52 protein-coding genes (2 of these 52 cut by a window edge) are annotated in these 57,671 nt (G+C 36.5%); 39 read left to right on the top strand and 13 right to left on the bottom strand.

Going from position 1 to position 57,671, the window contains the following annotated elements:
- The 21 genes from P3R27_RS08490 to holA form a co-directional block, all read left to right on the top strand.
- Window positions 1-1,108 carry the 3' portion of a dihydrolipoyllysine-residue acetyltransferase gene (locus P3R27_RS08490; protein WP_034689334.1) on the top strand. 545 nt of this gene lie to the left of the window's left edge, so only the last 1,108 of its 1,653 coding nucleotides appear in the window; the start codon falls outside the window, past its left edge; it ends in the stop codon at window positions 1,106-1,108.
- 7 nt (window positions 1,109-1,115) lie between these two features.
- Complete coding sequence (gene lpdA, locus P3R27_RS08485) at window positions 1,116-2,522, top strand: dihydrolipoyl dehydrogenase (protein ID WP_034689332.1); 1,407 nt, start codon at window positions 1,116-1,118, stop codon at window positions 2,520-2,522.
- A gap of 168 nt (window positions 2,523-2,690) precedes the next feature.
- Window positions 2,691-2,966, top strand: a complete 276-nt coding sequence (locus tag P3R27_RS08480) for a UPF0223 family protein (RefSeq protein WP_034689331.1) — start codon at window positions 2,691-2,693, stop codon at window positions 2,964-2,966.
- A gap of 4 nt (window positions 2,967-2,970) precedes the next feature.
- Window positions 2,971-3,738 (top strand): inositol monophosphatase family protein, encoded by a 768-nt coding sequence (locus P3R27_RS08475; protein WP_034689346.1) that lies wholly within the window; start codon window positions 2,971-2,973, stop codon window positions 3,736-3,738.
- A gap of 348 nt (window positions 3,739-4,086) precedes the next feature.
- Window positions 4,087-5,916, top strand: coding sequence for a translational GTPase TypA (gene typA, locus P3R27_RS08470; RefSeq protein ID WP_010735665.1), 1,830 nt, complete (start codon window positions 4,087-4,089; stop codon window positions 5,914-5,916).
- Between the two features lie 504 nt (window positions 5,917-6,420).
- Window positions 6,421-11,547, top strand: coding sequence for an LPXTG cell wall anchor domain-containing protein (locus P3R27_RS08465; RefSeq protein WP_301356921.1), 5,127 nt, complete (start codon window positions 6,421-6,423; stop codon window positions 11,545-11,547).
- A gap of 434 nt (window positions 11,548-11,981) precedes the next feature.
- Window positions 11,982-13,760, top strand: coding sequence for a DNA helicase RecQ (recQ, locus tag P3R27_RS08460; protein WP_034689328.1), 1,779 nt, complete (start codon window positions 11,982-11,984; stop codon window positions 13,758-13,760).
- Window positions 13,761-13,856: 96 nt separating this feature from the next.
- Window positions 13,857-14,159 carry an Fpa/YlaN family protein gene (locus P3R27_RS08455; RefSeq protein ID WP_010735661.1) on the top strand — a complete coding sequence of 101 codons (303 nt, stop codon included), beginning with the start codon at window positions 13,857-13,859 and terminating at the stop codon, window positions 14,157-14,159.
- A gap of 2 nt (window positions 14,160-14,161) precedes the next feature.
- Complete coding sequence (locus P3R27_RS08450; protein WP_034689327.1) at window positions 14,162-15,328, top strand: FtsW/RodA/SpoVE family cell cycle protein; 1,167 nt, start codon at window positions 14,162-14,164, stop codon at window positions 15,326-15,328.
- Between the two features lie 21 nt (window positions 15,329-15,349).
- A complete protein-coding gene (locus P3R27_RS08445) occupies window positions 15,350-18,778 on the top strand; it encodes a pyruvate carboxylase (RefSeq protein WP_034689326.1) in 3,429 nt (1,142 codons plus the stop codon).
- 17 nt (window positions 18,779-18,795) lie between these two features.
- Window positions 18,796-19,926 carry a CAP-associated domain-containing protein gene (locus P3R27_RS08440; RefSeq protein ID WP_034689325.1) on the top strand — a complete coding sequence of 377 codons (1,131 nt, stop codon included), beginning with the start codon at window positions 18,796-18,798 and terminating at the stop codon, window positions 19,924-19,926.
- Window positions 19,913-20,344, top strand: a complete 432-nt coding sequence (locus P3R27_RS08435; protein ID WP_126134426.1) for a YlbF/YmcA family competence regulator — start codon at window positions 19,913-19,915, stop codon at window positions 20,342-20,344. Before P3R27_RS08440 ends, P3R27_RS08435 begins: the two co-directional genes overlap by 14 nt.
- A complete protein-coding gene (locus tag P3R27_RS08430) occupies window positions 20,328-20,669 on the top strand; it encodes a YlbG family protein (protein WP_301356922.1) in 342 nt (113 codons plus the stop codon). The genes P3R27_RS08435 and P3R27_RS08430 overlap by 17 nt, the downstream gene beginning before the upstream one ends.
- Before the next feature lie 183 nt (window positions 20,670-20,852).
- Window positions 20,853-21,410 carry a 16S rRNA (guanine(966)-N(2))-methyltransferase RsmD gene (gene rsmD, locus P3R27_RS08425; RefSeq protein WP_034689323.1) on the top strand — a complete coding sequence of 186 codons (558 nt, stop codon included), beginning with the start codon at window positions 20,853-20,855 and terminating at the stop codon, window positions 21,408-21,410.
- Window positions 21,411-21,902 carry a pantetheine-phosphate adenylyltransferase gene (gene coaD / locus P3R27_RS08420; RefSeq protein WP_034689322.1) on the top strand — a complete coding sequence of 164 codons (492 nt, stop codon included), beginning with the start codon at window positions 21,411-21,413 and terminating at the stop codon, window positions 21,900-21,902. It begins immediately after the preceding gene.
- Entirely contained in the window at window positions 21,892-22,935 is a 1,044-nt protein-coding gene (locus P3R27_RS08415) for a SepM family pheromone-processing serine protease (RefSeq protein ID WP_034689321.1), read from the top strand. Before coaD ends, P3R27_RS08415 begins: the two co-directional genes overlap by 11 nt.
- A 304-nt stretch (window positions 22,936-23,239) precedes the next feature.
- Window positions 23,240-24,382, top strand: a complete 1,143-nt coding sequence (locus P3R27_RS08410) for a hypothetical protein (protein ID WP_284592359.1) — start codon at window positions 23,240-23,242, stop codon at window positions 24,380-24,382.
- 213 nt (window positions 24,383-24,595) lie between these two features.
- Window positions 24,596-25,159, top strand: a complete 564-nt coding sequence (locus P3R27_RS08405; RefSeq protein ID WP_404830986.1) for a helix-hairpin-helix domain-containing protein — start codon at window positions 24,596-24,598, stop codon at window positions 25,157-25,159.
- A 19-nt stretch (window positions 25,160-25,178) separates the two neighbouring features.
- Window positions 25,179-25,661: a ComE operon protein 2 gene (locus P3R27_RS08400; protein WP_034689319.1), complete on the top strand. Its 483-nt coding sequence runs from the start codon at window positions 25,179-25,181 to the stop codon at window positions 25,659-25,661.
- Entirely contained in the window at window positions 25,654-27,930 is a 2,277-nt protein-coding gene (locus P3R27_RS08395; RefSeq protein ID WP_301356924.1) for a DNA internalization-related competence protein ComEC/Rec2, read from the top strand. The genes P3R27_RS08400 and P3R27_RS08395 overlap by 8 nt, the downstream gene beginning before the upstream one ends.
- A 36-nt stretch (window positions 27,931-27,966) precedes the next feature.
- Window positions 27,967-29,013 (top strand): DNA polymerase III subunit delta, encoded by a 1,047-nt coding sequence (gene holA, locus P3R27_RS08390; protein WP_034689317.1) that lies wholly within the window; start codon window positions 27,967-27,969, stop codon window positions 29,011-29,013.
- 113 nt (window positions 29,014-29,126) lie between these two features.
- Here holA and rpsT read toward each other — a convergent pair whose 3' ends face one another.
- The 4 genes from rpsT to P3R27_RS08370 all read right to left on the bottom strand — a co-directional run bounded on the left by rpsT (window position 29,127) and on the right by P3R27_RS08370 (window position 30,898).
- On the bottom strand, window positions 29,127-29,381 hold the full coding sequence (gene rpsT, locus P3R27_RS08385; RefSeq protein ID WP_010735647.1) for a 30S ribosomal protein S20: 255 nt from the start codon (window positions 29,379-29,381) through the stop codon (window positions 29,127-29,129).
- Window positions 29,382-29,782: 401 nt separating this feature from the next.
- Window positions 29,783-30,052 (bottom strand): hypothetical protein, encoded by a 270-nt coding sequence (locus tag P3R27_RS08380; protein WP_010735646.1) that lies wholly within the window; start codon window positions 30,050-30,052, stop codon window positions 29,783-29,785.
- A 194-nt stretch (window positions 30,053-30,246) separates the two neighbouring features.
- On the bottom strand, window positions 30,247-30,372 hold the full coding sequence (locus P3R27_RS08375) for a hypothetical protein (RefSeq protein WP_010735645.1): 126 nt from the start codon (window positions 30,370-30,372) through the stop codon (window positions 30,247-30,249).
- A 70-nt stretch (window positions 30,373-30,442) separates the two neighbouring features.
- Entirely contained in the window at window positions 30,443-30,898 is a 456-nt protein-coding gene (locus P3R27_RS08370) for a DUF441 domain-containing protein (protein ID WP_010735644.1), read from the bottom strand.
- Window positions 30,899-31,332: 434 nt separating this feature from the next.
- On the opposite strand from P3R27_RS08370, the gene P3R27_RS08365 reads away from it, so the two are divergent.
- From P3R27_RS08365 to P3R27_RS08350, 4 genes are read left to right on the top strand one after another with little or no spacing between them, the layout of a single operon-like run.
- Window positions 31,333-31,761 carry a DUF1310 family protein gene (locus P3R27_RS08365; protein ID WP_200868969.1) on the top strand — a complete coding sequence of 143 codons (429 nt, stop codon included), beginning with the start codon at window positions 31,333-31,335 and terminating at the stop codon, window positions 31,759-31,761.
- Window positions 31,742-32,986, top strand: a complete 1,245-nt coding sequence (locus P3R27_RS08360) for a hypothetical protein (protein WP_301356926.1) — start codon at window positions 31,742-31,744, stop codon at window positions 32,984-32,986. Before P3R27_RS08365 ends, P3R27_RS08360 begins: the two co-directional genes overlap by 20 nt.
- A 2-nt stretch (window positions 32,987-32,988) precedes the next feature.
- The gene (locus tag P3R27_RS08355; RefSeq protein WP_034689315.1) at window positions 32,989-33,318 is read left to right on the top strand and encodes a hypothetical protein; all 330 of its coding nucleotides are present in this window, start codon (window positions 32,989-32,991) and stop codon (window positions 33,316-33,318) included.
- 19 nt (window positions 33,319-33,337) lie between these two features.
- On the top strand, window positions 33,338-33,577 hold the full coding sequence (locus tag P3R27_RS08350; protein ID WP_034689314.1) for a hypothetical protein: 240 nt from the start codon (window positions 33,338-33,340) through the stop codon (window positions 33,575-33,577).
- Between the two features lie 183 nt (window positions 33,578-33,760).
- Here P3R27_RS08350 and P3R27_RS08345 read toward each other — a convergent pair whose 3' ends face one another.
- Both P3R27_RS08345 and P3R27_RS08340 read right to left on the bottom strand, forming a co-directional pair.
- Window positions 33,761-34,717: a permease prefix domain 1-containing protein gene (locus P3R27_RS08345; protein WP_034689313.1), complete on the bottom strand. Its 957-nt coding sequence runs from the start codon at window positions 34,715-34,717 to the stop codon at window positions 33,761-33,763.
- Window positions 34,714-35,046 carry a PadR family transcriptional regulator gene (locus P3R27_RS08340; protein WP_019723123.1) on the bottom strand — a complete coding sequence of 111 codons (333 nt, stop codon included), beginning with the start codon at window positions 35,044-35,046 and terminating at the stop codon, window positions 34,714-34,716. The genes P3R27_RS08345 and P3R27_RS08340 overlap by 4 nt, the downstream gene beginning before the upstream one ends.
- Window positions 35,047-35,553: 507 nt before the next feature.
- Here P3R27_RS08340 and abc-f point away from each other — a divergent pair.
- Window positions 35,554-37,137, top strand: a complete 1,584-nt coding sequence (gene abc-f, locus P3R27_RS08335) for a ribosomal protection-like ABC-F family protein (protein WP_034689312.1) — start codon at window positions 35,554-35,556, stop codon at window positions 37,135-37,137.
- Window positions 37,138-37,252: 115 nt separating this feature from the next.
- Here abc-f and P3R27_RS08330 read toward each other — a convergent pair whose 3' ends face one another.
- From P3R27_RS08330 to P3R27_RS08320, 3 genes are all read right to left on the bottom strand, one after another.
- Window positions 37,253-38,086: an undecaprenyl-diphosphate phosphatase gene (locus P3R27_RS08330; RefSeq protein WP_034689311.1), complete on the bottom strand. Its 834-nt coding sequence runs from the start codon at window positions 38,084-38,086 to the stop codon at window positions 37,253-37,255.
- A gap of 153 nt (window positions 38,087-38,239) precedes the next feature.
- A complete protein-coding gene (locus P3R27_RS08325; protein ID WP_010735634.1) occupies window positions 38,240-38,944 on the bottom strand; it encodes a histidine phosphatase family protein in 705 nt (234 codons plus the stop codon).
- A 23-nt stretch (window positions 38,945-38,967) separates the two neighbouring features.
- A complete protein-coding gene (locus tag P3R27_RS08320) occupies window positions 38,968-39,594 on the bottom strand; it encodes an MBL fold metallo-hydrolase (RefSeq protein ID WP_034689310.1) in 627 nt (208 codons plus the stop codon).
- A 315-nt stretch (window positions 39,595-39,909) separates the two neighbouring features.
- On the opposite strand from P3R27_RS08320, the gene P3R27_RS08315 reads away from it, so the two are divergent.
- Window positions 39,910-42,258: an ATP-dependent DNA helicase gene (locus tag P3R27_RS08315; RefSeq protein ID WP_271525279.1), complete on the top strand. Its 2,349-nt coding sequence runs from the start codon at window positions 39,910-39,912 to the stop codon at window positions 42,256-42,258.
- Window positions 42,259-42,316: 58 nt separating this feature from the next.
- Here P3R27_RS08315 and P3R27_RS08310 read toward each other — a convergent pair whose 3' ends face one another.
- Window positions 42,317-42,811 carry a YajQ family cyclic di-GMP-binding protein gene (locus tag P3R27_RS08310; RefSeq protein WP_034689308.1) on the bottom strand — a complete coding sequence of 165 codons (495 nt, stop codon included), beginning with the start codon at window positions 42,809-42,811 and terminating at the stop codon, window positions 42,317-42,319.
- Window positions 42,812-42,984: 173 nt separating this feature from the next.
- Between P3R27_RS08310 and P3R27_RS08305 the strand changes: the two genes are divergently transcribed.
- From P3R27_RS08305 to P3R27_RS08280, 6 genes are all read left to right on the top strand, one after another.
- On the top strand, window positions 42,985-43,914 hold the full coding sequence (locus P3R27_RS08305; protein ID WP_080693166.1) for a YitT family protein: 930 nt from the start codon (window positions 42,985-42,987) through the stop codon (window positions 43,912-43,914).
- Window positions 43,915-44,162: 248 nt separating this feature from the next.
- A complete protein-coding gene (locus tag P3R27_RS08300; RefSeq protein WP_019723739.1) occupies window positions 44,163-44,501 on the top strand; it encodes a metal-sulfur cluster assembly factor in 339 nt (112 codons plus the stop codon).
- 181 nt (window positions 44,502-44,682) lie between these two features.
- The gene (locus P3R27_RS08295; protein ID WP_194179719.1) at window positions 44,683-45,660 is read left to right on the top strand and encodes a tyrosine-type recombinase/integrase; all 978 of its coding nucleotides are present in this window, start codon (window positions 44,683-44,685) and stop codon (window positions 45,658-45,660) included.
- Between the two features lie 79 nt (window positions 45,661-45,739).
- A complete protein-coding gene (locus tag P3R27_RS08290) occupies window positions 45,740-46,360 on the top strand; it encodes an AbiTii domain-containing protein (RefSeq protein WP_301399074.1) in 621 nt (206 codons plus the stop codon).
- On the top strand, window positions 46,353-46,913 hold the full coding sequence (locus P3R27_RS08285) for a hypothetical protein (protein WP_104764518.1): 561 nt from the start codon (window positions 46,353-46,355) through the stop codon (window positions 46,911-46,913). The genes P3R27_RS08290 and P3R27_RS08285 overlap by 8 nt, the downstream gene beginning before the upstream one ends.
- Window positions 46,914-47,140: 227 nt before the next feature.
- Window positions 47,141-47,713: a tyrosine-type recombinase/integrase gene (locus P3R27_RS08280; RefSeq protein WP_301357585.1), complete on the top strand. Its 573-nt coding sequence runs from the start codon at window positions 47,141-47,143 to the stop codon at window positions 47,711-47,713.
- Between the two features lie 21 nt (window positions 47,714-47,734).
- Here P3R27_RS08280 and P3R27_RS08275 read toward each other — a convergent pair whose 3' ends face one another.
- Together P3R27_RS08275 and P3R27_RS08270 are read right to left on the bottom strand one after the other, a co-directional pair.
- A complete protein-coding gene (locus P3R27_RS08275) occupies window positions 47,735-48,643 on the bottom strand; it encodes a hypothetical protein (RefSeq protein WP_136771031.1) in 909 nt (302 codons plus the stop codon).
- 536 nt (window positions 48,644-49,179) lie between these two features.
- On the bottom strand, window positions 49,180-49,899 hold the full coding sequence (locus tag P3R27_RS08270; protein ID WP_301390170.1) for a hypothetical protein: 720 nt from the start codon (window positions 49,897-49,899) through the stop codon (window positions 49,180-49,182).
- A gap of 346 nt (window positions 49,900-50,245) precedes the next feature.
- On the opposite strand from P3R27_RS08270, the gene P3R27_RS08265 reads away from it, so the two are divergent.
- The 5 genes from P3R27_RS08265 (at window position 50,246) to P3R27_RS08245 (ending at window position 55,108) form a co-directional block, all read left to right on the top strand.
- On the top strand, window positions 50,246-50,812 hold the full coding sequence (locus P3R27_RS08265; RefSeq protein WP_123834916.1) for a recombinase family protein: 567 nt from the start codon (window positions 50,246-50,248) through the stop codon (window positions 50,810-50,812).
- A 452-nt stretch (window positions 50,813-51,264) separates the two neighbouring features.
- Window positions 51,265-52,332, top strand: coding sequence for a hypothetical protein (locus P3R27_RS08260; RefSeq protein ID WP_136771029.1), 1,068 nt, complete (start codon window positions 51,265-51,267; stop codon window positions 52,330-52,332).
- The gene (locus P3R27_RS08255; protein WP_136771028.1) at window positions 52,325-52,561 is read left to right on the top strand and encodes a hypothetical protein; all 237 of its coding nucleotides are present in this window, start codon (window positions 52,325-52,327) and stop codon (window positions 52,559-52,561) included. The genes P3R27_RS08260 and P3R27_RS08255 overlap by 8 nt, the downstream gene beginning before the upstream one ends.
- 452 nt (window positions 52,562-53,013) lie before the next feature.
- Window positions 53,014-53,283 carry a hypothetical protein gene (locus P3R27_RS08250; RefSeq protein WP_136771026.1) on the top strand — a complete coding sequence of 90 codons (270 nt, stop codon included), beginning with the start codon at window positions 53,014-53,016 and terminating at the stop codon, window positions 53,281-53,283.
- Window positions 53,264-55,108 carry a hypothetical protein gene (locus tag P3R27_RS08245; RefSeq protein WP_136771025.1) on the top strand — a complete coding sequence of 615 codons (1,845 nt, stop codon included), beginning with the start codon at window positions 53,264-53,266 and terminating at the stop codon, window positions 55,106-55,108. The genes P3R27_RS08250 and P3R27_RS08245 overlap by 20 nt, the downstream gene beginning before the upstream one ends.
- A gap of 803 nt (window positions 55,109-55,911) precedes the next feature.
- Here the strand turns inward: P3R27_RS08245 and P3R27_RS08240 are convergent.
- Window positions 55,912-56,208 (bottom strand): hypothetical protein, encoded by a 297-nt coding sequence (locus P3R27_RS08240; protein ID WP_136771024.1) that lies wholly within the window; start codon window positions 56,206-56,208, stop codon window positions 55,912-55,914.
- A 1,149-nt stretch (window positions 56,209-57,357) separates the two neighbouring features.
- On the opposite strand from P3R27_RS08240, the gene P3R27_RS08235 reads away from it, so the two are divergent.
- A protein-coding gene (locus P3R27_RS08235) for a DUF2500 domain-containing protein (RefSeq protein ID WP_136771197.1) crosses the window boundary here: on the top strand, window positions 57,358-57,671 show its 5' portion. The gene runs 4 nt beyond the window's last position; 314 of the gene's 318 nt are visible here — the first part of the coding sequence; the start codon lies at window positions 57,358-57,360; the stop codon falls past the right edge of the window.

Here is a 57,671-nt window from a genome sequence, read left to right as displayed (position 1 = left end):
TGAAGGTACAGTCGCAAATGTTGGTGACGTATTGGTTGAGATCGACGCGCCAGGACACAATAGTGGACCTGCAAGTAAACCAGCGGCAGCAACTTCTGCTGCAAAAGTGGAAACTTCAGGTTCTTCAAGTATCCCTGAAGCTGCAAACCCAGATAAACGCGTATTAGCAATGCCATCTGTTCGTCAATTCGCTCGCGAAAAAGACGTGGATATCAGCCAAGTTTCTGCAACTGGAAAAGGCGGACGTGTGACAAAAGAAGATATCGAAAACTTCTTATCTGGTGGAGGTGCTCCGGCAGCTGCAAGCAAACCTGCTGAATCAGCTGCACCAACAGAAGCATCTTCTGAAAAACCTGCTGAAACAAAAGCTGCTCCAGCAAAAGCATTCAAATCAAACTTAGGCGATCTAGAAGAACGTGTGGCATTGACACCAACACGTAAAGCAATTGCCAAAGCAATGGTCAACAGCAAACAAACAGCACCTCATGTCACTTTACATGATGAAGTTGAAGTAACAAATCTTTGGGATAACCGTAAAAAATTCAAAGAAGTGGCAGCTGCTAACGGTACGAAATTAACGTTCTTGCCTTACGTTGTCAAAGCGTTGACTGCCACAGTGAAAAAATTCCCGATCTTGAATGCGTCAATCGATGATGCAAAACAAGAAATCGTTTATAAAAACTATTACAATATCGGTATCGCAACAGATACAGACCATGGTTTGTATGTGCCAAACGTGAAAGATGCTGACCGTAAAGGAATGTTTGCAATCGCAGACGAAATCAACGAGAAAGCAAAACTTGCACATGATGGCAAACTAGCGGCAGATGATATGCGTAATGGAACGATCACGATCAGTAACATTGGTTCAGTTGGTGGCGGCTGGTTCACACCAGTAATCAACTACCCTGAAGTAGCAATCCTGGGTGTAGGAACAATTGCACAACAACCAATCGTCAATGCTGAAGGTGAAATCGTTGTTGGCCGAGTGATGAAATTATCATTGAGTTTCGATCACCGAATCGTCGATGGTGCGACAGCACAACAAGCAATGAATAACATCAAACGTTTATTAGCTGATCCAGAGCTATTAATGATGGAAGGATGAGAAACAAATGGTAGTTGGAGATTTTGCTGTTGAATTAGATACAGTTGTAATCGGTGCGGGACCTGGCGGCTATGTCGCTGCCATCCGCGCTGCTGAAATGGGCCAAAAAGTAGCGATCATTGAAAGAGAATATATCGGCGGCGTTTGTTTGAACGTTGGTTGTATTCCTTCTAAAGCGTTGATCGCAGCAGGTCATCATTATCAAGAATCACTTGATTCATCGATGTTTGGTGTAACAAGTGAAAATGTCTCACTAGATTTTACAAAAACACAAGAGTGGAAAGACAACAAAGTAGTGAAAACATTGACTTCAGGAGTCGGCTACTTGTTAAAAAAACACAAAGTTGAAACGATCGAAGGCGAAGCATTCTTCGTAGATGATCATACATTACGTGTGATCCATCCGGATTCTGCTCAAACGTATTCATTCAACCATGCTATCGTTGCGACAGGTTCTCGTCCAATCGAAATCCCTGGATTCAAATTTGGTGGTCGTGTCTTAGATTCTACAGGTGGACTAAGCCTAACAGAAGTTCCTAAGAAATTCGTCATCATCGGCGGCGGAGTAATCGGTGCTGAACTTGGAGCAGCTTACGCAAACTTAGGTTCTGAAGTAACGATCCTTGAAGGTTCACCACAAATTTTACCTACGTATGAAAAAGACTTGGTGAAATTAGTGGAAGATGACTTCAAGAAAAAAGGCGTAACAGTTATTACAAATGCAATGGCTAAAGAATCAATCGACAATGGTGATAGCGTAACTGTAAAATATGCAGTAGACGGAAAAGAAGAATCAGTAACAGCTGACTACGTGATGGTCACTGTTGGACGTCGTCCGAATACTGAAGACATGGGCTTAGAACAAGCTGGTGTTGAAATCGGTGAACGTGGCTTGATCTCAGTTGATAATCAAGGGCGTACAAACGTACCTAACATCTTTGCAATCGGCGACATCGTTCCAGGCGCTGCTTTAGCACATAAAGCAAGTTATGAAGCAAAAATCGCCGCAGAAGCAATCTCTGGCAAAAAAGTAGCAGTTGACTACAAAGCAATGCCAGCTGTTGCCTTTACTGATCCTGAATTAGCATCAGTAGGGATGACGATCAAAGAAGCAAAAGAAGCTGGACTAGAAGCGACAGCTTATAAATTCCCATTCTCTGGGAACGGTCGTGCTTTATCATTAGGTAAAACAGAAGGTTTTATCCGCTTAGTGACAACGAATGAAGACAATGTCATCATCGGTGCGCAAATCGGTGGAGTTGGAGCAAGTGATATGGTTTCTGAACTTGCTTTGGCAATCGAATCAGGTATGAACGCTGAAGATATCGCGTTGACGATCCATCCACATCCATCTCTAGGTGAGATCACAATGGACGCAGCTGAATTAGCTTTAGGCTTACCGATCCATATTTAATCATTCAACTAAATGCAATTCTCTCTGAGAAGAGAGAGTTGTGTTTTTTTATACTCTAAATAGTGATTATAAAATTATTATGTAAACTAAAATAGAGCAAAACCACTTGGAAGAAGTCTTCTTTCTATGATAAACTGAAAGGGATGAATAGAATAGGAGATAATATCTATGAATGAGTATCAATACCCATTAGACTTGGACTGGACCACTGAAGAAATGGTCATCGTGATGAACATGTGGGAAGCCCTCGAAAAAGCGAATGAACAAGGAATCAATAACCAGGAATTTCTAACAACCTATCAACAATTCAAAACAGTGATTAAATCAATTGGAGAAGAAAAACGATTAGGACGAGAATTTGAAAAAGTTTCTGGCTATTCGCTATACCGTGCTGTTCAAGAGGCAAAGAAGAACACCAACAAAATGCTAAAAATGAATGGGTGAGACGATGGAGAAAATGATTGAGGAAATAATTGCCTGGTTGGTAGCAGCAAAAGAAAAGATTCTCCATGCACAAAATGAGCAACTAACAGTCGCAGAAAAAACGAATCGTAAAGATCTAGTGACAAACATGGATCGAGAAATTCAAGCATTTCTGATCAATAAAATCCATTCTGCCTATCCTCAAGCAAAAATTTTGGCAGAAGAAGAAGGATACAACAACTTATCGGATTTGAGTGGTCAAGTTTTTATCATTGACCCAATTGATGGTACGTTAAACTTCGTGGTACAAGGAGAAAATTTTTGTATCATGCTTGCTTATTACGAAGATGGAGTGGGACAGCTAGGGTTTATCTATGATGTCATGCGAGATGAATTATACTGGGGCGGTAAAACGATCGGTGTTTACAAAAATGATGTGAAATTACCCCAACCGCAAGACCTTCCATTAGATAAAGGATTAGTAGCAATCAATAGCTATCTCTTCGGTCATGATCGATTCAATATCCATGCGATTGGTGAACAAAGTATTGGCGTTCGAATGTGTGGCTGTGCTGGCTTAGAATTGATTGCGATGTTAAAAGGAAACCACATTGGCTATATATCTAATCTAAGTCCCTGGGATTACGCGGCTGGCAATGTCTTGTTGAAAGAGTTCGGTATGCGATATAGTGGGTTTTCCGGTGCACCATTGAGTTTCAGTGGCAGAGAATATTATTTAGCTGCAACTCCAACAGCCTATGCGACTATACTTGACATGCTTCAATTGGATTGATTATTTTTCTAGCTTTGAGATACATCCAACAAAAAGTTCATATAAAATAAGTGAGGGACGATAAAATTGCTTTTTTGAGCAATGTAGTCCTTCACTTATTTTTTTTGAATGATTATAGTATCGGAACAGTCATTTATAGAAGATGCTAATGAAAAAGTTTTTGTAATGACTGTTTTTTTACATAACTTCGGATTTTTTGTGCTATTTTGATTAGAAAAAGGGCGAATTATTAATTTTCTCGAAAAAATGAAAACATTTCACTATATTTCATGAAAAAAGTTTGGTATAATAAACAGTCGAGTAAAATTGCCCTGTGATAAAGAATCGATAAAAAAGGAGTTACTTAAATTGAATAAAAGAAATGACATCCGTAACGTAGCGATCATCGCCCACGTCGACCACGGAAAAACAACATTAGTTGATGAACTATTAAAACAATCTGACACATTAGACGCCCACACTCAATTACAAGAACGTGCGATGGACTCAAACGCACTTGAACAAGAACGTGGAATCACAATCTTAGCGAAAAATACAGCTGTTGATTATAAAGGGATTCGCGTCAATATCATGGATACACCTGGACACGCGGACTTCGGTGGTGAAGTAGAACGTATCATGAAAATGGTAGACGGCGTTGTCTTAGTTGTAGATGCTTATGAAGGCACCATGCCGCAAACACGTTTCGTATTGAAAAAGGCTTTAGAGCAACATATTACACCGATCGTAGTTGTAAACAAGATCGACAAACCATCCGCTCGTCCTGAGTATGTGGTAGATGAAGTCTTAGAATTATTTATCGAATTAGGCGCAGACGATGATCAACTGGATTTCCCAGTGATTTACGCCTCTGCTTTGAACGGAACATCAAGCTTATCCGATGATCCAGCGGACCAAGAACCAACAATGGCACCGATCTTTGATACAATTGTCGAAGCTATTCCTGCACCAGTTGACAACAGCGATGAACCTTTACAGTTCCAAGTATCATTACTTGATTACAATGATTATGTTGGACGTATCGGTATCGGCCGTGTCTTCAGAGGAAAAATCAAAGTTGGTGACCAAGTATCACTGATCAAACTTGATGGCACAGTGAAGAAATTCCGTGTGACAAAATTATTTGGTTTCTTTGGCTTACAACGTTTAGAGATCCAAGAAGCTAAAGCTGGTGACTTGATCGCTGTCTCAGGAATGGAAGATATCTTCGTTGGGGAAACAGTTACACCAGTCGATCATCAAGAAGCATTACCGATCTTGCATATCGATGAACCAACATTACAAATGACTTTCTTAGTCAACAACTCTCCATTTGCTGGACGCGAAGGAAAATACGTGACATCACGTAAAATCGAAGAACGTTTGATGGCAGAATTACAAACAGACGTTTCACTTCGTGTTGAACCAACAAATTCACCAGATGCTTGGACAGTTTCAGGTCGTGGTGAACTTCACTTATCGATCTTGATCGAGAACATGCGTCGTGAAGGTTATGAATTACAAGTATCACGTCCAGAAGTTATCGAAAGAGAGATCGATGGCGTAAAATGTGAACCATTTGAACGTGTTCAAATCGATACACCAGAAGAATACATGGGTAGTGTCATCGAATCATTGAGCCAACGTAAAGGTGAAATGCAAGATATGGTCCATACAGGAAATGGTCAAATTCGTTTGACATTCTTGACACCTGCTCGTGGATTGATCGGTTACTCAACAGAGTTCTTGTCAATGACTCGTGGTTACGGAATCATGAACCATACATTTGATCAATACTTGCCAATGCTTCCTGGCCAAATCGGCGGACGTCACCAAGGTGCGTTAGTATCCATCGATACAGGTAAAGCAACAACGTATTCAATCATGAGTATCGAAGAACGTGGTACTGTATTTGTTGAACCAGGGACAGAAGTCTACGAAGGTATGATCATCGGTGAAAACAGCCGTGAGAATGACTTGACAGTCAATATCACAAAAGCAAAACAAATGACCAACGTTCGTTCTGCGAACAAAGACCAAACATCAGTCATCAAAAAACCAAAACAATTAACACTTGAAGAATCACTAGAATTCTTGAATGACGATGAGTACTGTGAAGTAACACCAGAAAACATCCGTCTAAGAAAACAAATTTTAGAAAAAAATGCACGTGAAAAAGCATCTAAAAAGAAAAAATAATAATTTTGACCGAATCCTAGAGAAAGCTCTGGGATTCGGTTTTTTTGTTATATAGGATCGATCATTAAATCAAACATAGTTATTCAATTAAATACTAGTTAAAAGCTGTTGGTGAACCGCTTTTCTCTATCCGATGTTTTTTTAGTATAGTCAAAATAAATCATAAAATTATACGATTTCCTGATGGATAAGATTAAATAACACTATTCTTTCAATTTATACCAATTAACATGAAAAAAATGGCGTTATCAAAAAGTGTATTTAGGTTTAGAGTTAAAGTGGGAAAGTTCTAATAGAATAATACTAATGATGGAGGATGAATAAAATGTAAAAAAGAAAAAATAAATGACGTTATAATAAAATGAAGCTTTGCTTTTGAATGATCATTAGAAAAAAGGAGGAGTATAGAAGACTCAAGATGAGAATGATTGCTTACTCAATTGAATATTTTCTAAGACTTCTCCGAATATACTTGTAGAATAAATGGAGGTAAATCTTAGAAAAATGAAAAAGACAAAAATTCTGAATAGCCTGATGATTATCGGCTTGGTGTTAGGAAGTATGAATGATGCTGTTGTACAAGCAATTTCGAGCATAGAGTCAAAGACTGAGAAGACATCATTGGTTGAAAAAAAACAATTTTCAATAGAACCAAACAAAGAAGAAGACAAAATAAACAACAAAAAAATAGCTATCAAAGATGAAAGTAATGAACAACCAATTGAGAAAAATAAAAGGACTAGTGCCAGGAATAATAATCCAAGCGATAATTTTGATAGTGTTCAAGGAAACAACGGTAATTACTTTAAACCGACTACTGATGCAACTTTACTGAAAATTGGTGAAGAGCAGGCAGCTCGAGTGCAATCAGATTTGTCAAAAAAATCTATAAATATTTCTAACTTGCAACATGAGAAAGACGACAGCTTTGAAGTTTTAAACTTTTCTACGTGTATTTTTCCGAATGATAAAGGATTGGTTATGTGGCCAATAAATGGAGGGCGTAATAGTGTCTATTGGACGCAAGTTGATTCCAACAGTGGAATTTGGCGGATGCGCCTGTACGCTGCAATGGATTCAAAAAACGAACCCTATTTAAATGCGAAATTTACTCGGCTAAAATACGGTTCTGTCAGTGGGAATGAAGTATTCGCCTTTCCAAGAGTGGCTTATTTATCGAATCCTACAGGTCATATAAACGATATGAAACCATTTCTCACGAAAGCTACATTTGAAGTACGGTTACCGACTGCTGAAGAGGAAATCGGTAAAATTGTAGCAACTGCCAAAGAAGGTACACATAAACTCATGCAAAATGCTCAACCGATCCCTAATCCAGAAACTTATCTAGATGTGAAAAATACACGTGGAAAAGTTGAGTATAGTTGGAAAATAGCCCCTGATACAACGAAAGTAGGAAAGCAAGATACGAAGATTTTAGTAAAAGACGAGTCGGGTAGAGAAATAGAAGTAGTAGTTCCAATCACTGTAGAACCTCTAGCTGTAGAAATCAAGGGAAAACCAGGACCATTTGACATTTATCAATATGATAAATTGCCAGATGTGACTGAATACTTTGAAGTAACAAATCTGTATGGTACCTATACGCTAAAATGGTTCGATGATGTGAATACTGATTCACCAGGCGAACAAACATGGCGAGCAAAAGTAACAACTTCTGATGGACGTGAGGCAACTTCTTCGATTCAGATGGATGTGACGCCACATGAGGGCTTAAAGGTTAACCTCAAATCAATTGAAGATCGAAAACTCGGTTATAATTATCCAACATTTGCAACAAACTTTAGAGATTATATTGATTCGGTCACTATGCATGGTGAACCAGTCGAATTAAGAGATCTTGAATTTATTCCACAAGAAAGTGCGGAGGCAGATTATCGGATAGGGGGTCTTCAAACACTCAAATTGACAGTTCAAACCAAGCACCCAAATAGCGGTGTGATGATTAAGGGAACTGGTGAGGTAACACTCAATGTTCTTTGGGACCACTCGATTTTGATGAAATCAATCAATGGTGAATCAGCTGGATCATTTACTTTAAGAACAGATAATTCAGGAAATGAGACGGCAAAAGTTGTATTTGGGATGGGGATACCAACCTCAATAAATTCGGCAGTTGGTCCGCAGAGTACTCCATTTTCGCTATATTATTCGTTTGAAGTTTTACGAGGCGAAACAGTCATTTATAGCCAAGAAGTGACAAATCGCGCAACTTGGCAGCAAATCATGGATAAATTTGGAGATTCTACTGGAACGATCGATGTCCATTATGGTGATGTCATTAAGATATATCATCCAGAACGAACGCCGAATAGTTCAGTCTTGATGATCGACGAACAGGAACAGGATTATACATATGATACGACGTACGCCTACTACAAGATTACTCCTTATGGATTTGATCCATTCCCCTTGCTAGAAGCAGAAGCTTCACAAAAGAGTTTTGTTTTAGGCGAGAACACTAAAACGATTGATCCAGCTTCATTAATAAAGAATGTAACGATTAATGGTCGATTAGTTGATAGTAGTTCATACGAAGTGGAATCATTGATCGATTTTGATACAAGTAGTATTGGAACAAGAAAAATGAAATTGAAAGTCACGATGAATGATGGACTTTCAGCAGAGGAATTCGAAGTCGATTACCAAGTCAAATGGGGCAGCACATTTGTGCTAAAAGGCTTGAATGATGCGACGGTTGGCGCATTTAGTCTACTAAAAGAAAACGATCAATGGGCATTGCATGCTAGTCAAGGAGTAAATGGGACAGACTTGAGTCAACCGGTCAATAATCATTTTGGCCGAGACATCTACTATGGTATTGAAGTGATCGAAAATATTACTACCAAATACCAATATAACGTACTAGGCAATCAATCGATTAAAGAAGGAATCGAAGGGTTCAATCAAGGAAAACCATTAACCGTCAAACAAGGCGACGTCATCAAAGTGTATCATGCAGAACCAACAGGTAATAGTCTATTGATGCAAGATGAAATAGCCAAAGACTTTACAATGGGCTCAAATGATGCCTATTACGAAGTCACAGAGCATGGGCTAGAACCGATCCTGGCGATTTCTACGGATACTAAACCACAAGAATTTAGTTTAGGTGATGATGCCTCGGGGATTGATGGAACGCAACTGATCAATCAGGTAACGATCAATGGGACCGAGTTAACACCGGATCTATATACAGTCAAACAATTAGGAAACTTCGATACAACTACAGTCGGTCAAAAAGAACTTGCTATCCAATTTGACACAAAAGATGGGGTAGTATCAAAGGTTATCACAGTGCCTTATAAAGTGAAATGGGGTAGAACGATCGTGATGAAATCTAGCACTGGTGGTTCAGCAGGTGTTTTCTCACTGCAAACTACTAATACGACCAGACAGTTGAAAATCCATCAAGGGTTTGACTCGCCATTAGACGAGCGCTTAGGAAACGATCAAGACCTCTATTATTCAATTGAAGTCTTACGTGGTGAAAAAGTCCAATATAGTCAAGAAGTCCCAGGTCGTGTCACGCTACAAGAAGTCATCAATAGTTTTGGAACTAATGGCACTCCAGCTGTCACTGTCCAGTTAGATGATGTGATCAAAATTTATCACCCCCAAAAATCTCCTGGTAGCTCGGTACTGATGGTCGATGAACTAGAAGAGGACTTCACGTATGGTTCAGATTATGCGTATTACAAAGTAACGACATATGGTTTTGAAGCAATGCCAGTCATGGAAGTCCATACAGCTAATAAAGCCTTTTATCTCGCACAAGATGTAACTACTGTAGCTGATGCTGAATTAATTGATCGTGTGACGATCAACGGCAAAACAGTTGATCCAGAGGAATACACAATTGAGAGACGTTCAGAAATCGATACGAAAACGATTGGGAATAAAAACGTCGCTATGCGTGTGAAAATGAACGATGGTTTATCTAGTGTACAACTTGAACTGCCTTATCAAGTCAAATGGGGAAGTACATTTATTCTAAAAGGTGAAGAAAAAGAAGGGAAAAGAGGGATCGTCGGTTCTTTTAGTCTGCTTGATCAAAATGACCAGTTGGCTATCTATGCCACAAAAGGCGAAGATGAAACAGAACTTAATGCGCCAGTCAATCCTGCTTATGGTCGTAATGCCTATTATCGAATCGATATCCTAGCAGATCCTAAAAATAAAGCCAATAGTTTATTTCCCGATAACATCAAATATACTTATGAAGTGGCAGGTAATCAAACGGTTCGTCAAGCAATCGAAGGGTTCAATAATGGGCAATCATTACCTGTGGAAGAAGGAGACATTTTCCGTGTCTACCATGCAGAAACAGATAACCAGAACTTACTGATGTGGGATGACATCGTCAAAAACTATACAGCTGGGTTAAATTACGCTTATTATGAAGTCAATAATGGCGAGTTTGAGCCGATTACGTTGATTTACGCAGATGTTGCTAGTCAGGAACTCGTATTAGGTGAGGATACCAGTGAGGTAGACGTGACAACGTTGATTGACAATGTTGCATTCAACGGACAGAGTTTGAACTCAGAACTATATAAAGTAGAACAAACGGGAGCGTTTGATACCCATACGACAGGAGAAAAAACAGTAACGGTAAAAGTATCAACTGCAGATGGAGTTTCTTCGACTGACATTGAAGTGCCATATGAAGTGAAATGGGGCAGCACGATCCATTTAAAAAATCGTAAAGGTGAAACGGTTGGATCGTTTGGACTACTTAAAAACAGCAAACAAATCGAAATCCAATCTGTCCAAGGAACCGATCAAACAGTGTTGAAGAATAGAGTGAATGAATACGATGACACCGAAGTATATTATGGAATCGAAATTCTCAACGAACGTAAGCAAAGCAAATATCAATACGAGGTTCGTGGCACACAAACAATCGAGCAAGCCATTTCACGTTTTAATACTGGTAAATCACTAGCGGTGACCCCAGGTGATATCGTGAAGGTTTATCACGTAGATACTAGTAACAATTTATTGATGGCAGAAGAGAGCGAACGAAACTACACCTATGGCAGTAATTACGCGTATTATAAGGTAACAGATTATGGTTTTGAGCCTACAGGTGAGTTAACAGTTGAACCTGCTCAGCCTTCTTTTGCACAAGGCACTGAAAGAGTTGACCTGAAATCGTTAGTAAAAGAAGTGAAAGTCAATGGGCGTGTAATACCTAAAAACGTCTATACTGTTTCTTTAGATGGAACATCTGAAATCGATACAGAAACTATTGGCAGTCGTTTTGTTTCTCTCGATGTCAAAGTGGATCGGAGTTATGGGAGTTTATCTACTCGTACAGAATCTTCATATGAAATCGTTGAACCTGGACAAGAAACAGCGCCAGGAGAAGAGGACGCTAGTGCAGAAGATGGTACTGGTACATCCAACGATCCAGATGCAGATGGAATTTCAGCAGAGACTGGATTAGGTGAGGGTTCCGCAGCCGAAGGTGATGAGAGTAAATTGCCACAAACCAATCAAACCATCAATCGAGTACTGCCATATATTGGTGCATGTTTCTTACTAATAGTAGGATTTGTTTTTTGGAAACGAAAAATGTCTAAGAAATCGTTTGATAAACAGTAACGGATAGTTAAAATGACAACGAAGCAGTTGAAAGAGCGAAGTGATAATTACTTTGGCATTCTTTCAACTGTTTTTTTATGATCACTAAAGGAGTCACGGACAAGAAATATAAAAATAAATCCTATGAGCAAAAAACAAAATTCTCGTAATAGGAAGTCAATCATTAGCTGTGGAGAACTTAAAGAAACAAAAAATGAAAGCAAGAACGGCAAGATGAATTTTTTAAAGAACTTTTAAAAAACTCAAAGCACTCTGTTTTTGGTTTCACAAATGGTGTTTTGTTTCACAGAGTTAGGCTTGCTCTTATGAGCAGACAGAAGTAGAATAGATAGTACATGTCTGATGAATCATTTGAGAAAATGCGTAATTAATAGTTAGATGAAAGAAGTGAAACTTGAAATTGTAAAAACAAACAGAAATCGAGGAGGGCGCATGTGGAGCAGTTATTAAAAAAATATTTTGGATATGAGCTTTTCCGCCCAGGCCAAAAAGAAATCATTGAAAAAATCATGGCTCAAGAAGATGTCTTGGGTATCATGCCGACTGGAAGCGGAAAATCAATATGTTATCAGCTACCTGCGCTAGCATTGGAAGGGGTGACGATCGTCGTTTCTCCCTTGATCTCTTTGATGAAAGATCAAGTGGATGCTGCGAATCAACTGGGGATCGCTGCTACGTTTATTAATAGTTCATTAGAAGGATATGAAGTGGCACAACGTTTTCGTTCATTAGATGAAGAAAAGTATCAATTGTTATATGTTGCACCAGAACGTTTTATCATGCCTGATTTTATCCAAGCGATGAATCGTTGGTCCGTTCGCTTGATTGCCATTGATGAAGCCCACTGTATCTCGCAATGGGGGCATGATTTCAGACCCAGTTATTTGCAGATGGCGAAATGTTTAGAAGGTATTCCTCAGCGTCCGCCCATCGTAGCCTTGACAGCAACTGCTACTGTCCCTGTAGCAACAGATATCAAAAGACTTTTAAAAATCCCTGAAAAGAACCATATTCAAACTGGATTTGCACGAGAAAATCTGAGGTTGCAGGTTATCAAAGATCAAAAAAAAGAGCAATATTTGGTCGAGTATTTAAAAGTGAATCAAAATCAATCAGGCATCATTTATGCCGCGACTAGAAAAGAAGTAGATCGACTATATCAGTTGTTGGCAAAATTTGGTTTTTCCGTTGGCAGATATCATGGCGGTATTTCAGAAAGTGAAAGGACGGAAATGCAAGAAGCTTTCCTCTATGATCGTATCCAGCTATTAGTAGCAACAAACGCTTTTGGAATGGGGATCAATAAAAGTAATATTCGTTTTGTCATTCACTACCAAATACCAGGTTCATTAGAAGCATATTATCAGGAAGCTGGTCGTGCCGGAAGAGATGGCTTACCTAGTGAAGCCATTTTGCTATTTGCGCCACAAGATGTGCAAGTCCAAAAGTTTTTTGTTCAACAATCGCAACGTGAGGAGGCACAAAAACATAAGGAATACGACAAGATCCGAGCAATGACTGAATACGTCCATATCGAATCCTGTCTGCAACAATATATTCTTTCTTACTTTGGGGAAGCAAGTGAGCCTTGTCAGCGTTGTGGCAACTGTCTTGATGATCGTGAACTGATCGATGTGACCACAGAAACGCAAATGGTTTTGTCGTGTTTGAAACGAATGGGTGAGAACTACGGAAAACAATTACTGATGAAAGTCCTTGCCGGATCAAAAGATCAGAAAATCAAACAGTTACAGTTTGATCGATTGTCTACGTATGGTCTACTAAGGAATCTGTCACAAAAAAATATATTACAGTTGATCGACTATCTGATTTCAAGTGGCTACTTACTTGCGGCTAGTGGTGAATACCCAATTTTGAAAGTCAGCGATCTTGGGGTGCAAGTGCTTATGGGAAAAGTAACTGTCCACAAAAAGGAACCCCAAAAAGTGCAACAATTGTCGCATGACGAAACAGATGGCCTATTTGAAGTATTACGCCAGTTACGGACTGATTTAGCTGTTGATGCAGGTGTTCCGCCGTATGTTGTTTTTTCAGATGCGACACTCAAAGAAATGAGTCAGCATCGACCAAATGACCGATTGGCACTTCTCCAAATCAAAGGGGTAGGGCAAAGCAAGCTTGATAAGTACGGTGAAATGTTCTTGCTGGCAATCAAAAATTTCCAAGAAAGCGCTCCGCCAAGTGACAGTTAAAAAACCTAAAAAAAGCCTAGATAAATCTAGGTTCTTGCCCAGTTATCGCGTAAAATATGCTATAATGAATGAACTTAGAAATGGAGGGAAAGGCAAATGGATTCTCTTTCAAAAGAGACGGCACTCAATGTGTTGATTGATGAGGCAGATCGCATCAAGCGTTTGATCCAAAATCAAACAAACAGTCTTTGTATCTCGCAGTGTAAAGCCTTTGAAGAGGTAGTCGATACACAAATGTATGGATTTTCTCAACAAGTGAGTTTTGCGATACGTGTAGGGATCATTGAAAAAAAAGAAGGGCAACTGATGCTCAGTGAGTTAGAACGTCAATTGAATCACTTATACAATGAAGTTTACCGAGAAAATTATGATAAAAAAGAAAGTGGCAAGGGGGAATAAGCTTGCCGAATAAAGTGAAAAAAAGGCATCTGTTGGATTACAGTATTTTGATTCCATATTTGATTTTATGTATCATCGGGTTGATCATGGTTTATAGCTCCACCTCCTACTTGCTATTAGCAAATGGGAGCAATCCAGCGTCATCAGTCATCAATCAAAGTATTTTTTGGGTGCTTAGCTTGATCGTTATTGCACTCCTATACAAAATGAAAATCGGTGTATTGAAAAATCAGCGATTGATCATGGCGGCTATCGCAGTCTTGACGATTTTATTATTGATCGTCTTATTTTTTGGGGAAGAACGTAATGGTGCAAAAGGTTGGCTTGAAATTGCCGGATTTTCTATCCAGCCCGCCGAATACCTAAAGATCATTGCCATCTGGTATCTTTCCTTTACTTTGTCACAGAGACAAATGAGTGTGCAAAAAAACTTCATTGCAACGGTCAAACGACCTTTATTGTTAGTACTTGCCTTGACAGTGTTAGTGGCAAGTCTACCCGATTTTGGGAATGCAACGGTTATTTTTTTGATCATCATCGTGTTACTATTAGCTAGCGGCGTCAATTATTTTTACACCTTGATCGTCGGTGTCGGAGGAATCATTTTTAGTATAGTAACAATTTGGTTGATCAACGTGACCCAAGGGAAACTTTTCCCTGGTCGCCTACAATATATTTATCATCGTTTTGAGATTTTTCAAAACCCTTTTACTGATGAATTGAATAACGGACACCAAATGGTGAATGGTTATTATGCGATGTTCAACGGTGGTCTATTCGGTCGCGGATTAGGGAATAGTATCCAGAAAAAAGGATTTCTACAAGAAGCGCAAACCGACTTTATCTATGCCATCGTAGTAGAAGAATTAGGAGTGATCATGGGTATTTTGATCTTAGCTTTATTGATGTTCATGATTGCGCGTATCATCTTAGTGGGTATCCGCTCAAAAGATCCATTTAATTCTTTGCTATGTATCGGAATCGGTTCGATGTTTCTGATCCAAGTATTTGTCAACCTTGGCGGGATCACTGGGATCATCCCATTGACAGGGATCACATTCCCATTCTTGAGTCAAGGTGGTTCGAGTTTGCTGATGCTTTCGATCTGCGTAGGTTTCGTCCTGAATATCAGCGCAGATGAGAAACGTAAGAGTTTAGGTATTTACTAAAATTGACGTAGGAGTGATTCGATGAGAAAAGTTTTGGTAGCTAACAGAGGAGAAATTGCTGTACGGGTATTTCGTGCCTGTACAGAATTAGGGATCCAAACTGTAGGTGTCTATGCAGAAGAAGATGAATATTCCGTGCATCGCTTTAAAGCGGATGAGGCATATCTAGTTGGTAAAGGAAAAAGACCGATAGATGCGTATCTTGATATTGAAGGGATTCTTGAGATTGCTAAGGCTAGTGGAGCGGACGCGATCCATCCCGGTTACGGATTATTATCTGAAAACTTACACTTTGCCACACGGTGCAAAGAAGAAGGCATCACTTTTGTTGGGCCAGAACTTCATCATCTTGATATTTTTGGCGATAAGATCAAAGCAAAAACAGCAGCAATCGAAGCTGGTATCGCTTCGATCCCTGGGACAGATGGTCCAGTAGAGTCAATTGAAGAAGTTTTATCATTTGCTGAACGTCATGGCTATCCCGTGATGATCAAAGCAGCATTAGGCGGTGGCGGTCGTGGGATGCGTGTAGCATATGACGAAAAAGGCGCTCGTGAAGGATATGAACGTGCAAAAAGTGAAGCGAAAGCTGCTTTTGGTAGTGATGAAGTCTATGTTGAAAAGTATATCGCTGATCCGAAACACATCGAGGTCCAGATCTTAGGGGATACCCATGGAAACATCATCCATCTATTTGAACGGGATTGTTCAGTCCAGCGGCGTCATCAAAAAGTCGTAGAAGTCGCTCCTTGCGTTTCGATGAATGAGCAACAGCGTCAACGTATTTGTCAGGCTGCTGTCCAGTTGATGAAGCATGTGGGGTATGTCAATGCAGGGACAGTCGAATTTTTAGTGGAAAATGACGAATTTTATTTTATTGAAGTCAATCCACGTGTCCAAGTTGAACATACGATTACTGAGATGATTACGGATGTCGATATCGTGACGACGCAATTATTGATTGCACAAGGAAAAGATCTGCATAAAGAAATCGGATTGCCACAGCAAAGTGAAATAAAAATCAAAGGTTCAGCCATCCAATGTCGGATCACAACGGAAGACCCATTGAGTAACTTTCTACCAGATACTGGTAAGATCGATACGTATCGCTCACCAGGTGGGATGGGCGTCCGCTTAGATGTAGGGAATGCCTATGCAGGTTACATCGTTACCCCATATTTTGATTCGCTTTTAGTAAAAGTTTGTACACATGCGGCTGATTTTGCAACAGCGATCCAAAAAATGGAACGTTGCTTGAGAGAATTCCGTATCCGTGGAGTGAAAACAAATATTCCATTTATGTTGAATGTCATCTTGCACCCAGAATTTCAATCAGGACAAGCTAAAACGACGTTCATCGATAGTACCAATGAATTATTTGACTTCCCACGCTTACGTGACCGTGGAAATAAAACGATGAAATACATCGGAGAAATCACAGTAAATGGTTTCCCTGGCATCGAACGTGGTGAAAAACCATATTACGATGCACCACGTATGCCAAAAGAGCTGATCACTCGTCCGGATTACATCACAGCAAAAAATGTCTTAGACAAAGACGGCGCTTCTGCATTAGTGGATTGGGTCAAACAACAAGAAAATGTGTTATTGACAGATACCACGTTTAGAGATGCCCATCAAAGCTTATTGGCTACTCGTGTGCGCACAAAAGATTTTAAAGAAATCGCGCGATTGACTGGTGAAGGGCTTCCTGAGCTGTTTTCAAGCGAAATGTGGGGCGGTGCGACATTTGACGTCGCCTATCGTTTCTTGAATGAGGATCCATGGAAACGCCTGAGAAAGATTCGCTCCTTGATGCCAAATACTTTATTGCAAATGCTCTTTAGAGGATCGAATGCTGTCGGCTACTCCAACTACCCAGACAACGTGATCGCTGAATTTATCAAAGAAGCAGCGACACAAGGCATCGATGTCTTCAGGATCTTTGACAGTCTGAACTGGGTACCGCAAATGGAAAAGAGTATCCAAGCCGTTCGTGATACAGGGAAAATTGCAGAAGCGACGATTTGCTACACAGGTGATATCAATGATCCAAGTCGTGCGAAATACAATGTGCAATATTATAAGGACATGGCAAAAGAGCTGGAACAGTTAGGCGCTCATCTGATCGCAATCAAAGATATGGCAGGACTGTTGAAACCGCAAGCTGCTTATCGCTTGATCAGTGAATTGAAGGCGACAACGGATCTACCAATCCATTTACACACACATGATACGAGTGGCAATGGCATCATCACTTACTCAGCAGCAACTAAAGCGGGTGTCGATATCGTTGATGTAGCGATGAGTGCGATGAGTGGAAATACTAGCCAACCAAGTATGAGCAGTTTGTATTACGCTTTGGTCAATGGTCCACGTGTACCAGAAATCAATATTGAAAATGCGCAACAGTTGAATCACTATTGGGAAGATGTTCGCATGTATTACAAACCATTTGAGAATGGCTTGAATGCACCTGAAACTGAAGTTTATATGCACGAAATGCCAGGTGGACAATACTCGAACTTACAACAACAAGCCAAAGCAGTTGGCTTAGGTCATCGTTGGGATGATATCAAAAAAATGTACCACACAGTAAACTTGATGTTTGGTGATATCGTCAAAGTTACGCCTTCTTCTAAAGTTGTAGGCGATATGGCCTTGTTCATGGTCCAAAATGAGTTGAGCGAAGAAGACATTTACGAAAAAGGCGAGACATTGAGTTTCCCGGAATCAGTCGTTACCTTCTTCCAAGGTGAATTAGGCCAACCAGTAGGTGGGTTCCCAGAAAAACTCCAAAAGATCATTTTGAAAGGTCGTCCAGCCATCACCGAACGTCCAGGCTTGTTCGCTGAAACAGTAGACTTCGAAAAAGTCAAAGCAGAATTAGCTAAAAAGATCGGCTATGAACCAAAACAAGAAGAAGTCTTGAGTTACTTGATGTATCCACAAGTCTTCTTGGATTATCAAACCGCTTATAATCAATTTGGCGATGTCACATTACTGGATACACCGACTTTCTTCCAAGGGATTCGTTTAGGGGAAACGGTCAACGTTCAAATCGAAAAAGGCAAGATCCTGATCATTCGTTTAGATGAGATCGGTGAACCTGATATTGAAGGGAATCGTGTGTTATTCTTTAATTTGAACGGTCAACGAAGAGAAATCACCGTCAAAGATACGTCGATCGTCAGTGCGGTAAAAACTAGACGAAAAGCAGAACCAACCAATCGCGAACAAATCGGTGCGACGATGTCCGGTTCAGTTTTAGACGTCTTGGTGAAAAAAGGCGATACGGTCAAAAGAGGCGATACATTGATGGTTACTGAAGCAATGAAGATGGAAACGGCCATTGAAGCACCATTCGATGGAGAAATCGCACATCTCTATGTTGTTGCTGGCGACCCCATTTCTTCAGGAGATCTATTGATCGAAGTTACAGAAAAATAAGAAAGGAGAGGGAACATTTGAAACGACTAGGTCTATTTATAGCAACACTACTATTCGTCACGTCGGCTTTATATTTGGAGCCAGTAGTGTTCCCTCCCAAACTTGAAACATCCACGCAAGACCAACAACTGATAGGAAATCAAAATCAGGTAACGTCTTGGAAATACCAGGAGCTAAATGCGACTGGCTTTTCTACATATATTGGTCGATCAGTCACCGAATTAGAAGCAGAGATTGGTTCTCCTAAAGATCGTTTGACGAGCGGATTCGGCTTCGAGATCAGATATTATCAAGATCCAATTCAACAAATCGTACTTGAAGCAAATATACAAAATGACCGAGTGGAGGCTATCAAAGTTTTAAATGCGAACGCAACTAGTTTGACACCATTTGCCGTTGGCATGACTATGCAGGATCTGACAGAGATTACAACGATTTTTCCGAACTTCACATTCGAGTATGAAGAGACAGAAGTCGGAATCGAGTTAACTGAAGAAGACATGAATTATCGTCCCTTGATTGCTTTTGATAACGGTACATTTGCGATGCTTTTCTTTGATCAAGACACAGGTGGATTATTTTCAACAGTTTATTTAAATAAGAAAAGCTTATTGAAATTAATGCCTTACCAGGTCTTTGGAGAGGGATTGCCCCACTACGAAATGGATAGTTCAGCAGACTGGGAAAGTATCAATCAATCAAGAGAGCGTGTCATCACTCGAGTATTGACGAGATTACGCCAAGAAGCTGAACTGCCTGATTATCATTACTCTCCAGATTTTATGATCCAAACGAATGTACTGTTAACAGACTTTATCGAACAACCAGAAGAATGGTTGGCAGAAAATCGTTTGGCAGAGTGGCAAATGGCAACACAGACTTCGCAAACTACAGTTAAATTTACGTTGTCAAATGATGAAATCAATCGCTTAGTGGAAAAACGACAATTAGATCAAACAACAGGAATTTTCATGCATCCAATCATTGATCCGACTTTTTCAGTTTTATTGTTATATACTGATCCTTATTATCATGATCGATTCTTGGAAAAAGAAACAACACAGTTAGGCGTTGCGTTTTCGAAAGAAAACATGTTAGTCTTAATGAAGGAAAAAGAGGAGACTAGTGAAAGTAGTGATAATCAATGAGGAGTTGTTTGAACTGGAGGACCAGTGTCATCAGCTTGTTCAAACGATTGTAACAAGTGAAATGATGGAACAATATCTCAAAACTAAAAAAGAGATGGAAACTTCTATCAACGTCAACCAGTTAAAAAATGATTTTATTGCAAGCAGACAAGCATTTGAAGAAATTTCACCTTATGGAAAGTACATTCCGGAGTTTCGTGAAAAACAACGAACTGTACGCCAAGCCAAAAGGCAGTTGGATCTAAATGAGGAAGTAGCTGCTTTTCGAATAAGTGAAACAGAATTACAAAAGATACTAGATTCCATTGGAAAACAACTTGCACATACGATTTCGACAGAGATCAAAATCAGTGCAGGTAGTCCATTTTTTGAAAAAAGTGAAGGGTGCGGAGGAAACTGCCATGGACATAGAAAATAAAGAATTTGAACAAACACATCGGCGAGGGTTAGTCGTGTGGGTATATAGTTTAAAACAATTGAAAAATCTTCGCAAATTTGGATTAGTGCATTATGTCTCTCGTAAAATGAAGTATGTGATCATGTATTTAAATGAAGACAACTATGAACAAACGGAAGAAAGGATCAAGAAATTACATTTCGTACGAAATGTCGAACGTTCTTATCGACCAGATATCGAAATGAATTTTGCTGAAAAAATCGGTAAAAAGGCGGATACAAAAAAAGAAGGCTTCGAGATCGAAGAATTAAACACCAAGATCCGCTTAGCTGATCACGTTTTCTAGTAAAGAGAGTCAAGCGTTATAGTTAATAAAATCGACGAAAATAAAGAAAATGTGATAAAAAGATTTTGAATAGTTATAAAAAGTTAAATTAAGAAAAAATAGACTTGAGAATTGACGATTTTAGTCGGAATCAAGTCTATTTTTTTGGTATACTAATAACAGTATGTTTCAAGGAGTGAGTAGATGCGAGTAATTTCAGGAGATTACGGCGGTCGCCGTTTAAAAAGTTTAGCTGGGCCAAATACTCGACCGACGTCTGATAAAGTCAAAGAGTCGATATTCAACATGATCGGTCCTTATTTTAATGGAGAGGTCGTTTTGGATCTTTACTCAGGAAGCGGGGGTCTAGCGATCGAAGCAGTTTCCAGAGGCTGTAGCTACGCAATCTGCGTGGAGAAAAACTATCAAGCACTAAAAATAATCAAAGAAAATATTGAAATCACAAAAGAACCGAACAAATTCAATACAATGAAATTAGATGCTGATAAAGCGATTGAGTCACTGGCGAAAGAAGATCAAAAGATTGATATTCTATTTTTAGATCCACCTTATGCTAAACAAAAAATCGTCGATCAAATTGAACGTATGGAAGAATTGGCTCTTTTTCAGGATGCTGCCTTGATCGTATGCGAAACAGATAAGTCAGTGAAGCTTCCTGAGACAATAGGAAATTTTCAACAAATCAAAGAGCAGACCTATGGCATCTCTGCGGTGACCATTTATAGAAAAGAGGAAATATAAATGAGAAGAGCTTTATTTCCAGGGAGTTTCGACCCATTGACTATGGGACATTTAGACACGATCGAACGAGCTGCGAAGTTGTTTGATGAAGTGATCATCGGTATCTTTATCAATACATCAAAAAAAACATTGTTCACGGCTGAGGAACGCTTGGAATTGATCACACAAGCAGTCGCACACTTAGAAAATGTCCGAGTGATCCACCAAGAGACACAGTTGACAGTGACGACGGCAAAAGAATTAGGTGTTCAAGCGCTGGTTCGAGGTGTTCGCAGCTTCAAAGATTTTGAATATGAACGTGACATTGCGCAAATGAATCATCATTTGAGTCATGAATTGGAGACGGTGCTCTTTATGGCAAAACCAGAGTATAGCCATATCAGCTCAAGTATGCTTAAAGAGGTTCTTTATTTTGGTGGGGACGTGAGCACCTATTTACCTACTGTGATCAACGAAGCATTAGTTAGAAAGCGTGAAAGTGATGCAGAATAAGAAATGGTGGAAAACATTATCCGTAATCCTTTTAGGTACGTTATTAGCAGGCTTTGTCATTGTTCCTTTACCCTATTACGTGGAGGCTCCAGGTGCCACGATTGATCTTAAAGATATGATCACAGTCAATGATCAAGAAGATAAAGAATCGGGCTCTTTCTCTCTCACTTCGGTAGGAATCAGAAGAGCAACAGGATTTGGTGTCGTCTCCGCACTGCTGTCAGATTTCAAAGATGTTATCAGTGAAGAAGAGTTGACTGGTGGAGCGACAAATGAAGAATATAATCAGATGCAAAAATATTATATGGAATCCTCACAAAATGCCGCCATTGAGCAAGCCTTGAAACTAGCGAATATTCCGTATACGATGGAATTCAAAGGTGTCTATGTCATGGGCGTCGAAAAAAATTCGAGTTTTTACAAGAAACTATCTGTTGGCGATACAGTCACGAAAGTAGATGGGATGAGTTTCAAGAGTGCGGAAGAATTTATGGAGTACGTGAAAGGACAGGAAGTAGGACAGGTTGTCACAATCACCTTCATCCACAATGGCAAAGAAGAAGAAGTTTCAGGTAAACTGATCGAGTTATCGACAGATAAAAAACCAGGAATCGGGATCACGTTGACCGACCATACAGAAATCGCCACAGACACAGAAGTGGCAATCAATTCTGGTTCAATCGGTGGCCCTTCAGCAGGCTTGATGTTTACTTTGGAGATCTATGAACAGTTGACCCATCAAAACATCCGTAAAGGGAAAAAAATAGCCGGTACAGGGACAATCAATAGTGCAGGTGAAGTGGGACGAATCGGTGGAATCGATAAAAAAGTGGCAAGTGCAGACGAAGCAGGAATGGATATCTTTTTTGCGCCAGATGATACGATTTCTGAGGAAGTGAAAAAAGAAAATCCAGATATCAAAACGAACTATGAAGAAGCCAAAGCTGCGGCTAAAAAACTCAATACATCAATGAAGATCGTTCCGGTCAAAACAGTGCAAGATGCCTTAGAGTATCTTGAGAACATGAAATAAACGATTTATCGATTTGTATGTTTTGTACTCATATTTTAAAGCGAGGTCAAGACATGTTTAGCCTCAACAAATAATGCGCCATCCACGAAAATTGTTTTTTAAATTTTTGTGAGTGGCGCATTATTTTTCGAAGAGGTTCTATCTGTTCCCGCCGTTTATTCGGTTTAGGTGGTACGAAAGGGCTAATGTCCCCTCTTTTTCTTTTTTTTCAATAATTACAAAAAAACGTTTTGTTATTTTGTAGGTAATTTTAAGTAAGTTTGCTACCATAATAAAAAAAGAGTTAGAAAGGGGCAAGGAAAACATGGAACAACCAAGCAATCGCCAATCATCATTCGATATTGGAGAACATTACTCAGATAAAAGGTATAAAAAAAATTTTGGACACTTGCGAAAAACAGCAGATTTTAAACGTGTATTAATTGATTTTGACAAACAACTGGAAGAAACGAAAGATCAACTGCCAAAACATCGAAACGGTGTGTTGTGGACCAGACGCTTACTTGCAGAATTTCGACAGAAAAAGTTGAGCAAAGCGAATAGAGTTTTCAATTTTATTCTTAGGCGTAAGAATAAAGAGCCTGAAAAATATGAGAATACACTAAAGGATTTGAACAGTAAATATTTTAAATCAGAATATATACAATCGATTGTTGATAAAGATGTATGGATGGATCCAAAAGAAATCGTTGATGAAATCAAGTACTTAGCTTCAAGAGCGAAATCTATCCCTACGACTCGCGGGTTGGAACTAAGAGAACAGTTTCGAGCGCAACCTTCGGAGCAAAAAAAATGGCGTCAACCTGAAACAGAAGAAGAATTACACTACAGTACCCTTTCTTTCCTAGAGGAAGGTGGAGAAAGCAAGAAGTCGCGCAAGATAACTATCAATAGAAAAGATGACCCCGTCATTTACGCAGTAATCCGACGAGAGGACAATGGGGAGAAAGTTTCATTAAATATTGAAGTTTCTCATAATAAAGAGAAACGAATCGAAAAACCTATAACTGGACACCATAGAAATCCTTCCGTTCATGGCGAGGTAGCCTTTACTGGTCACCATGAGCAAGAAATCAAACAACCAAGACGGTTATCACCAATTTCAGAGTTGCAAGAAAATAATGGGAAAAAAAATTTATTGAAAGATGAGTTTGAACGACGTGATACGAAACTTCGAGAAGTAAAATCTGCGATCAATCAAGGACTTATTTCGTCAAAAAATTTATCTGGAGAAGGCGCTGTGCAATCGGTGAAAAAACGGATCTGGGAAATAGAGAACGGATCTGGGAAGTCCGACCGTATGGTTTTTAATAGTCATAATGCCTCGGACAAACGTTCATTTGGCATGACCAAACAAGCAGCAATGAGTAAGTCAGGGGAAAATCGACCACCAGCTCCGCCTTCTCCAAGTTTGAAGCCAAAACCAAGGATAGAACCAACTAGATAAACCCTGGATATAAAAAATAAAAGAAATCATCATTTGAGGCGTATCTAATAGTGAAGGAACATCGCGGTGCAGATGTTTTTTCACTATTTTTTAGAAAGGAAAATGAAATAGCAAAGAATACTAATGAAGAAAATAGTTCAAGAAATCTTTGATTCGCCAAAACGCCTCATTCTATTTTTTATATGCAGTGTATCAGTTAGTATGATAGTAGGAGTGGGCGTATACCGTCAGATCAGTCCAACTAAGATCAATGAATCTAGTAACGTACCGTTGGTAACCGCGACAAGCTCGGATAGTTACCAAAAGACTGCGACAACTGGAACAACGACAAACGACCCAATCATGTATGTAGACGTGAAAGGCAATGTCCATCGACCAGGAATATACGCATTTACCGACGAGGAACGTGTGTTTGATATCATTGAAAAAGCAGGAGGATTGACTGCACACGCTGATGAAAAACAAATCAATTTCGCTGCAAAAGTTTCGGACCAACAAGTGCTTTATATTCCCCAAGTTGGCGAAGAGATGCCTCAGTTCATAGAGGAAGTAAAGGCAAAAGAACAACCAGAGGAGAAGAAAGTCAATCTTAATACTGCCAGTCTTGCTGAATTGCAGGAGCTTCCAGGAATCGGAGCAATGAAAGCACAAGAGATCATCAATTATCGCGAAGCCAACGGTTCCTTCCAAACAATTGAAAGTTTGAAAGAAATATCGGGATTTGGCGAAAAGACAGTTGAAAAACTGAAAAACTTCGTTACAATTACAATAGAATAAACCAATGAGGTGACAAATTATGAGCAATGAACGAATTCCTTGGGATCAGTATTTTATGGCACAAGCCGTATTATTATCATTAAGAAGTACATGTACACGATTAGAAGTAGGTGCCACATTAGTTAGAGAAAAACGAATCATTGCGGGGGGGTATAACGGCGCAGTGAGTGGGGATGTTCATTGTATCGACGAAGGTTGCTATGTCGTGAATGGTCACTGTTTACGAACGATCCATGCAGAAATGAATGCGTTACTCCAATGTGCAAAACTCGGAGTTCCTACAGAAGGAGCAGAGATCTATGTCACTCATTTTCCATGTTTGGCATGTACGAAAGCATTGCTTCAAGCTGGAATCAGGAAAATCCACTACTTGCATGATTATCGTAATGACCCTTATGCACAGTCATTGATTACTCAATTAGGTGCATCCGTCCATCAAGTCAATTTAGATATGAAATATTTTGCTAAACTTCAACAAGAGTCAACGGGAGAACTTGATTAAACAATTTGGCGAACAAGTTCGTAATTACTTGATTTTACCAGCAATGTCTTCAGTTATTTTATGTTTCGTTTACTATAAGGAGCATGATCTGTCTCGCTTGATCGTTGCTGGTCTTTTTCTTCTGGTTCTATTCAAACACAAGCAAGCGGTGATCTATCTTTGTTGTTTTTGCAGTTTGTCAGTCTGGTTTGCTTGTCTTCATTCAGAGGTTCCCTCGATTGATCACACAAGAACAACTGAAGAGTTTCTATTGATGACCGATACAATTCAACGGAATGGCGACTGGTTGACTGTCGAGGCGCAAAGAATCCCCACGAAACAAAAAGTCCAGCTAAGTTATCAAGCCAAAACCAAAGCAGAAGCACACCAATGGGAAGACTTTCGCGGGTATCCGATCGAACTTCGAGTAACTGGCAGTTATCAGACACCTGAATCGTTGCGTAATCGTTATGCATTTGATGCGGTCAATTATCTGAAGGGATCACGAACTAGTGGTCAGTTCCATGGAAATGATTTTCAAGTCCTGCCTTCAACAAGGGGAGGGGTGACTTTATTTCGTGACCTCCGTGGAAAAGCAATCAATTATGTGAAAAAACGCTATCCTAAAAAAATAGGAATGTATATCAACGCGTTACTTTACGGTTATCGTGATGCTTCTTTTCGCGAATCCGAATCAATTTTTAAAGCCACTGGATTACTGCATCTATTCGCAGTTTCAGGGATGCATGTCTACTATTATTTAGGATTTTTGTATTATCTTTTTCGACGAAGTGGTTGTCTTTTGTCGATTACGATTCTTCCACTGACATTGCTTACAGGGGGGTATATCCTATTAGCTGGAGGCTCATTTTCTGTGGTTAGAGCAGGGAGCTTATTTATTTTGAAGCTTATACTTAAATTGGCAGCAATCAAACTATCTACGTTTGATTGCTTTTCTTTGAATCTATGGTTGCTTTTATTGTTCGATCCATTGATCCTGCTTCAAATGGACGCGCAATTAAGTATATGGATGAGTTTATTGTTTATGACATTTTCTTACTCATCAAAAGGTTGGAACAATCGTTTATTCTATTTATTCCAAACAAGTGCAATCCAATTACCTTTAAGTGCTTGGTATTTCTATGAGTGGTCGTTTTTAAGTGGCTTATTCACGACACTTGGTATTCCATTATTCCAATACGTCCTTCTTCCAGGGGGGATCATTCTCTTTGTAGCAGGCAACATCCTTCCGCAGTCCTTATTAGAAATCCTCGAATCGTGTTTGATTCTCTTTGAAGACTTCCTCTCTTGTTTTGATTTCTCCACACTGACGATCGGGCAACCCGCTTTTTATTTCGTTTTATTGAGTATTGTCGTCCTCTTACTTTTGTTTGAGAGCGTCACGATTCCGCCATGGAAAAAAATCATTTATTCATTATCACTCCTCCTCAGTTATTTCTTGATACCATTCCTTGATGCCTCGACTACGTTCACCTTTATCGATGTCGGACAAGGTGACAGTATCCTACTAAAAAGTCCGATGAAACAAGAAGTGATTTTAATCGATACTGGGGGCAGATTAAATGTTGAAACAGAAGCGTGGCAGCAACGTATTACTCGTCCTTATGCAGAAAGTAATATCGTTCCATATTTAAAAGGACAAGGGATCGCCACGATCACAAAACTATTTCTCACACATAATGACGCTGATCATATCGGGGAATTGGAAACACTCTCGTCACATTTCATCATCGAAGAAATATACATTGGTTGGGGAGCTGCCACAGATCCAAAGTTTCGCAAACGATTGATAAAAATGAGTCAGTTAGGAACCAAGATCATAGAAGTCAGGCAAGGAGATCGAATATCTGCTTGCTTTGACTTGTACGTTTTGATGCCAAGTAAAGAAGGGCAAGGAAAAAATGAAGATTCAGTGGTTCTCTGGTTCGCATATAAGAAGCAGCGCTTTTTATTACTGGGGGATTTGGATCAAGAAGGGGAACTCGACCTGTTGGATGCTTACCCAACATTAAGGGCGGAGATCGTGAAATTAGGACATCATGGGAGTCGTAGTTCGAGTCATCCTATGTTTTTGGCTGCTTTACAACCGAAGGTGGGGATTTTATCTAACGGGCTTGACAATCGCTATGGCCATCCACATCCTGAAGTTCTTGAAACGTTGGAAAGCTTAGAGAGTACAGTTTATCGGACAGACAAAAATGGGGCGATCACTTTTTATTGGCATCCTATTTGGACAAAAAATGGCCGACTTCAGAAAATGATAGACTAGCAATTTTTGTTTTCTCGTGATAGGATAAATTGGAAAGTGGTGAGAGATGTGAGTATCCAAGTTGAACTACAAAAAATTCGTAAAGAAAAGCTCGCACCTTGTTATCTCGTTTTAGGAACGGAGAAGTTTTTACAAGACCAAGTGCGTACAGAAATCCTCAAGAAAATACAAATATCAGGAGAAGATGACCTTAATTTTCTGCGATTTGATATGACTCAAGCAACGATCGATGACGTAATCGCTGAAGCAGAAACCTTACCGTTTTTCGGTGATCAGCGGGTGGTTTTTGTCGAAAACCCTTATTTTTTGACGGGTGAAAAAAACAGCAACAGTATCGAACAAAACACAGATCTTTTAGTAGACTATTTAAAAGAACCGCTTGAATCAACCGTACTTGTCTTTTTTGCGCCTTATGAAAAATTAGATGAACGAAAAAAAGTCACGAAACAATTGAAGAAAACAGCGATATCGATCAATGTTCAGCAATTGAATGAAAAAGAAGTGCGACAGTATTTATTGAATACATTAGAAAATACACCGCTTACTCTAGATCGTAAAGCAATTGACCTTTTTTTACGATTGACTGATTTAGACTTATCAAAAATGATGGCAGAATTAGATAAATTGATGTTATATGGACAGAATCAATCAGCAATCTCTGCGAAAGAAATCGAAGAATTAGTGCCTAAGACATTGGAACATAATATCTTTGACATGACACAATATATGCTTTCTGGAGATACGGAACATACCCTGCGATTATTTGAAGATTTAGTCACACAAGGGGAAGAGATTATCAAGATCAATGCGATCCTACTCTCCCAACTACGATTGTATCTCCAAACGAAATTTTTAGTCAAAATCGGGTATCAACAAGCCAACATTGCGGAAACTTTGAAAATCCATCCCTATCGGGTAAAATTGGCGATGCAAGAAGTTAGGAAGTTTGATGAACGAACATTAGTCCAATTGTTCGACCAATTAGTCGAGATGGACTATCAAGTAAAAAGTGGACAGATCGAAAAGAAATTGAGTTTTCAATTATTTGTGTTTCAAGCAGCTGAAAGATTAAAAAATAAGTAAAACAATAGCCACACAAATACACACAGTTCGGTTGATCATCAGAAGGGTCAGCCAAACTGTGCGTATTTGTGTATAGAAAAAGCAAATAAAAAAACCGGCCGTGGCCGATTTCCTTATTTAGCGATTTTTTTGCTTAAACGAGATTTGTCGCGGTTTGCTTTGTTTTTGTGGATAAGACCTTTAGTTTCAGCCATATCGATCGCTTTAACAGCGTCTTTATATAACGCATCTACGTTGTCAGCACCTGAAGCTACAGCATCCTCAAATTTTTTGATTGCAGTACGCATAGCACTAGTTTGAGATGAATTTTTTACATTCGCGTTTTCGCTTGTGCGAACACGTTTGATTGCAGATTCAATGTTTGGCATTTGTTTCACCTCCGATAAGTAAAGTTCTTACGCGTGTTACCGCATAATTCAACATTCATTATTATACCTAATGCGAGCGCGCATTGCAATATCAACATGACAAGTTTTTTTCCTTAACACGTAAGAAATATCAGAGAGCGTGGATTTCTGAGTGGCAGAAAAACAAGAAAACAAAAGAAAAAGCGCTGTTGTGGGAGACAACGAGCGCTTAACCAAACGTGGTTTAATTTATCTTGGTAAATAAATAATTGAATGGGATGTTTGGTACTGAAATAGTATATAACAAAGTCAACCGTTTGCAAAGTTTTTTTTGAAAAGGGATACGATTGCTTCAAATCAATGAATCATAACGTTAACATAGATTAGTTATTTTATAACTAATTGGAATGCATGGAAATAAGCTATTCGGGTGTTCCAATGATTTTGATGTATTCATCGATGTTTTTGATCATCATTCGTTTGATGACTAATTGATTTCGGCGATTCCATTTCCCGCTAACTTCCAATACATATTTGTTTAAAGGTAAACGTAAAACATATTTTGCCAAGTAGCGATCTTTAATTAGACAATTGATTACCCGATCTTCAAGTTGGAGATTCAAACCAGTCAACATCATTGGTTGTTCTTGTAAAACATACGTATCAATCAAAAGACCTTCAAAAGTTTCCACGAGCGTCTTCCTTTCTTCTAAATCAAACATTTCGCACTTCTTTTAAAATTTCCTGCATAAAAGAGTTGCACTCACACCTAGTATAACAAAAAAGAAGCACCAAGCCAAAAAAAAGCCGAAAGAACTTGAATAATCCCAAGATCTTTCAAGTTTTCCGACTTTTTTATAGAGTTTTGAAAAAATAGTTACGTATATTAAAAATTGGCATCAAAAACGTTTTGGATCAAATCAGGAAATAGTAAGTAAGTCAATCCAATAATCAATAGAACAGCCAATAAAAACCATCCAACAGTCCCAAAGAAATATTTTAGTTTTTGCATATGCGATCACCTCAAAACTAGTATACCACGAACAAAAAAATTATCCTTTTCTCAACCACTAGATGCATCATTATTTATTAAAAGAAAACAATTGGAGAATGCAATAGGCGATTCCAGAAGCAATCACAGGGCCCGCTGCGATCCCTTTTAAAAAGACAACGCCTAAGATCGTTCCAAAAACTAAAGCCACAGTGATTTGTGGATCTGTCGCAATCAAGCCAACGCCTTTAGACGACAATACAGCAACTAAGCCACCACAGAAGATCGCTACCCAACCCATAGGTGATTTGAACGCATCAAGCAAATCTTTTAAACCAATATCACCTGTAGCAATAGGCACTAAAATCGCCGCAGTAATGATCGTCACGCCAATATTGATTCCTTTCCCTTGGAGCCATGTCAAAAAATCTTTTGATGCAGGAATAAACTTAACAAGTAAAATAAAACCAGTCGCTAACATCAGACTTTGATTTTTAGCAAGGACGGCAACCAGCATGATCAACCCAAGAAATAACCAACTTTCCATCAAAAAACCTCACTTTCTAATTATTCATCATACCATTTTTTTAATACGATGCAAAAGAGTCATTAGCAAAATATTTGATCGAACATAGAACGAACAAAAGAGTGCGAAGAATTAGACGAAAAGGCAAAATGAGAAAAATACCTACGTTGATGATGTCAAAACATGTTTTTATGAGGTGAAGAATAGACTATCTGATTTATCATGTATACTTGATGTGAAAAAGTAACAGATCAAAAATATATAAAAAAGAAAGGGTGAATGTTTGTGAGAGTCAGTTGAAATGGCGTAATTAAATAAGAGGAGATGGGAAAAAGAGAAGAAGATCATGTGGCATGTCATTCCATACACTGATTGATCAATGAAACATACATAAAAGCTGTGACGTACTGCTTACAACAAAATTATGATAGACATAATAAAAAAGGAGGTCATTTATGAAGCGAAAACCGATCAAGAAGCGCCAAATCGTACTGATCATCACTGGCATATGCCTATTATGGATTGGAGGAACGATGTATATGGACCATTTGAAGTTAGAAGAAGAAATGATTCGAGTTGTGAATAGTGAAGAAGCAAAAATCATTTTTGAAACAGGGTTAAAAAACATAGAACCAAAGGCGCTAACAGCGGAAGGTGTCATACAAAGTTATAAAATCGATTATGAAAGTATAAAAAGAAATCCAATGGGTGGAATTAGTGTACAACTGATTATCAATGATAATGATGAGCTACTTACTTTCAATATCTTAAACCGCTATATGATAGACGGGAAATTAGGCGAACTGGAAAATGGTAGTGGAGGTTGGTCTAGTGCACTTGATAAATTATTAAAGGAAAGGATGGATGACAGTGAAGAATACTGAAAAGGATAAAGTTGAAATAGCAAAAAAGCAATACGAAAAATTAGATTTGGACAGTCCTTTTTCAATTAATAGTAATAAATTAAATATCGGTTACGTCTCCCACATCAACAGCAAAATCACCGGCGAACAATCCTTTATCATTACCGACAAATATGTTCCCTTATCAGCACCTCTTAGCGAAAGGGAAAGCGTAAAAGAAGTCATAGTTTTATATCGTGGTTCGTCGTTTGATTCTTCATTAGATACCAAATTAGATTGGCAGTACAATAATATTTTTACAGCTTTTCAGGTGATCAATGGTGGTGGGGCAGCAGCGATGCCTCAGCTTCAATCTTCTGCGACAACACTACAACAAACATTGGAAGCTTATCCAAATGCTGAATTTAATGTCTATGGTCATTGTTTAGGGTCAATGAATGCGCAATATGCGTTAGCGAGTATTTCTTCAAGTGATGCGGATCGTGTTTATGGCTATGTGTATCAGGGACCGAATATCTATGAGGTATTAACGCCTGAGCAAAAACGGCAAGCGGATTATTTGACCGAAGAGTATCGTCTTTTGAATTACATTGACTCAAAAGACTTAGTTGCGATTGGATATGGGGGAGGCAAAAAGGCAGTTGGGCAGATCGTTTATCCACTATCTGAACGGCTAGGCTTGAGGCGCACGATCGATCAACATATGTGGGGAGGTTACCAATTTGAGGAAGATGGTGCTTTATTGACAACGAATGGCAGTGGCACTGTATTAGCAGAGTATCAAAGACGATTGAAAAAAAGATCAATTGCTAGTATTAAAAGTGAATGGAGCGGACAAACAGGGGGAATGTCGGCAGCTAAAGAAGTTTATCTGGATGCAATTCAAGCGAAAAGCATTGTTTCAGGAATGAAGACAGCGATTGATGAAAAAATCACTGAACTGATGACGGTCTATCAAACAGGCATCGATCAGGCGAATCAATTGTGGCAAGATACAATCGCTAATGCGCGTTCATATGGAAGCAATCTTACAGAGATGGAACAAATAGAAGCGTTAGAGCGAGGAGGGGTGACTCGACAACACGTACTAATCGAACCAGTCACTGACTATGAAGCGGCGTTGAATCAACTTCGCTCGATCAAATCAAGTTACGAAGATCTGATCTATCAAATCAATCAGACGATTGATCAGCAAATACAATGGGATAGTGAATTAGCGAGCCAATTCAAGAAAGGAACATTTTAGTGATGGCTAATAATGAGTCGAAAGAAATGAAAAAAATCGAAGAAGATTATTGGCACAAGAAAGATGAATTAGAGAATAAAATAGCGGATCTTGAAGTAGAAAAACGTTCATTTACACGCTACTTAGATCAATTAGGAGAAAAAATCCCGCTGACTCAACGAATATTTTTAGACGGAGGAACTATCGATCCTCGTATCGCGTATCGCTTGATCAATGAGGCAAGCGAAGAAGGGCAATATCTTGTACGTAAAGCATTACATAGGATTGAAGACGAATTAGCAGAAAATCAGCAAAACTATCAGTTAGCTAAATTAAATCATAAAAATCAATAAATGGAAGGGAAAGGTAGCAATGTTTGATGAGCAAATAAGGGGACTAGAAAAAGCATTGATTACTTGGTTTATTGCTAGTCATAGCCGTGCCAGTTCAGATACAAAAAAGAAGACGATCCAAGTCACGCGAGATCTCACAAACCAAGAATTAAAAGATAGGACAAAACAGTATACCGATCGATTAACTGATGCGGCAAAAGGAGAATGGGTCGATAAGGCAGCGAACGTGGTCAAAGACATAACAAAAGCTTTTAGTTAGAAAATTTAAAAGTCTCTGGGACATTCGATCTCTTGCACCACATAAAAAACGCATAAACGGCGGGAGCAAAAGTAACCTCTTCGAAAACTAAGGCGCAATCCATAAAAATCTGAAAAACAATTTTCGTGGATTGCGCCTTAGTTCTTGATGCTAAACACTTCGGCCCCGACCGCGCTTGAGAAGTTATTTACGTTTCAATCTTTCAAGGAAATAGTCTTCCAATACACCGCCTAATACAAAGATGAGCCAAGAGTAAGCCCAGCTTCGGGTCATAAAGGACCAAACCATGTAAACGATGAAGATGCCCGGCCAGTATAAACGTTCAAATAAACGAATCATTTCCGCTGAGTCGCCATACATATGTTGAGACGCTCGCGGTCCAGGCTCATCTTCATCTGAGATAAAGAACGTTCCTTCTGCCACTTTTGAAAACCAAGTGTAGATGATGCTGACATAGACGATAAAGAAGACGCCGAGTGCCACGAAAGCAAAGAAAAGTAATAAAGCGAATCCAATCGGTAAGCCAAAAGCTCTATTCGTCAAGATAGGTGTGACCGAAAGGATACATAAAATGATACCGAAAACTAGTCCTACTCGAAAACTTTTCGCATAGGCTTCTGTTTGTTGTCTTGCTTCGATTTTTACTTGCTGTGAATAGGGACGATCATTTAGTTTCTTCTTACTAGCTGAATAGCTCAAACTTGTAGTAATAATCAAACCAACGCCTAAAGCGACCAGAAGAAACAATGCTAGAAAACCGATGATCTCGCTAATACCATTAGCAAAAAATACGAGCATTCCTACAGCTAAGATACAACTAGCAATTCCTGTTGAAAGAAAAAGGGAGAAACGACGAACTTGGTTCCAAAATGAAATCACTTCATCGAGTTCAATCTCGTTTTCCCAGACTTCTTCGTCAAAAGAGGACCGAGAAAGTTCCAATTCTTGGAGGATCTCATCAATAGAGCCAAATTCACTGATGACTGCACCAATGGCTTCATGCTCTGATTTTCCTTCTTCTAATAAGCCATGATACTGATCTTCCATGATTGCCAATAGGTCTTCTTTGGCTTTTTTTGTTTCAGGTGTATTCGGTACATTTAAAAATAAACTATCTAGATAATCCTTAATGGTTTTCATGTTTCTCCTCCTTGTAGAAAACGGTCAACAACGATTTTTGTTTGCTGCCACTCGTCTTTTTTTTCTTCTAATAATTTCTTCCCAGCACTACTGATTCGATAATACGTTCGTTTCTTGCCATGGGTGACTTCGCCAGGATAAGAAAGGATTAGCCCTTGTTTTTCAAGGCGTGTAAACGCGGAATATAAGGTTGTTTCCTTGATGATATACATTGAATCAGTTCCCTCGCGAATCTGTTTAGAGATTTCGTACCCGTAGGAATCTTCTTTGGAAAGAATCGATAAGATGATGGCATCATTATACCCACGAATTGCATCACTTGATATCACTCGATCGCCTCCTTCATAATTACTACATCTGTCGTAATAATTATAAAACAATTACTACGACAGGTAAAGTAAATAAAATGAATTACTTAGAATTCAGTCTTAGGTCTGAGTCTTTTTGGTCGAAATCGATCAGTAGAGACAATACATGTAGAAATGTAGCAATGTTCAGTCTAGATGTTTATTTCTTTTATTCTCATTTGAGCTTTTATGAGTGATTTGGTACAATTGATATAAATATAGTGAAAAGGAGGGACATATTTAATGGGCAGCTTGACTAAAATAACAGAAGCAGATAATTATTCTAGATATCATATTAGCTTTAGTCATGCAATTATTTTTGTATTTTCTATCCAAGGCATCAGTGTGCTTAAAAGTAGAAAATTCAATCAAAAATAAATGACCATTCAATATGTTTATTCCATTTTTAGCTAAGTACCAGATAAATGAAATAACAACAGGTCATGAATTTTTTCATGGCTTTTTTGATTGGTCTTAAGGAGCGAGAAAATGTATATTCAAGCGAATAAGATCAGTAAAAATTATAGTGGCGTACCTCTTTTTGCAAATTTGAATTGCACACTCAATAAACAAGACAAAATCGGATTGATCGGACAAAATGGAACTGGGAAAACAACTCTTCTTCAAATGTTGATCGGGTCTGAAGGTGTTGATGAAGGGACAGTTAGTAGAAAAAAAGGGCTGTCGATTGGTTATATTCCACAGAAAATGGAAAATGGCTCAATCGTTACTTTTGACTATGTGTATCAAAGCTTCAAAGACATCCAAGAATTGCAAACACAACTCACTTACTATGAAGAAAAAATGTGTATCGCAACAGAAGATCTGGACCATATCATGAAAGTATATGGCGACTTGCAGCAACGATTTGAGACGATGGGCGGATATGGATTAGAAGATCGGATCACGAGTGTTTTGAAAGGATTAGATCTTGCAGAACAAATTGAAATACCGCTTGATCAATTAAGCGGAGGCGAACGTATTCGAGTAGAATTAGCCAAAGTACTATTACAAGAAAATGATGTCCTTCTATTAGATGAGCCAACCAATCATCTTGATCTCGACTCTGTACAATGGTTAGAAGAATATCTGAAATTGACAAATTGTGCGTTCCTCGTGATTTCCCATGATCGTGCGTTTCTTGACAATGTAGTCAGAAAAATCATGGAGATCGAGGACGGTCAGATAATCGAATATTCGGGAAATTATAGTCGTTACATGACGTTGAAAAAACAACGGATACAGGAACTTCAAAAAAATCATGAACTTCAGCAAAAAGAAATCAAACGATTGAAAGGAATGATACGACGCTATCGTCAATGGGGAAATGAAGGGGACAATGAAGCATTCTTCAAAAAAGCAAAAGAAATCGAGCGCCGATTAGAAAAAATGACACTGATCAATGCGCCTAAGGTCCCCCGCGAAAAACTAACTACAATCAGTCAAGAAGATCTGTCGGGGAAAGAAGTGTTAGTTGCCAAAAATATAAAGAAAACAGTAGGTAAAAAATGTTTGTTTTCAGATAGTTCGTTTAAGGTCTATCGTGGTGAGCGGATCGCCATATTAGGTAAGAATGGTTCTGGGAAATCAACGCTATTAAAAGTAGTGATGGGGGAAATAGGAGTAGATGAAGGGGCCATTAAAACTGGCGCAAGTTTGTCAATTGGCTATTTACCTCAACGCTTAACGTTTGATCAACCAGAACAACGGATATTGAATTATGCTAAATACCTGATACCTGATGAACAGAAAGCACGACAAGTATTAGCGAAATTTGGATTCTTTAGTGGGGATGTCGCTAAAAGGATCAAAGATCTTTCTGGCGGAGAACAAGTAAGGCTGTGCCTCTTGAAACTATTCCAAAAGAAATTCAATGTATTGATCTTAGATGAACCAACCAATCACTTGGATATCTATGTAAGAGAAGAAATCGAAGAATTATTGTTTACATTTACCGGTACCATTTTAGCAGTTACTCATGATCGCTATTTCTTGCGAAAGAATTTCGATCAGATATTATTAGTGAAGGATAAAAAAATCGAAAAGCTATTGTATGAGGATCATTCATTTTAGCTCAAAAAAGTATATAAAAAATAGTAGTAAGCTCAACGATGTCTGAGCTTACTACTATTTTATTTTGTTGTTGCGCTTACCAATCATTTAGCTAGTTTGCGATGAGCATATCAAATTACATGGCGATGAACCAGTAACCGATCAAGATGATCCCTAGAATGATACGATACCAGCCAAAAACAGTAAAGTCATTACGTTTCAAGTAGTTGATCAAGAACTTGATCGCAAAAATCGAAACGATGAATGAAACCACAGTACCCACTAAAAGAATAACTGTTTCTTCCATTTGGAAGGTGTTACCATCAGCAAGGTATTTCACGATCTTTAATCCACTGGCACCAAACATCACGGGAATGCCAAGGAAAAATGAGAACTCAGTGGCAACGAAGCGGGAAGCACCAATCAGGATTGCTCCAAGGATCGTAGCGCCGGAGCGTGAAGTCCCTGGTATCAAAGCCAAGACTTGGAAAGCCCCAATCAGAATCGCTGCTTGGAAAGTCAAATCATTCAGGTTTGACCAACGAGGTGTTTTATTTTTGTTTCGCTTTTCAACAATGATAAAACCGATACCGTAAACGATCAAGGCGATCGCTACTGGTAAAAATTTATAAAAATGGGCATCTAACCAATCGTCCAATAATAAACCAATAATAGCTGCTGGCACACAAGCAACAAGTACTTTTGACCATAAAACCCACGTATCTTTTTTCTCGATCGAGGATTTGCTTGGTGCAAAAGGATTCAACTTGTGGAAATACAAAACAACGACGGCTAAAATCGCTCCTAATTGGATCACGACATTGAACATCGACATGAATTGTGAACTTGCATCAAGCTTGATGAATTCATCTGCTAAGATCAAATGTCCTGTACTACTGATTGGCAGCCACTCTGTGATTCCTTCAATGATTCCTAGAATCGCTGCTTTTATGATATTTGCAAAAAACATAAATTCCTTCCTTCCCAATTAAAATACAACATTTAGTATACCGTTCTTTGTTTCCAAAGCCAAATTGTTTCTTTGAGATTAATACAAAAATAAAGGACTTCAAAAAAAGTACACTGAAATCAAAAGACTTCAATGTACTTATTCAATGACTCATCACATAAATGATTCTCTTGTCTGTTGTTTTCCTTGTTCGATATAACTGGTATCGTTGACACTTTCAATTGAAAAACGACCATTTTTATAGGTTACTTTTGTGACACTACCATTTAACAATCCAGCACGAACTGGTTGAGAAGGATCGATCAAGCTAAGAAGAAAAGCAATCGTTAGGCCGTGGGAGACGACTAAAACATTGCCGCCATTGTTCTTCTCACACTGATGGGCAATATCTTCAAAACCTGACCAGACACGTTCTTTTAATTCGGCATAAGGTTGCGCCCAGCCAGCAGTATCCGTCTCATAGATGGCATTAGCGATTTGTTCAAAGGTCACATCTGTGGTGAACATCTCATCGTATGTTTGAAAATTTAGTACACGAGGAATGACACCCCACATCTCCATGTCGTAGCCACCTTCTAGCGAACCAAAACACCATTCACGAATCCGTTTATCAATAAAGTAAGGAATTTCTTTCCCTTTTGTATGTTCGCTTAAAACGATCCGTGCCGTTTCGATTGCACGACCACTGTCGCTTGAATAGGCGTAAGAAAAATCGATATCTTTTAGACCTTTACCTAAAAAATGGATACCTTCTTGTCCTTGTTTCGTCAATGGTGTGTCACACCAGCCTTGCACACGTTCAATCGTATTGAACATTGTTTTACCATGACGGACGATATACAGGGTTGTTTCACTCATGTTGAACGACCTCCTAAGTTTGATTAAGCGTTAAAAAATGGGTTTGTTTTTTTCTCGTGTTCAATCGTTGTTGGTTCTCCATGGCCAGGATAGACCACAAATTCATTTGGTAGAACAAAAAGTTGTGTCGTGATGCTATAGAGTAACTGCTCTAAATTACCGGTGTAGAGATCGGTGCGACCAATACTCCCTTTAAAGAGTGCGTCTCCCGATATCACGAAGTCATCGAAAATAAAGCTAACACTACCGGCTGAATGACCAGGTGTTGGAACGACTTCAAATGACATATTCCCAAGACGGTATTGTTTCATTTCAAATTCATATTCCGCAGGAGAAACAATGATATTATCCATATCATCATGGCGACCAAGTCCTGAGAGATTCAAGATTGGATCTCCAAGCCATTCTTGTTCTATTGGACTGACATAGACAGGGATCTCATAGGTATTTCTCAACGCTTCGACAGCGCCAATGTGGTCGTAATGCGTATGCGTTAGTAAGATAGCGACAGGTTGTTGCTGGATCTTCTTGATTTGTTCTTGGATCATTTCAGCGTCAGCTCCTGGATCAATGATCAGAAGCGCTTCGTCGTTGTAGACAAGGTAACAGTTTTCCTCGATTGTTCCAGTTTTTAATTGTAAAACATGCATAAAAGAAAACCTCCAACTTTTAAAAATTCTTTCTTCTATCGTTCGATATAAGTATAACGCAAATATGGATCAGAAACAAAAGTGTCTACTTTTATAACATCAGTTATCTGAATTGTCAGATTATATGAAAAGTGTTTAAAAATTTTAAACGGAAGAATAGAAAATTTTCATTGATTTTTCATTTACTCTTGTTACATTGAGTGTATCCAAAAATCCAAATTCTATATCCTATATCCCTGCTTATCCGAGCAGGGTGTTTTTGTTTTTTGCGAAACGGTCTATTTTGCGGTACTCTAATACAAGAAGGAGGCGACCATGGTGAAAAAATCTAAAATATCTGTCCGTCACTTAGTCGAGTTCATCTTGCGTCGCGGAAGTATCGATAATCGAAAGAAAAGTAATCATACCGCCTTGGAAGGTGCAAAAATCCATCGCAAGCTCCAAAAAGAAGCAGGCGAAGAGTATCAAAAAGAAGTGTTCTTACAAACCAGCGTACAGCTTGATCCTTATGAACTGATCGTTGAAGGACGAGCAGATGGTATCTTCAAAAAAGAGGGTGTGTACCACATCGACGAAATTAAAACGTCGGAACCACGCTTTGAAGATTTAGAACCTGAACAAGTCGAATTGTTTTTTCATCAAGCAAGAGTGTACGCCTATATTTATAGTCAAGTAAACAACTTAGAGGAGATCAACCTCCAGCTAACCTATTATCAAACCACAGAAGAAGTGATCACACGGAAAGTGGAACATCAGACGAGAGAACAACTGGAAGTGTTTTTTAAAAAACTGACCGAGGATTACCAAGAGTGGTTGATTTTTCAGGAAAATTGGCGCACGGTACGTAATGCCTCATTGATGGCACTAAAGTTTCCATACGAAGAGTATCGTAAAGGACAAAGGGAACTGGCAGTTGCTGCCTATAAAACGATCCGGACAAAACAAAAACTGTTCGCGGAAGCCCCCACTGGTACTGGAAAAACGATCTCTACATTATTCCCAGCCTTAAAGGCGATTGGAGAAGATGAAGGAGAACGTATTTTTTACCTAACCGCGAAAACTATTACGAGACAGGTGGCTGAAGATGCATTAGCAGCGTTAAAAGATGTTGGAGCTGAGACAAAAAGTGTGACCTTGACTGCGAAAGATAAGATTTGCTTCTTAGATGAGACAACGTGTAATCCGGACCAATGCCCTTATGCAAATGGCTATTATAATCGAATCAACGAGGGGTTATGGGATTTATTGAACCACGAAAACCAGATCACTCGTGAGGTGATTGAGAAATATGCGAAGAAACATACTTTATGTCCATTTGAACTCTCTTTAGATGTCAGCTTATGGTGTGACGTGATCATCGGAGATTACAACTATCTTTTCGACCCAACGGTTTACTTGAGACGTTTTTTTGATGAAGAGAAAAATGAAGATCATCTTTTCTTGATCGATGAAGCACACAATTTAGTCAATCGTTCAAGAGAAATGTATTCTGCTGAGTTATCTTATGGAAAAGCACGTAAAGTCTATGGAGAGATCCCGAAGGAATTTAAAAAACTACGTCGTCGATGGAATCGTCTTTTAAAAGCTTTTGATCAGATCCAAGAAATTGCTCTTGAAGAAGGGTGGAACTATCATCATCAAAAAGCCCCAGCAGATTCATTGATCAACGCAGGGTTTCAACTCGGCGAATTTATTCAAGAATGGTTGGCTGAATATCCTGAACATCCGATGCAAGAGCAAATTTTAGGATTTTATTTTGACTTGAATCATTTTTTAAAAATCAGTGAATTCTATGACGATCACTATGAAACAACTGTAGAGAAAAGTTTCCATGATTTGATCGTGAAGCAATTTTGCATCGATCCTAGTTTATTTTTAGAACAATCGTTGAACAAAGGACGGAGTAGCCTTTTGTTTTCTGCGAGTTTTTCACCACTTTCTTATTATCAAGAAACATTAGGGGGCAAAGAGAGTTTAGCGTATCGCTTACCTAGTCCATTCCCAATTGAGAATCAACAAGTACTTATAGCAAGTTATCTTGAAACGACGTATCGCAAAAGAGAGCAGAGTATGCCACGTTTAGTAGAAACGATTCAACGTTTCATTCAAGGGAAGACGGGCAATTATATGATTTTCTTTCCTTCCTATCAATATTTGGACCAAGTCGCCGAAGTGTTCAAAGAAACCTACCCTTCGACTCGCACACTTATCCAAGGAACCAAGTTGAATGAACAAGAACGAGAAGATTTCTTAGCAGAATTTATAGTCGAACCGCAAGAAACATTAGTAGGCTTTTGTGTACTTGGCGGCATTTTTTCAGAAGGAATCGATCTCCGCGGATCACGATTGATTGGTAGTATGATCGTTGGTGTGGGCTTACCACAAATGAATCATGAGCAAGAGTTGATCAAATCTTACTATGATGAAAAAGAACAGCTAGGTTTTGCTTATGCTTACCAGTTACCAGGAATGAATAAAGTATTGCAAGCTGCTGGGCGAGTAATCAGAGATATGGAAGATCAAGGCATTGTGCTTTTAGCCGATCAACGCTTTGCTTCATCAAATTATCGTAAACTCTTCCCGCCACATTGGCACCAAGCAAAAGAAGTTCGAACAGTTGAGGCACTATCACAAACTATCCATCAGTTTTGGCAAGACCACTAAAAAAGGACGAAGCAAAATGCTTGTCCTTTTTTAGTGATATCTCAATAGTACCCATGAACTAACGGTAGTTCGTAAATTGCAATTCGATCGGTAAGTCTAGTTTTCTTAAAAGTGCGATCACAGCTTGTAGATCATCGCGATTTTTACCAGTTACTCGGATCTGGTCTTCTTGGATCTGTGTTTTCACTTTTAGTTTTTCATTTTTGATCGCGGTCGTGATCTTCTTGCCATTATCGCGGTCGATTCCATTGACAAGATCAGCAGATTGGCGTGCTTTCCCACCTAAAGCGTGTTCCGTCTCAGAAAAGTGGATATTTTTGATTGGCACATTGCGTTTATTCAATTTTCCAAACAAAACATCTTTGATTTGTTCGATTTTAAATTCATCGTCACTTAGCACAACTAATTTATTTGTATTCTCTAACTTGATCTCAACCGTTGAATCCTTGAAATCGAAACGGTTAGTTAATTCTTTCGTAGTTTGTTGGATTGCATTTTTTACTTCTTCAATAGATACTTCTGAAATGATATCAAAACTTGCATCTTTTGCCATAATGTCCTCCTCGTTCATTCGGTTTTCTTTTATTGTAGCATAGGCTTATTTTTTTGTGACATCTTTACTAAAATTCTTCTCATTTAAGTAGTCACTATTTTATTTTCTGGAAGAAACTGTTATTCTTACATTTGGAATAAACTTGAAAAGGAGAGGTGCTTGTGAGCAGATTCATGACTGTCTATCAAAGAAACGAAAATCTTAAGAAAATAGTGGTTATCTTGATGACCGGTTTGACTGCAGCGGTGGCATTGAATTATTTTTTGATTCCAGCCAACGTCTTTTCTGCCGGAATGAACGGGATCGCCCAAATCATTGCTTCACTATTATCTGAATGGGTCCATATAGATGTCGATACTGGAACGTTTATTTTTCTATTGAATATTCCTGTATTTATACTAGGCTTTTTAAAAGTCGGAAAACGCGCAACTGTACTTAGTTTCATCAACGTTGTTTGTGTGTCAGTCATGACGACAGTTTTACCGACAGGACAGGTAACAGATAATATACTGATGAATGCATTAGTAGGTGGTGTTTTACTTGGCGTCGGTGTCGGTATTTCTCTTAAAATGGGATTTACGACTGGGGGAATGGACATCATTTCATTGGTTCTTTCTCAAACGACAGGGAAAACCGTAGGAAACTATATGCTGATTTTAAATGGCATTATCGTCGTAGCAGCTGGCTTCCTCTTTAATTGGGAAAGTGCTTTGTATACAATCATCTCGATCTATGCAATGACTCAAGTCATCGATGCGATCCATACGAGTCACCAAAAAGTGACCGCCATGATTGTCACTGTGAAACCTGAAGAAGTGACTGCTGAAATTGCGCAACGTATGGTTCGGGGGATGACTCTCTTACCTTCAGTTGGTGGCTATTCAAAACGTGAAGGAAAAATGATCATGATGGTCATCACACGTTACGAAATGTATGATCTTGATCAAATCGTCCATGAGATCGACGAAGATGCGTTCATCAATATTTTACCAACGCATTCTGTTTTTGGTCGCTTTGCCAATGAGAACGAACAAAAAATGTATCGTTCAACAGGGGTTCTTCCTGAAATCAAACATGCATCTAAAAAGGCAAAAAGCAAATAAAAAAGGGATAGACAAACAAATCTACCCCCTTGTTTGTCACCGTTGAACCGAATAACTGGTGGAAAAAGAAGTAACTTCTTAGGAACTAAGAGGATCTATAAAAAAATTTGAAAAACAATTTGCGTAGCTGTTACCTTAGTTCTTGAGGTGAAACATTACTGTCAAGACTTCGCTTGCCAAATGAATATTTACAAACCCCTTAAAAAAAGGTATGATAAACAAAAATTGTGAGAAGGAGAATCCGAAGAATGAGTGAACAAAAATGGTCTGCTGAAGAAGTAGATGAAATCAAAGAGCGAATTCTCACCGCGTTAGAAATGGTGATTGACCCAGAACTAGGAATCGATATCGTGAACCTAGGTTTGATCTATGAAATCGAATTTGACCCTGAAAATGGAGATACCGTTGTTAAAATGACTTTGACAACGATGGGCTGTCCGTTAGCTGATATCTTGACTGAATCGATCCATGATGCACTAAAAGAAGTGCCAGAAGTGTCGAAAGCAGAAGTCAAATTAGTCTGGTATCCCGCTTGGACAACCGATAAAATGAGTCGTTATGCACGAATTGCTCTAGGAATTAGATAGGAAATAGTGCTGATTTAACAGCGTTTCTCACTCATTTAGTATGTAGTCTAAGCCGATTTTTCGGACTTCGGATACCAGATAAAATGTGGTCATTTTCGATACGGATACCATACTTTATGAGAAGACAATTTCTGAACTCTTTTATTAACTTTTAGAAAAAGTTGATAAGGGAGTTTTTGTTTTGAAAAATTTCAGGTTAGAGGAACTATTAGAAGAAATGTTATTCAATGAAAAAGCTAGAGGAATCTCACAAAAGACGATAAAGAAGCATCAGAAGTTTTTGAAACTGTTCTTTGAATTTTTGAAAAAAGAGCAGATATACTTTATTGAAGACGTGACACCAAAAAGCATTCGTCAATTCATGTTGCTGAAATTAGAAGAGGGCTGTGCTGAAACATATGTGAATAGCCATCTAAGAAGCATCAGAGCGTATTTTAAGTATTGTGTAGATGAAGATTATATCCGATACGATAGAAACCCTTGTATGCGTGTTAAGTGGGTAAAAGAGCGTAAGGTAATTATTCAGACATTTAATGATATGGAAATCAAAGAAATGTTGAAAGTAGCAAAGAAGTTAACTTTCTTTAAACCTCAGAAAATGGATAAGCAACATACTGGCTATCAAACTAGATTCACGAATCAAAGAGATTATTTGCTCTTGCTTATTCTTGTAGATACAGGACTTAGGATTAATGAGGTAATGAACTTAAAAGATGTTCACATCACTAATAAAGAGTTATTTGTTGAAAATGCTAAAGGAAAGAAAGATAGGATTGTTCATTGCTCACCGTTGATTTACAAAGAATATATAAAATACAAGCGAGTAGCAAATTCCTTTTTTGAATATAATGAAATAGAGAATATAGACAATTATGTATTTTTAACAAGAGAAGGCAAACAATACAACTATATTTTAGCTGAACGAGCAATCATAAAAATTGGAAATCAATGCAAGATTAGAAAATCTATTCGGGTAAGTCCACACAGTTTTCGACATTATTTTGCTCAAAAATTGGTTCGTAATGGCACTGATATTTATAGAATTCAGAAATTATTAGGACATGCTTCAATTAAAACAACGGAAGTTTATCTAAGAAGTTTAAATATTGAAGATGAAATTAGTAAAGCGGTAAATTTTTCACCATTGCAGACGATTTAAATAAATCGAACGTTCAATTGTTATTGTATTTTTAAAAAGGTATAATTAAGTATTAATTTAAATGAGGAAGGTGACTATAATGGCAAAAAGTCAATTAATCAAAGATATTGCTACGAATAGTATTAGTATTGAAGAATCATTACAAAGATTACTTTTGATAACTAGTGAGCTTGACAATCAACTTATTTCTAAATGGATATTGTCAGAAATAAATGGTTATCACCGACAAGCTACTTTGCCAGAATATAGAAGAAATATTGCTTATAAATTGATTTATTCAGGAATTAATGGTAATTTTCAAATGAAGAATCAGCCACTACCATTACTCCATTTTTCTGAAAGATTTAGAGATGGTCTTAATGAAACTAATATATATATTAGTATAAAATCTATTGAAAGAATTATTCAAAAAAATGAAACTGTTTGCGAAGACTTAACATATCTAGCACCTGATATACTTAAAAATACAAATATTATGTGTTATGAAATTTTTAAAGAATATAGTAATTTATCTTTGGAACAATTATTAAGTAATATAAAAAGCAAACTTATTTTATTTTTGATTAACCTTGAACATCAATTTGGAAACTTAGATACATTGGATATTGAAAAAGAAATCATAACTACTGAAAAAGTTAAGACTCTTTCGAATACTTTTGAACAACTTATGTATGATGGAAAGGTAGACCAAAATGAATAATGATATAAATTTACTTCTTATTGGAGCTTTAGTCTCTCTAATATCAACAATGATTGGTTTCCTTGGGCAAACGCTTATTCAATATTTAATTTCTAATAAAGGAACAGTAAAAATCTATATAAAAAAAGTCTATAGCAAGGTAAACAATCAACCATATGGATTTATCAAAGATGGTAAGGATATGATTTTTTCAGTTCCAATTTGGATTGAATTTCATAATACTAAAGAAAAAAGAGAAATTATTAGAAACGTTAATCTTCAAATCTATAATAAAGGTAAATACATTAGTAATATGGTTCAAGCTTCGCATATAAAAGAAACCGCCTATGCTAACAACGGAGCCTACTCCTTTATTTTAGAGCCGTTATCTATTTCAAAATTCGATTTGCAATTTCTAATTAAAAAATCAGAAATTGAAGACGATTTTAGTGAAGTTAGAATATCATATTATGATTCTAAAGATATGTATCATGAAAGAAAAATTTTAGATATAGATAATCCGTGGGAAAGTAAAATGTACTCTATTGACAAAGATTGGTTTTTAATAAATTAATAATAATCGTATGCCACTTAGAAAAATATAAGTGGTTTTTTCGTGTTCTACAAATTTGCTACAGTTTACATCTGTAGATATAATAAAATTATGGATACTTTTTCAATTTCTATCCATCGTAAACCTTAATCTATCAATAGTTGAGACTGTGATTTAATAAAGATGGATAGATTTATATTATGAGAGATAGAAAGTATCCATAAATCATTCATTATGGAGGGAGGAATATGCCACAAGGAAATATTAATGTCAAACCAATTAAAGAAAAAGAGGTATTGAAGAATTTTGCATCTGAATTACTAAGAAATAAACATGGACAAAGAGATTATACGATTTTTGTGTTTGGTGTTTTTACTGGACTAAGAATTTCAGATATATTGAATCTAAAAGTGGAAGATGTAAAAGGGAAATTAAAAGCGAATATTATTGAGAAAAAGACAGGAAAGAAAAGAACACTTAATCTGATGCAATTGACTAATCAAATCATTATATATCTAGATGAAGAACATGATGGGGAAAGTGAGTGGTTATTTCCATCACCTAGGGATAATACGAAACATTTAGCTACCCATCAATATTATAAGATTATGCAGAAAACGGCTAATATTCTTGATTTAGACTATATAGGAACTCATACATTGAGAAAAACCTTTGGTTATACCTATTATCAGAAAACAAAAGATTTAACTTCACTGATGAAAATTCTAAATCATAGTTCGCAGAGCGTAACTTTGCGTTATATTGGTATTGAGGAAGAGGAGCTTCAGTCAAGTTTAGATAATTTCAATCCATTTAAATAATCAATATAAAAGCACAATCAACTAAGACTGTGCTTCTTTTTTTGCATTCTTTTTCGCAATGGTATTATATTGTTTTCTATTCTCAGTGCTTCTTTTATATAAATTATTTAATCCTTCATAATTATCTATGTCATTTGAAAAAATAATTTTTTTAGTGGTCTTGAAAAAGTTAGCTAAATAGAAAAGTAGTTCAAAAAGACTATTTATTTTAATCAAATGCCATTGTTGTTCTTTTTTTATATAGTAATAGAAACTATCTTTGCTTTGGATATAAATTAAAATATCATCTCGGATAAATTCAGTATTATTTTTCACTCGATACATATTGAAATCTTTCAATTTTTCTATAATTTTAGGTAGTTGTTGCATGGTAGGAATTGCAACAATATCTAAATTATCTAAAGAGGAAGTATGAAACAGTTGATTATCATCACGAATACTAGAGAATTGAACAGGTATCTGAACATGATGGTGATTTATAAAATCTAAGAGCAACTCTTTGTTCTGATTAGACAAACATTGATTAAACAATTGGAAAGCTTGTGGCTTCTGACTGAAATTTTTATGATTATAGATATTTCTTACAGAACTATAAAAAGTAGCACTCACTTGTTTTTGTTGATTCGTAGCTATTGAAAGTTCATTTGTTCTAAAGCCTAGTGTTAACATTTTTTGTATGGCATCAGCTTGCAAGTCCAGACGATTTAAATTGTCTAAATCAAACTTTTTAGCATAGTAGAAGTGTTTAGATAACTTCTTTTTAGAAACCCATTTATGCTTTTTTAAAGTGCTTAATCGAGCTTCTAAGCTGATTCTGTTGCATTGTAGTAGTTTCTCTAGGGTGGATTCATAAATCCCATTAGATGCTATAATTAAGTGTAATAATTCATCACCATCAATTGCTCTTTTGTTGACAATATATTTTTTCAAATTCACTCCCTCCAATAATTTTTATACATTTTTTTTCAGTAATTTTCAATCTCAAAAGTATCCATTTTTGCATAGCTAAGAAAGGTTGAAATAATCCAATTTTATGACCTTTACATAGTAGGGAATCCCTTGTTCAAATTTTAGAAATTTTTTTAGGTAGCTGCTGTTTTGAAAAATTCACGGAGGTTTCCATTAGAAATTTGTAAAATTTCATCAAAAATCATCGAGTTTTCAAAAAGTTATCACGAAAGTTATCTAAAAGTTATCATCCATAAAATCCAAAAAGCACTTTGTGTAGGGTTGATGTAGGGTTGATGTAGGGTATGGAAATTGAGAATGTAGGGATAATGTAGGGGTAGAAAAATTAAGAGAAAAAAAGAGAAATTTCTCTCTAGTATCCATCTCGTAATTATCCATTTTCAATTTACTATATATCTATATTATACCATCGTAAAAACGATGATGGAAATTTTAATGACATAGTTAGAATTGTTGACAAAGAAAAAAACCAACAGATTAATTCTGATGGTTTACTGTTAGTAATAGTTTACTTTTTTAAATCTACTTTCATAGCTTTTTAGTTGTTCTTCTAATTCTTTAGGGGCGTTTAGAGTTATTTGATTTCTTGGAATAGCCATAAACCCATCAGATAAATCTGTTATTGACGTCTTATTTGTTAAAGTTAATTCTTCTAACACAGAATTTTGAAATGGAGCATACCCAAAAGATGTAAAATGTTCCCCTAATGTCAATTTCTTTATTGATGTATTATCTCTTAAAAAATATTGAACTCCTAAATTTGTTACTTTTGTTTTGCTGAAATCTAATTCAAGTATAGTGTCACTTCTCATATTTGCTGTAGAAGTCACTCTATTTAGATTAGAATTTCCAACTATTTTTTCGACCCCTTGAAATCTAGTGCCTGAATTATTAAAATCAATAGTTTTTAAATCCTTACCACGAATAGTATTCGGTAATACTAGTGTTTTTAAATTTGATTTTATACTTCCATCTTCGTTATAAGCACTTGAAGTTAAACCGTTTATTCCAATTCCGTTAGTAGTAGAAAAATTTAAGTATTCTTGGTTTGCGACTCCTGTTAAATAATCTGTTGATTGTCCTAAACTATCGCTAAATACTCCGGATAAACTAGGCTTTAAAGTATCCTTGAATAGTAAATAGCTTATCAAAACAAAAATACCGAATATTACGATTGCTACAACTACAAATAGTCCTTGTGAGCTTCCATTTGTCATTAAAAATACCTCCTTTGTGTTATTTTATCACCTCTTTATTATATCGAATCTGAGTGTTTTTACAAATTTTTAGTGTATAGAAATGCTGTGTATAATTCGATAAATAAGCAATTAATGCTTTGTTTAAGGGGATATAATAGAAAAGTAAAGGTATGATTCATTTTATAGACAATCGTTATATTTGATGAGATAATATAATTACCTTGACGAAAACCATTTATAATGACCTCTAAATCTTTAAGTGTTTTTCAATTACCTTGACTATTCCCCAGTTAGTCAGGGTATTTTTGTATTTAAAATTATTTATTTAAACTAAACTAAGAAAAAGGAAAGGAGGAAACCATTTATGACAAGAACTATTGGTTATATACGCACAAGTAAAAACACACAAGACCTAGGATTGGAAGTACAACGAAAAGCATTAGAACGATTTGAGCCAGATGAATTATTTTCTGAACAAATCAGTGGGCGAAAAGAAAATCGAACAGAACTAGAGAAAGCGTTGAATTGCTTGGAAAAAGGTGACACTTTACTTATTTACAATTTATCAAGGTTGAGTCGTTCCTCGAAACAATTAGTAAATTTAATGTCTGAACTGAATGAGCAGGAGATTTATCTGAAAAGTATCCAAGAATCCATCGATACCAGAACAGCGAGCGGACGCTTGTTCTTTACCGTTTTAGCAGGTATTGCAGAGTTTGAAGCGGAAAGTATTAGTTTACGAACAAAAGAAGCGTTGGCTAACTCGGATAAACGACTAGGCAGACCACCGATTAAGAAAAATAAATGCAAAAAAATTATTATTTTGTATCAAGAAAATAAGTTATCGCTAAAAGAAATTGCAAAAAAATGTGGTGTATCTGAGAAAACGGTTTACAATATTGCTAAAAAAGCAGGTTTATCCCGAAAATGAGACTTGATAAATTATCAATCTAAGGGTAACATTATTGGAGGGAAGCAAGATTTTACCGGCAATAAATCAACGTTTTTTACCGACACTGTATAAAAAAATAAAATACATAAAAAAGACGATTGTATCAACATTTTTGAAGTTGATGGAATGGTCTTATTTTGTTGTGGCAAAAACGTTGATTTATTACCTCTTATTATGTGAAGAAAAGGGTGAGTTTTATGGATTTAAAAGTTCCTATAAAGATAATTATTCGAGATGTAGTTGAACCTTGGTTTGAAAAGATGGTTTCTGAATGAAATAAGGAAGTTTCTATTATCACAATGGTAGTAATTATCGTGTTACTTGTTTTACAGATTGAAATTTTAATGACTTATCTAGTTTTTTAGATTTTAGGAGCTGGACTTTTGAATATTTATTTAGTAATAAAAGATAAATAAAAGGTGTTGAGATTAATGAATAAAAAGAAATTGGGGATTTTAATAGGGATTCTTATAAGTATTATCCTAATTGCAAGTATTAGTTATTACCAATATGAACATCATAGAGAATATACGATAGATGATGCTAAAGATTTAGAACCATTTCGTATGACTGACGACCCTGAATCAGATGAATCAGGAAATTTAATTTTTGAATTTAGTATAGGAAGTCACATTAATGATAATAAATATAAAAAATTAGAATATTTTGTTTACAATACTAAGAGTAAAAAATTTACTGAATTAGAAGGAGATTTTTCTGGATTAAGTTATCAGTTAAATTTAAAAGAACTGGCTCAATATCGAATCAATAAATTTGTGGAAACAGGAGCAGGACAGTATCCGTATGACCCTGAACGATTTGAAAACTTATTAAAAGATGAATTAGTTGAGGAAAAGCTATATCTATTAGCGTTTCCTAAAGGATATGCTTCCGAACACGATTTATATGCTTCCAGTGATTCTGAATTTGCTGAAGCCAATAGTTTTGAAACCATCAGTTTAAGTAACGATTGGTATTTAGATAATCCAAAAAACTTTCGTGGTGGCTATACAACATTAAGTGAATATGTATCAAGCCTTGTGACACAAGAATTATCGGCTGAAGATTTTGCATACCTAGTTACAAAAGTGAGAAGCCATGTGCCAAGAACTGTTGAAATTATTAATGCCATGCCTGTTGAGACCCAGAATTCAAAACGATTAGAAGAAGGCTACTTTGCTAGGGGAAATTTTGATAGTAGGAAAACAATGTATATATTCCCAGAATTACTAAATTTAGCAACTTACAGTCCTGAAATTGACTATTTGAGAACGTATAGCATATCTGAAAGTGAACAAGAAGAATTGAAAGACAAGGTTGATGAGTGGAATCAGAGAATCATCGATGACAAGAAAAAATATGAAGAACAAACAGAGAAAGTATTTTTAGATGAAAATATTCAAGACGTTGGGAAGTTAAATAATACGCTTTTCCGATTTAGAATTAATGAAGATGGTGAGCAATGGATGGAATTAAGCGTGGACAAAGAAGATGAATAATTTAGCAACGAAAAAATATATTATTCACAAAGTGAAAAGCACTTTTTTCAAAGCAAATGTAACGATTACTAAGTTAGTTGTAAATGGAATAGCCAATCAATTATATGATGAGTTTGCCAAGTGTTCAAAAAGCGAGCAGGAACGTTTGTTATTATCTGATGAGCTTGTGAAGTTACTTTGGGATAAATACATGGATAAAATTAATGCAGAAATGTTGGAGGAGATGTGAGTAAAATCATGTCTCTTTTTTTGCTCAAAATTTACAATAAAAACCACTTAAAAAATGACCTTTAAAAAACCCTTATTTATCAAGGGTTCTATGCTTGTTGACAAAAATACAAGATTACTGTTATATCAACGTTTTAAAGCACAATTTTTTGAAAAACACCTCTCAGACAACACGAAACTTTTTTTGTGGGTAAATCCCCATTAAAAATCATCTGAGAGGTGTTTTTTAGGTTGGATTTAAGATGGAAAATATAATAAACATTGATATATCAGTGTTTTTAATAGTTTTGATGAATCTAAGAAAGAAGTAATAAAATAAGAGTATGCTTTTAATAAAAATACACCAATTATTTCATTGTCCGATTGTGATAGATTTACTTTACTTCAGCATTAGATGATGGTAATGTAAGGACCCATTTTTGATTAATATAATAATTTACGGAGGATAATTAAATGGATTCAAAAAAATTAACAGCAGAGGAATTGACTGAGAAACAAGAAAAAGTCAAAGCATGGTTACATATTTTAGACAAAATCTACGGAGTAAAAATGACGGTTTTTTCTAAAGCAATCAATATTCATAACCAAAACTTGCATAATTTTAGAAAAGGAAAACGTGGATTGACGGAAGAAAAAACGATATTATTAGAGAAAGTGATTGTGATGAAATACGGTAGATTACTAATGTTGGAGGACAGAGAGTATGAAAGTATATCTAAGTAATATTCTGAATAAAGTAAAACCAGACCAATACAAAGTAAAGAAGATTTCTAATACTATTATGAACAATTTAAGAGAGATAACTATTCAAGAATTTGCGGAAGAAATAGCTGTGAATGGGAAAACGGTTGTTTTAGCTGAATTATCAGAAAATAAGTTATCAAAAATGACGAAGATTGTCGGACAAGAACTAGTGATGTTGGATTTTGATAACAAGGATGAGAATAATTTATATACGATTGACGATTTAGAAGCCGATACGTTTATGCAAGAGAATGCTTGTTTTATCTATCGAACATTTAGTGACTTGTTCTCTGAGGTTGATAAATTTAGAGTTGTTTTTCAATTGGATAAATTGGTAACAGAGAATCATGAGATAGAACAGATATATCAATCTTTACTTAAAAAATACCCACAAGCTGACACAAGCATTGGTCAAACAAGTAGAATGTTTTTTGGGAGTAATAGTGGTTATGAAGTGATTGATTGGGATAATCGGTTAGATATTGATAGCTTGCTTATTGACGAAAAGATGAAAACTACTAATCCATTGGAAGTAGTAACTGGGGAAATGCTAAGTAAAGACACACCTGTCTACTTATTACTGAAGTATAAGAAATATGATTTAGTCAAACAAAAGTTTGGCAATGAACACAGCAATATTTTTCCTGATGATATTACAGCTTCTAATTATTTTAAAACAAGAGATATGCGAGAGTTCTTGGAAATATCTGATGAAAATCCATTCTATGATATTTTTCATGAAGAAGATAATCCAAGTGCCAGCGTTTATTTTACGAAAGATATTCAAATTTATATGTATAAATGCTTTTCTGAAAGTCATCCATTTCATGGAGATATTGTGAAAGTATTAAAGGAATACTTAGGATTTCGTTCATTTTCTGAAGTGATGGATTTATTAATTGAAGTGACTGATAGTGAAATAAGTTATTTAAGTGAAATAGGTCAAGCAAAGCGTGATTATAACGATTTAAGAGACCAATTGAGATATAAACAATTGAAAAATAATTATCCAGAAGTCTATAGTTATTTAAATCGTTATGAAGATGAAGTGATTGAAATAATGGATATCATGTTCGATTTTACTTATCTGGATAAAACTACAGGAGAATTACAATATTTGAACTATTTATCTTTAGACAGAATCACAAAATATGTCAATGATAGGTTGCATAAGAAAAATTCTAGAAATAAAATTTCAAATATAATGAATTTAATTATAGTGATGGAAATGGTCACAAAGTTACCACCAGAGAGTATTCCAGTAGAATTAAAAGAACAATTGATTGATAAACAAGAAAATGATTCCAAGCAAATAAGAACAAGTAATGTTTATATTCCTACAATTGATTTAGGGAATGCTTTTGAAATCGCTAAGATATTGGAGAAAAATGATACAACTATCAAAAGCCTAGGATTTGAAGTCGTTTATCGAATGTTTGGATTAGAGAAGGCAAAGAAGGATTTTCCTCAAGCATATACCCCTTTAGAAAAAAGAAAATTGATTAAAATGAGTAAGAAAGATTCCAATCTACCTAAAGAGAACGTGGAATTTGAAGACAAAGTTACAAAAATACTTTTTAGGGAGTTAAAGAAACATGGCTATGTATTTGAAGCAGATTTAATTGAATTGATAGCTAAAAAATTAAAGATAAATAAAGCAACAGCTAGGGATAAATATAATAAAGTTAGAGCTGATATGATGAATAAGTATGATTTGATAAGACATAGGAATAATATAGAAACTAATAACCTTCTAGAAATAAAAGGTAAATTTAGTTCTAAAGTAATTATTTATCATCAGTAAGAATAGATTTCTAAATGCTCTAATTATTATTAAGGTATTTTAGAATCTAAATGAATTAATTTTTGGATGATTTTTAAGAGAATTAGGAATAATCTTCTCTTGAATTTCATCTAATTTTTTTAATTTTTGAAAAAATAGGTTAATAAAAGTCAATAAAATCAATAGGTTTTTATCAATTCATTTTAGGGGTATATATTAATATATTCTATTTTATACCCCTAAAATGAATCTCGATTTTCTCCTAGAAAAAAGGGATATTTTTAAAGGTCTTTTTCAAAAAAATTCTATTTTTTTCTATAATATTATATACCGCTAAAACGAACTGAAATATTTCCCTAGAGGAAAGCGACTTTTGAGCAACTTTATTTTCATTTTTTTTAATTTTTACTTTTAAGCATTGATAAATCGGTGGTTTTACCACCGTATTAAACAGAGAATTATAGGTTTAATAAAATAGCGAAAGTTTGCTCTTTATAGTTCCTAAAATAACTAATTAGTGGTAATTAATCATGAATCCTAGTTTAAATATATTTTTAGGGAATCAGTCCTAAAAAAAATCATAACAATAGTATATCTTTAATGGTACATTTTATTCTTTATTAAATGTACAGGTGTTTAAATAACATTAAATTCGTTTTGAACATTCCACCTTCATCCCTTAGTGTCTTGAAAATGATTTTCGATGAATTATACATAAAAATTTATAATCACCTAGAACGCAATTTAAGCAGCATAAAATTTATTATGAAATTTTAGCAAAGAAATTACTAATGATTATAATAGTCAATAAGATTTGAGAAGTATTAATCTGTGATTTGACCATCAGAATTCATTTTTTCAATTTCAACCATTTGTTGTTCATAAAACGGCGAGATAGCTATTTTAATCTTTTTATCTGTTGAAATCGTTAAAGATGAAATATAGTGAGGAGTTACTGCCACTTCAGCAGATGTTTCTGATAACGTAATTAATAATGATTGATTGTCTCCAAAGGTAGCATATCCAGAAACAATAGCAACTAAGCCATCTTTATTAGTTAGTATCGACAAATACTTAGGAACTTCGATAATCCATCCAAATTGCATCTTGTGAGTATTCATTATATGTTCCAACTCTCTATTTATTTTTTGTTAATATAATAGTAACTTAAAAAAAGAAAAAGTGCGAGATAAGAAAATCTTTATAGTTTATCTCAAGAAACACTGGCATAATTGATAGAAATCATTATACACATCTATAGAGGATATTCCCTCTAGATTTGTAAAATGGTAGGATAATAAAAGTCAATAAAATCTAGGGGAATTTACCTGTTTGCACACATATCTTTATGCAAAAGTTTATTTAAGTTTGATAATAGTGTGATTAAAATAGCTATAAACCGTTGAAATATCAGCATTTTTTTTAAGCTCCAGTAAGATTTTATATAGCCTACTTAATAGATGTGCTTATGTTTAGCAATATAGATAAAATTTGCTCTTTATAGTTTTAAATATAACGAAAATAGAGATAATTATTCATGAATTATAGTTTAAATATTCTTAGAAAAATAATCTTTAAACATCGTCTCAACAAGAATATATCATAAAGTATATAATTTTTTCTAAACTACAAGTATTGTATTAAAATAACTCAAAATTAATTTTAAAAAGGTCTGATATTGTTCCTTAGAGCCTTGGGAATCATTTGCGATAAATTATACATAAAAGATTAGAAACGCTTAGAACGCAATTTAAGCAGCACAGGATTGATTATAATTATAGAGCAAATACTTCGGAGCTATTAAAAATTAAAATTATTGTTATTCATGGTCAAATGGGTAACTATTATATTTTAGTTGTGCTAGATTTAGACTTTGAGAATTTACATATAGCCATTGATATATAAGTGTTCAATCAGTATTCATGTAAATTGTAAATGCAAAAAACATCTCTCAGATGAAAGTTAGTGGTTAATTCCCCACAATTATTTCTTCGTTTCATTTGAGAGAGGTTTTTTCAAAAATTCATTGAAATATCGTTGGTATTACAATAATCTTGTATTATTGTCAACAAGTAGAAACCCCTTGATTTTATTGACTTTATTGAGGGTCATTATTTTAGTGTGAGTTTCCATATTTTATGAGCTAGAAAAATATCTTTTTAGGGATTGATATCTAATTAATTAATTTATTTTATAATTAATTTGTTATCATGATATAGAAATTTTGTATTCTTATAATTTCCAATAAAAATGAAAAGGAGCGTAACTATATGGATTTTCTATTTACTTTGTTTGCCTTAATTTTTATAGCAATAATCTTATATCAAATTATGGAGTTCTTAAGGAATGAATCAGCACCGGAAATTTCTGTTCCTGCCACATTAGTGGATAAAAGCATGAGAAGTAGCAGTAATATTGATGCGAATGGGATTTCTAATCAATCAATTACTTACTATCTTTTATTCGAATTTGAGAATGGAGAAAGAAAAGAATTTAGAGTTGGGCATGGAAAATACAAATTATATGTAATTGGAGATACTGGAATTTTGAGATATCAAAGAAAAAGGTTTAATTCTTTAGAAAG

Origin of the sequence: Enterococcus spodopteracolus (assembly GCF_030441955.1) — a bacterium.
GTDB lineage: Bacteria > Bacillota > Bacilli > Lactobacillales > Enterococcaceae > Enterococcus_B > Enterococcus_B spodopteracolus.
The sequence above is the reverse complement of the archived record's forward strand: the minus strand, read 5'-3'. Positions and strand labels throughout refer to the sequence as shown.

Coding starts and splice junctions, on each gene's coding strand:
- P3R27_RS08410 (WP_284592359.1), top strand. CDS start 23,240: ATGGAACAACCAAGCAATCGCCAATCATCATTCGATATTGGAGAACAT.
- P3R27_RS08250 (WP_136771026.1), top strand. CDS start 53,014: ATGGATTCAAAAAAATTAACAGCAGAGGAATTGACTGAGAAACAAGAA.
- coaD (WP_034689322.1), top strand. CDS start 21,411: ATGAGAAGAGCTTTATTTCCAGGGAGTTTCGACCCATTGACTATGGGA.
- P3R27_RS08415 (WP_034689321.1), top strand. CDS start 21,892: ATGCAGAATAAGAAATGGTGGAAAACATTATCCGTAATCCTTTTAGGT.
- abc-f (WP_034689312.1), top strand. CDS start 35,554: ATGTATATTCAAGCGAATAAGATCAGTAAAAATTATAGTGGCGTACCT.
- P3R27_RS08320 (WP_034689310.1), bottom strand. CDS start 39,594: ATGCATGTTTTACAATTAAAAACTGGAACAATCGAGGAAAACTGTTAC.
- P3R27_RS08480 (WP_034689331.1), top strand. CDS start 2,691: ATGAATGAGTATCAATACCCATTAGACTTGGACTGGACCACTGAAGAA.
- P3R27_RS08310 (WP_034689308.1), bottom strand. CDS start 42,811: ATGGCAAAAGATGCAAGTTTTGATATCATTTCAGAAGTATCTATTGAA.
- P3R27_RS08430 (WP_301356922.1), top strand. CDS start 20,328: ATGGACATAGAAAATAAAGAATTTGAACAAACACATCGGCGAGGGTTA.
- P3R27_RS08280 (WP_301357585.1), top strand. CDS start 47,141: ATGCCACAAGGAAATATTAATGTCAAACCAATTAAAGAAAAAGAGGTA.
- P3R27_RS08315 (WP_271525279.1), top strand. CDS start 39,910: ATGGTGAAAAAATCTAAAATATCTGTCCGTCACTTAGTCGAGTTCATC.
- P3R27_RS08465 (WP_301356921.1), top strand. CDS start 6,421: ATGAAAAAGACAAAAATTCTGAATAGCCTGATGATTATCGGCTTGGTG.
- P3R27_RS08270 (WP_301390170.1), bottom strand. CDS start 49,899: ATGACAAATGGAAGCTCACAAGGACTATTTGTAGTTGTAGCAATCGTA.
- P3R27_RS08455 (WP_010735661.1), top strand. CDS start 13,857: ATGGATTCTCTTTCAAAAGAGACGGCACTCAATGTGTTGATTGATGAG.
- rsmD (WP_034689323.1), top strand. CDS start 20,853: ATGCGAGTAATTTCAGGAGATTACGGCGGTCGCCGTTTAAAAAGTTTA.
- P3R27_RS08245 (WP_136771025.1), top strand. CDS start 53,264: ATGAAAGTATATCTAAGTAATATTCTGAATAAAGTAAAACCAGACCAA.
- P3R27_RS08260 (WP_136771029.1), top strand. CDS start 51,265: ATGAATAAAAAGAAATTGGGGATTTTAATAGGGATTCTTATAAGTATT.
- P3R27_RS08255 (WP_136771028.1), top strand. CDS start 52,325: ATGAATAATTTAGCAACGAAAAAATATATTATTCACAAAGTGAAAAGC.
- rpsT (WP_010735647.1), bottom strand. CDS start 29,381: ATGCCAAACATTGAATCTGCAATCAAACGTGTTCGCACAAGCGAAAAC.
- P3R27_RS08345 (WP_034689313.1), bottom strand. CDS start 34,717: ATGAAAACCATTAAGGATTATCTAGATAGTTTATTTTTAAATGTACCG.
- P3R27_RS08475 (WP_034689346.1), top strand. CDS start 2,971: ATGGAGAAAATGATTGAGGAAATAATTGCCTGGTTGGTAGCAGCAAAA.
- P3R27_RS08285 (WP_104764518.1), top strand. CDS start 46,353: ATGAATAATGATATAAATTTACTTCTTATTGGAGCTTTAGTCTCTCTA.
- P3R27_RS08355 (WP_034689315.1), top strand. CDS start 32,989: ATGGCTAATAATGAGTCGAAAGAAATGAAAAAAATCGAAGAAGATTAT.
- P3R27_RS08445 (WP_034689326.1), top strand. CDS start 15,350: ATGAGAAAAGTTTTGGTAGCTAACAGAGGAGAAATTGCTGTACGGGTA.
- P3R27_RS08370 (WP_010735644.1), bottom strand. CDS start 30,898: ATGGAAAGTTGGTTATTTCTTGGGTTGATCATGCTGGTTGCCGTCCTT.
- lpdA (WP_034689332.1), top strand. CDS start 1,116: ATGGTAGTTGGAGATTTTGCTGTTGAATTAGATACAGTTGTAATCGGT.
- P3R27_RS08350 (WP_034689314.1), top strand. CDS start 33,338: ATGTTTGATGAGCAAATAAGGGGACTAGAAAAAGCATTGATTACTTGG.
- P3R27_RS08360 (WP_301356926.1), top strand. CDS start 31,742: ATGACAGTGAAGAATACTGAAAAGGATAAAGTTGAAATAGCAAAAAAG.
- P3R27_RS08290 (WP_301399074.1), top strand. CDS start 45,740: ATGGCAAAAAGTCAATTAATCAAAGATATTGCTACGAATAGTATTAGT.
- P3R27_RS08300 (WP_019723739.1), top strand. CDS start 44,163: ATGAGTGAACAAAAATGGTCTGCTGAAGAAGTAGATGAAATCAAAGAG.
- P3R27_RS08330 (WP_034689311.1), bottom strand. CDS start 38,086: ATGTTTTTTGCAAATATCATAAAAGCAGCGATTCTAGGAATCATTGAA.
- P3R27_RS08325 (WP_010735634.1), bottom strand. CDS start 38,944: ATGAGTGAAACAACCCTGTATATCGTCCGTCATGGTAAAACAATGTTC.
- P3R27_RS08400 (WP_034689319.1), top strand. CDS start 25,179: ATGAGCAATGAACGAATTCCTTGGGATCAGTATTTTATGGCACAAGCC.
- P3R27_RS08305 (WP_080693166.1), top strand. CDS start 42,985: ATGACTGTCTATCAAAGAAACGAAAATCTTAAGAAAATAGTGGTTATC.
- P3R27_RS08375 (WP_010735645.1), bottom strand. CDS start 30,372: ATGCAAAAACTAAAATATTTCTTTGGGACTGTTGGATGGTTTTTATTG.
- P3R27_RS08365 (WP_200868969.1), top strand. CDS start 31,333: ATGAAGCGAAAACCGATCAAGAAGCGCCAAATCGTACTGATCATCACT.
- P3R27_RS08265 (WP_123834916.1), top strand. CDS start 50,246: ATGACAAGAACTATTGGTTATATACGCACAAGTAAAAACACACAAGAC.
- P3R27_RS08240 (WP_136771024.1), bottom strand. CDS start 56,208: ATGAATACTCACAAGATGCAATTTGGATGGATTATCGAAGTTCCTAAG.